The 57,671-nt window shown below is 30.3% G+C and carries 54 protein-coding genes and 1 tRNA gene (2 of these 55 cut by a window edge); 2 read left to right on the top strand and 53 right to left on the bottom strand.

Annotated features, from left to right (window positions below):
* The 30 genes from purB to EXC59_RS00740 form a co-directional block, all read right to left on the bottom strand.
* Positions 1-97 carry the beginning of an adenylosuccinate lyase gene (gene purB / locus EXC59_RS00885; protein WP_035369036.1) on the bottom strand. The gene continues 1,199 nt to the left of window position 1, outside the view, so 97 of the gene's 1,296 nt are visible here — the first part of the coding sequence; its start codon is at positions 95-97; the stop codon falls past the left edge of the window.
* 111 nt (positions 98-208) lie between these two features.
* On the bottom strand, positions 209-1,174 hold the full coding sequence (locus tag EXC59_RS00880; protein ID WP_035369034.1) for an NAD(P)/FAD-dependent oxidoreductase: 966 nt from the start codon (positions 1,172-1,174) through the stop codon (positions 209-211).
* A gap of 113 nt (positions 1,175-1,287) precedes the next feature.
* The gene (locus EXC59_RS00875; RefSeq protein WP_035369033.1) at positions 1,288-1,818 is read right to left on the bottom strand and encodes a biotin transporter BioY; all 531 of its coding nucleotides are present in this window, start codon (positions 1,816-1,818) and stop codon (positions 1,288-1,290) included.
* Between the two features lie 4 nt (positions 1,819-1,822).
* A complete protein-coding gene (locus tag EXC59_RS00870) occupies positions 1,823-2,338 on the bottom strand; it encodes a biotin--[acetyl-CoA-carboxylase] ligase (protein WP_051658999.1) in 516 nt (171 codons plus the stop codon).
* A 5-nt stretch (positions 2,339-2,343) separates the two neighbouring features.
* Positions 2,344-2,772 (bottom strand): 3-hydroxyacyl-ACP dehydratase FabZ, encoded by a 429-nt coding sequence (fabZ, locus tag EXC59_RS00865; RefSeq protein ID WP_035369032.1) that lies wholly within the window; start codon positions 2,770-2,772, stop codon positions 2,344-2,346.
* Position 2,773: 1 nt separating this feature from the next.
* Positions 2,774-4,012, bottom strand: coding sequence for a beta-ketoacyl-ACP synthase II (gene fabF, locus EXC59_RS00860; protein ID WP_197723477.1), 1,239 nt, complete (start codon positions 4,010-4,012; stop codon positions 2,774-2,776).
* Positions 4,013-4,022: 10 nt separating this feature from the next.
* Positions 4,023-4,772 carry a 3-oxoacyl-[acyl-carrier-protein] reductase gene (gene fabG, locus EXC59_RS00855; protein ID WP_035369029.1) on the bottom strand — a complete coding sequence of 250 codons (750 nt, stop codon included), beginning with the start codon at positions 4,770-4,772 and terminating at the stop codon, positions 4,023-4,025.
* Positions 4,769-5,689 carry an ACP S-malonyltransferase gene (locus tag EXC59_RS00850; protein ID WP_162163982.1) on the bottom strand — a complete coding sequence of 307 codons (921 nt, stop codon included), beginning with the start codon at positions 5,687-5,689 and terminating at the stop codon, positions 4,769-4,771. Before EXC59_RS00850 ends, fabG begins: the two co-directional genes overlap by 4 nt.
* Positions 5,686-6,618, bottom strand: a complete 933-nt coding sequence (gene fabK, locus EXC59_RS00845; protein ID WP_162163981.1) for an enoyl-[acyl-carrier-protein] reductase FabK — start codon at positions 6,616-6,618, stop codon at positions 5,686-5,688. Before fabK ends, EXC59_RS00850 begins: the two co-directional genes overlap by 4 nt.
* A gap of 9 nt (positions 6,619-6,627) precedes the next feature.
* Positions 6,628-7,554 carry a beta-ketoacyl-ACP synthase III gene (locus EXC59_RS00840; protein WP_035369026.1) on the bottom strand — a complete coding sequence of 309 codons (927 nt, stop codon included), beginning with the start codon at positions 7,552-7,554 and terminating at the stop codon, positions 6,628-6,630.
* Positions 7,544-8,365 (bottom strand): acetyl-CoA carboxylase carboxyltransferase subunit alpha, encoded by an 822-nt coding sequence (locus tag EXC59_RS00835; protein WP_035369024.1) that lies wholly within the window; start codon positions 8,363-8,365, stop codon positions 7,544-7,546. Before EXC59_RS00835 ends, EXC59_RS00840 begins: the two co-directional genes overlap by 11 nt.
* Positions 8,362-9,240 (bottom strand): acetyl-CoA carboxylase, carboxyltransferase subunit beta, encoded by an 879-nt coding sequence (accD, locus tag EXC59_RS00830; protein ID WP_162163980.1) that lies wholly within the window; start codon positions 9,238-9,240, stop codon positions 8,362-8,364. The genes EXC59_RS00835 and accD overlap by 4 nt, the downstream gene beginning before the upstream one ends.
* Entirely contained in the window at positions 9,221-10,600 is a 1,380-nt protein-coding gene (gene accC, locus EXC59_RS00825) for an acetyl-CoA carboxylase biotin carboxylase subunit (protein ID WP_162163979.1), read from the bottom strand. Before accC ends, accD begins: the two co-directional genes overlap by 20 nt.
* Positions 10,601-10,603: 3 nt before the next feature.
* Complete coding sequence (locus EXC59_RS00820) at positions 10,604-11,038, bottom strand: acetyl-CoA carboxylase biotin carboxyl carrier protein (protein WP_035369021.1); 435 nt, start codon at positions 11,036-11,038, stop codon at positions 10,604-10,606.
* Between the two features lie 19 nt (positions 11,039-11,057).
* Positions 11,058-11,285: an acyl carrier protein gene (gene acpP / locus EXC59_RS00815; RefSeq protein ID WP_035369020.1), complete on the bottom strand. Its 228-nt coding sequence runs from the start codon at positions 11,283-11,285 to the stop codon at positions 11,058-11,060.
* Positions 11,286-11,459: 174 nt separating this feature from the next.
* Positions 11,460-12,140, bottom strand: a complete 681-nt coding sequence (locus tag EXC59_RS00810) for a hypothetical protein (RefSeq protein WP_035369019.1) — start codon at positions 12,138-12,140, stop codon at positions 11,460-11,462.
* 147 nt (positions 12,141-12,287) lie between these two features.
* Positions 12,288-13,172 carry a hypothetical protein gene (locus EXC59_RS00805; RefSeq protein ID WP_035369018.1) on the bottom strand — a complete coding sequence of 295 codons (885 nt, stop codon included), beginning with the start codon at positions 13,170-13,172 and terminating at the stop codon, positions 12,288-12,290.
* A gap of 117 nt (positions 13,173-13,289) precedes the next feature.
* A complete protein-coding gene (locus tag EXC59_RS00800; protein ID WP_035369017.1) occupies positions 13,290-18,221 on the bottom strand; it encodes a CvpA family protein in 4,932 nt (1,643 codons plus the stop codon).
* Between the two features lie 110 nt (positions 18,222-18,331).
* Positions 18,332-19,693, bottom strand: coding sequence for an aldehyde dehydrogenase family protein (locus EXC59_RS00795; RefSeq protein WP_035369016.1), 1,362 nt, complete (start codon positions 19,691-19,693; stop codon positions 18,332-18,334).
* Positions 19,694-19,785: 92 nt separating this feature from the next.
* The gene (locus tag EXC59_RS00790; protein ID WP_035369015.1) at positions 19,786-20,037 is read right to left on the bottom strand and encodes a metal-sensing transcriptional repressor; all 252 of its coding nucleotides are present in this window, start codon (positions 20,035-20,037) and stop codon (positions 19,786-19,788) included.
* Positions 20,027-20,332 carry a rhodanese-like domain-containing protein gene (locus tag EXC59_RS00785; protein ID WP_162163978.1) on the bottom strand — a complete coding sequence of 102 codons (306 nt, stop codon included), beginning with the start codon at positions 20,330-20,332 and terminating at the stop codon, positions 20,027-20,029. Before EXC59_RS00785 ends, EXC59_RS00790 begins: the two co-directional genes overlap by 11 nt.
* Positions 20,325-21,962 carry an FAD-dependent oxidoreductase gene (locus EXC59_RS00780; RefSeq protein ID WP_035369013.1) on the bottom strand — a complete coding sequence of 546 codons (1,638 nt, stop codon included), beginning with the start codon at positions 21,960-21,962 and terminating at the stop codon, positions 20,325-20,327. The genes EXC59_RS00785 and EXC59_RS00780 overlap by 8 nt, the downstream gene beginning before the upstream one ends.
* Positions 21,963-21,970: 8 nt before the next feature.
* Positions 21,971-22,246: a rhodanese-like domain-containing protein gene (locus tag EXC59_RS00775; protein WP_035369012.1), complete on the bottom strand. Its 276-nt coding sequence runs from the start codon at positions 22,244-22,246 to the stop codon at positions 21,971-21,973.
* A 150-nt stretch (positions 22,247-22,396) separates the two neighbouring features.
* The gene (locus tag EXC59_RS00770; RefSeq protein WP_162163977.1) at positions 22,397-23,530 is read right to left on the bottom strand and encodes a GGDEF domain-containing protein; all 1,134 of its coding nucleotides are present in this window, start codon (positions 23,528-23,530) and stop codon (positions 22,397-22,399) included.
* Positions 23,531-23,635: 105 nt separating this feature from the next.
* The gene (locus EXC59_RS00765) at positions 23,636-24,760 is read right to left on the bottom strand and encodes a hypothetical protein (protein WP_035369009.1); all 1,125 of its coding nucleotides are present in this window, start codon (positions 24,758-24,760) and stop codon (positions 23,636-23,638) included.
* A 125-nt stretch (positions 24,761-24,885) separates the two neighbouring features.
* Positions 24,886-26,862: a heavy metal translocating P-type ATPase gene (locus EXC59_RS00760; protein ID WP_035369008.1), complete on the bottom strand. Its 1,977-nt coding sequence runs from the start codon at positions 26,860-26,862 to the stop codon at positions 24,886-24,888.
* 3 nt (positions 26,863-26,865) lie between these two features.
* Positions 26,866-27,180: an ArsR/SmtB family transcription factor gene (locus tag EXC59_RS00755; RefSeq protein ID WP_051658998.1), complete on the bottom strand. Its 315-nt coding sequence runs from the start codon at positions 27,178-27,180 to the stop codon at positions 26,866-26,868.
* A gap of 108 nt (positions 27,181-27,288) precedes the next feature.
* The gene (locus EXC59_RS00750) at positions 27,289-29,001 is read right to left on the bottom strand and encodes an ABC transporter ATP-binding protein (RefSeq protein WP_035369006.1); all 1,713 of its coding nucleotides are present in this window, start codon (positions 28,999-29,001) and stop codon (positions 27,289-27,291) included.
* Complete coding sequence (locus tag EXC59_RS00745) at positions 28,976-30,067, bottom strand: helix-turn-helix domain-containing protein (RefSeq protein ID WP_051658997.1); 1,092 nt, start codon at positions 30,065-30,067, stop codon at positions 28,976-28,978. The genes EXC59_RS00750 and EXC59_RS00745 overlap by 26 nt, the downstream gene beginning before the upstream one ends.
* Positions 30,068-30,223: 156 nt before the next feature.
* Entirely contained in the window at positions 30,224-30,982 is a 759-nt protein-coding gene (locus EXC59_RS00740; RefSeq protein ID WP_035369004.1) for a hypothetical protein, read from the bottom strand.
* Between the two features lie 155 nt (positions 30,983-31,137).
* Here EXC59_RS00740 and EXC59_RS00735 point away from each other — a divergent pair, with 155 nt between their 5' ends.
* Complete coding sequence (locus tag EXC59_RS00735) at positions 31,138-32,319, top strand: class I SAM-dependent rRNA methyltransferase (RefSeq protein ID WP_035369003.1); 1,182 nt, start codon at positions 31,138-31,140, stop codon at positions 32,317-32,319.
* A 52-nt stretch (positions 32,320-32,371) separates the two neighbouring features.
* On the opposite strand, the gene EXC59_RS00730 is transcribed toward EXC59_RS00735, so the two are convergent.
* From EXC59_RS00730 to EXC59_RS00690, 9 genes are all read right to left on the bottom strand, one after another.
* A complete protein-coding gene (locus tag EXC59_RS00730; RefSeq protein ID WP_035369002.1) occupies positions 32,372-33,220 on the bottom strand; it encodes a fibronectin type III domain-containing protein in 849 nt (282 codons plus the stop codon).
* A gap of 340 nt (positions 33,221-33,560) precedes the next feature.
* The gene (locus EXC59_RS00725; protein ID WP_035369000.1) at positions 33,561-34,094 is read right to left on the bottom strand and encodes a hypothetical protein; all 534 of its coding nucleotides are present in this window, start codon (positions 34,092-34,094) and stop codon (positions 33,561-33,563) included.
* Positions 34,095-34,158: 64 nt separating this feature from the next.
* Positions 34,159-34,578: a hypothetical protein gene (locus EXC59_RS00720; RefSeq protein ID WP_035368999.1), complete on the bottom strand. Its 420-nt coding sequence runs from the start codon at positions 34,576-34,578 to the stop codon at positions 34,159-34,161.
* Between the two features lie 180 nt (positions 34,579-34,758).
* Positions 34,759-35,277: a GNAT family N-acetyltransferase gene (locus tag EXC59_RS00715; RefSeq protein ID WP_035368998.1), complete on the bottom strand. Its 519-nt coding sequence runs from the start codon at positions 35,275-35,277 to the stop codon at positions 34,759-34,761.
* Positions 35,278-35,298: 21 nt separating this feature from the next.
* Positions 35,299-36,126 (bottom strand): helix-turn-helix domain-containing protein, encoded by an 828-nt coding sequence (locus tag EXC59_RS00710; RefSeq protein WP_035368997.1) that lies wholly within the window; start codon positions 36,124-36,126, stop codon positions 35,299-35,301.
* 143 nt (positions 36,127-36,269) lie between these two features.
* Positions 36,270-36,803, bottom strand: a complete 534-nt coding sequence (locus EXC59_RS00705) for a GNAT family N-acetyltransferase (RefSeq protein ID WP_051658996.1) — start codon at positions 36,801-36,803, stop codon at positions 36,270-36,272.
* A gap of 2 nt (positions 36,804-36,805) precedes the next feature.
* Complete coding sequence (locus EXC59_RS00700) at positions 36,806-37,345, bottom strand: 2'-5' RNA ligase family protein (protein WP_035368996.1); 540 nt, start codon at positions 37,343-37,345, stop codon at positions 36,806-36,808.
* A gap of 85 nt (positions 37,346-37,430) precedes the next feature.
* Positions 37,431-37,811, bottom strand: a complete 381-nt coding sequence (locus EXC59_RS00695; RefSeq protein ID WP_051658995.1) for a desulfoferrodoxin family protein — start codon at positions 37,809-37,811, stop codon at positions 37,431-37,433.
* A gap of 11 nt (positions 37,812-37,822) precedes the next feature.
* On the bottom strand, positions 37,823-38,104 hold the full coding sequence (locus tag EXC59_RS00690) for a hypothetical protein (RefSeq protein ID WP_035368995.1): 282 nt from the start codon (positions 38,102-38,104) through the stop codon (positions 37,823-37,825).
* Between the two features lie 89 nt (positions 38,105-38,193).
* On the opposite strand from EXC59_RS00690, the gene EXC59_RS00685 reads away from it, so the two are divergent.
* Positions 38,194-39,111, top strand: a complete 918-nt coding sequence (locus tag EXC59_RS00685) for a site-specific integrase (protein ID WP_035368994.1) — start codon at positions 38,194-38,196, stop codon at positions 39,109-39,111.
* Here EXC59_RS00685 and EXC59_RS00680 read toward each other — a convergent pair.
* From EXC59_RS00680 to EXC59_RS00615, 14 genes are all read right to left on the bottom strand, one after another.
* Entirely contained in the window at positions 39,103-39,663 is a 561-nt protein-coding gene (locus EXC59_RS00680) for a restriction endonuclease subunit S (protein WP_084145148.1), read from the bottom strand. The two genes, EXC59_RS00685 and EXC59_RS00680, sit on opposite strands and share 9 nt — an antisense overlap.
* 42 nt (positions 39,664-39,705) lie before the next feature.
* Positions 39,706-42,840, bottom strand: coding sequence for a type I restriction endonuclease subunit R (locus tag EXC59_RS00675; protein ID WP_035368993.1), 3,135 nt, complete (start codon positions 42,838-42,840; stop codon positions 39,706-39,708).
* A gap of 15 nt (positions 42,841-42,855) precedes the next feature.
* Entirely contained in the window at positions 42,856-44,112 is a 1,257-nt protein-coding gene (locus EXC59_RS00670) for a restriction endonuclease subunit S (RefSeq protein ID WP_051658993.1), read from the bottom strand.
* A gap of 1 nt (position 44,113) precedes the next feature.
* On the bottom strand, positions 44,114-46,681 hold the full coding sequence (locus EXC59_RS00665) for a type I restriction-modification system subunit M (RefSeq protein WP_035368991.1): 2,568 nt from the start codon (positions 46,679-46,681) through the stop codon (positions 44,114-44,116).
* A 2-nt stretch (positions 46,682-46,683) separates the two neighbouring features.
* Positions 46,684-46,878: a helix-turn-helix domain-containing protein gene (locus EXC59_RS00660; RefSeq protein ID WP_035368989.1), complete on the bottom strand. Its 195-nt coding sequence runs from the start codon at positions 46,876-46,878 to the stop codon at positions 46,684-46,686.
* Positions 46,879-47,183: 305 nt separating this feature from the next.
* Positions 47,184-47,272: transfer RNA gene (locus EXC59_RS00655), tRNA-Ser, on the bottom strand.
* An 11-nt stretch (positions 47,273-47,283) separates the two neighbouring features.
* Entirely contained in the window at positions 47,284-48,999 is a 1,716-nt protein-coding gene (ptsP, locus tag EXC59_RS00650; RefSeq protein ID WP_035368986.1) for a phosphoenolpyruvate--protein phosphotransferase, read from the bottom strand.
* A gap of 3 nt (positions 49,000-49,002) precedes the next feature.
* The gene (locus EXC59_RS00645; protein WP_035368985.1) at positions 49,003-52,266 is read right to left on the bottom strand and encodes an ATP-binding protein; all 3,264 of its coding nucleotides are present in this window, start codon (positions 52,264-52,266) and stop codon (positions 49,003-49,005) included.
* Complete coding sequence (locus EXC59_RS00640; protein ID WP_035368983.1) at positions 52,244-52,882, bottom strand: DUF4194 domain-containing protein; 639 nt, start codon at positions 52,880-52,882, stop codon at positions 52,244-52,246. Before EXC59_RS00640 ends, EXC59_RS00645 begins: the two co-directional genes overlap by 23 nt.
* The gene (locus EXC59_RS00635) at positions 52,879-54,255 is read right to left on the bottom strand and encodes a Wadjet anti-phage system protein JetA family protein (RefSeq protein WP_162163976.1); all 1,377 of its coding nucleotides are present in this window, start codon (positions 54,253-54,255) and stop codon (positions 52,879-52,881) included. The genes EXC59_RS00640 and EXC59_RS00635 overlap by 4 nt, the downstream gene beginning before the upstream one ends.
* A 128-nt stretch (positions 54,256-54,383) precedes the next feature.
* On the bottom strand, positions 54,384-56,009 hold the full coding sequence (locus EXC59_RS00630) for a DEAD/DEAH box helicase (protein WP_035368979.1): 1,626 nt from the start codon (positions 56,007-56,009) through the stop codon (positions 54,384-54,386).
* 98 nt (positions 56,010-56,107) lie between these two features.
* On the bottom strand, positions 56,108-56,611 hold the full coding sequence (locus tag EXC59_RS00625) for a hypothetical protein (protein WP_162163975.1): 504 nt from the start codon (positions 56,609-56,611) through the stop codon (positions 56,108-56,110).
* Entirely contained in the window at positions 56,608-57,060 is a 453-nt protein-coding gene (locus tag EXC59_RS00620; RefSeq protein WP_162163974.1) for a PTS sugar transporter subunit IIA, read from the bottom strand. Before EXC59_RS00620 ends, EXC59_RS00625 begins: the two co-directional genes overlap by 4 nt.
* Positions 57,061-57,128: 68 nt before the next feature.
* On the bottom strand, positions 57,129-57,671 hold the 3' portion of the coding sequence (locus EXC59_RS00615) for an FtsX-like permease family protein (RefSeq protein ID WP_035368973.1). Its footprint extends 1,224 nt past the window's final position; 543 of the gene's 1,767 nt are visible here — the last part of the coding sequence; its start codon lies off the right edge, out of view; the stop codon is at positions 57,129-57,131.

The raw sequence follows: 57,671 nt of genomic DNA, 5'->3' as shown, positions 1-57,671 counted from the left end.
CTTTTGAACTTGCTAATTCAACTTTCAAATATGTATCAAACTTATTTTGGTCACTCCAAATGTTTTTAAAAATGTCTCGTTGATATCTTGCAATCACGTTCCTCACCCTACTTTAATTATATCAAATTTAATATTTCACCCTTTTATCTTACCCTAAATCACATATTTATGTATAAAAAAACCAAACTTTTTAAGTTTGGCATTTTATTTATTCTTTAATTAATGAACTTGAGTGTTCTGAGTTATTTCTTTCTGGGTATAAGTTATTAGCGATTGCTTGAATTGCGATTGCCGCTTCACCTTGTCCAACAGAAATTAATTTCACCTTACCCATGTAGTTTACACCATTACCTGCAGCATAAATACCTGGTTGAGAAGTTTGCATTCTAGAATCAACATTGATTAAGCCTTTATCGCCTTCAATATTCCACTCAGCTAATTTAGACTTAGATAAGACAAATCCATAGTTAACAACGATATAATCTACATCTAATTCACTTAACTCTTTAGTTTCAGCATTTTTTAACACTAATTTTTTAGCGATTTTTTCTTCACCAATAACACCTTCAACTAATTGTGGTGTTAAAATTGTACCTTTTTCTTTAAACTCTTCTACCGTTGATGGTAAAGCTCTAAATTCATTACGACGGTGAACAAGGGTTACATTTCCACCATTATCAGCAATAGATACAGCCCAGTCTAAAGCACTGTCCCCACCACCTAATACAGCAACTTTTTTATCTTTAAAGATTGTTAAATCCTTAACAAAGTATAAAACATTGTCATATTCTTTATCTAATTTTAATTTTTGTGGAACGAATCCGCCACCACCATGTGCAATTAAGATATTTTTAGTTAATAACGTTTGTTTATTGGTAATAACTTCAAAATGATCTTCTTTTCTATTGATTTCTAAAGCTTCATTATCATAATAGAAAGGAATTTCATCTTTAAATCTATCTAATTGTTTAACTTGTTCTTTAATATAGTCTAAAGCTGTAATTTTTGGGAAACCTGGAATATCATAAATAAATTTATCTTTATATACAGCAGTTAGTTGTCCCCCAGCTTCACCAGCAGATTCAATCACTGCAGCATTTAATTTTCTTAGTCCAGCTAAAAAAGCTGCATAAAGTCCTGTTGGCCCAGCTCCGATGATTAATACTTCTAACATAAATACACCTCTTTATCTAAGATACAAGTATAACAAATTATTACTAATTAAAGTAATCTTGTGCTTTTTTTATATGAAATATGGCATTTTTAAGATAAAAAAAGAAACTTCTTCTAATTTGAAGTTTCAATCTTTTTAAGTAAATCCTCGGGTAATGCACGATAAACCGCGTAAGCAACAATGATTTTTAAGAAATCCCATAAGTAATATGGAATAAAAGCAATTAATGCATCTGTAAACTTCATACCTATTGTCATCATTAAAACCGGAAGTCCTATCATATATAAGACAACAAATCCAAAGATAATAATCACAATTAAATCATAAAGCATTACTTTAGTTTTTGATTTAAAAATTGAAATTAAAAGTGATGAAACTAATAAGCCAATTAAAAACCCTCCAGTAGGACTAACAAATGCTTGAAATCCACCGCCTGATGAAAAGACTGGAATGCCTATTAAGCCAATCACCAAATAGGTAAACACAATTAAAAATGTATCTAATGGTTTAAAAATTAAGGCAATTAAAATTACCATAAACGTTTGTAAAGTAAACACAATTGGATAAACCGGTATTTGAATTAAACTCATGACAGCCATTAATGCTGTAAACATCGCTAATAAAACGATTCTTCTAATTTTCATGTTTTTATCCAAAGTAGTTTTCGAGTAAGTTATTCACGATAATGCTTAATACTTTTCGAACATCTACTTGTTTTTTGGTCTCCTTTAAGATTGAGGTTGCTTTAAAGTCTCTAAAAAGTATTTGATTAACGTTAACCCCTACCCCAATTATAATGTATTCAAATCGTTCTTCGTTGTTTTTTGTCTCAATTAAAATACCACATAATTTCTTTTCATTAGTATAAAAGTCATTAGGTTCTTTAAAATAAGCATCTAATCCTAACTTGCCAAATGAGGCAAATAAAGAACTTTTTACCCATTCTTTAATATGCGTAATTTGATCAAAAGGAACATCTTTTAAGAGTAAAGAAAACAACAAATTCTTTCCTTTACTTGATACCCATTTACGATCAAACTGACCACGACCACTCGTTTGAAAATCTGTTCTCACTAAGGTAAAACTCGGTAAGGATTCATAGTTTTCTTTTAAATAGTCGTTCGTGGAAGTTAATTTAGCAAATTCTACTAATTTGATTTTCATAATGTTTAACCAATAGCAAAACTTATCTCTGCTTCACAAACTAACTTATCTTCAACATATGCTTTACCAGCCCCAAAGACAAATGGTCCTCTAATCTTTGTAATCACAGTTTCTACTTTTAACGTGTCTCCTGGTAACACTTGTTTTCTCCATTTAACATTATTAGCACCTGTAAAAAATCCAATTTTACCTTTAAACTCAGGAATTGAAAGTAAGGCAATTGCTCCGACTTGCGCCATAGTTTCTAAGATTAAAACGCCAGGCATTACAGGATATTCTGGGAAATGCCCTTTAAAATAATACTCATCTTTATTGACGTATTTAATACCAACACATTTTTCGCTATCCACTAGTTCAATAACTTCATCAACCATTAAAAAGGGATCACGATGCGGTAAGATTTGTTTAATTTGTTCACGATTGAGTAACGCCATTTTATTCGCCTACTTTCTTAAAGATAACGACTGCATTTTGACCACCAAATCCAATATTGATGTTCATTGCATAATCTAAATTTCTTTTTACACTTTGATTTGGTGTATAGTTTAAATCACATTCAGGATCCGGTGTCTCATAGTGAATCGTTGGCGGAATTAAACTTGTTGCAAGTGCTTTTAAACATACAATTGATTCAACAGCTCCTGTTGCACCTAACATATGTCCTGTTGCACCCTTCGTACTTGAAATATTTAGTTTTTTTGCATGGTCTTTAAATGCATTCTTGATACCTAAAGTTTCAATCTTATCATTTAATAGCGTTGATGTTCCATGCGCATTAATATAGCCAATATCAGATGGATGAATTTTCGCATCAAGAATAGCTAGTTCAATCGCCTTTGTAATTCCTTTTGCTTCATCATCTGGTGCAGTCATGTGAAATGCATCTGATGTTGAACCATATCCAACAATCTCTCCGTAAATTTTAGCACCACGCTTAATTGCATGCTCATAATCTTCTAAAATTAATACACCTGCGCCTTCCCCCATCACAAAACCACTGCGGTTTAAATCAAATGGACGACTTGCTTTATCCTTATTAGGTTCTGTTGATAATGCACGAATCGCACTAAAACCACCAATACCAACTTCATTAATTGCAGCCTCAGCTCCACCAGCAAAGGCTAAATCTAAGTAACCATCTCTAATGTATCTAAATGCCTCACCAATGCCATTTGTTGCTGCACTACATGCAGTGACAACAGGTATATTTGGACCCTTCACACCAAAACGAATCGATATCATACCACCAACCATATTCACAATTGAGTTTGGGATAAAGAATGGTGAAATACGGTCAATGCCTTTCGTTGCAGTTGTCGTAATATCTTGTTCTAATGTACCTAATCCACCAATACCACTGGTAACAAAGATACCAAAGCGATATGGATCATAATCATCACTTTTAAGTTTTGCATGATCATATGCCTGTTGTGCTGCAGCTGTTCCTAACAACATCACTCGGTCAGATCTTCTGATATCTCTTTTATCAAAGTATGTTTCAAGATCTAAATTCTTAAGTTCACCAGCTAATTTTACTTTCACATTTTTCGTATCAAAGTGGGTAATTGTATCAATTCCGTTTACACCATTGATTAAATTATTAAATGTGTCTTCTACATTGTTACCTACTGGCGTTAATGCACCTAACCCAGTAATAACGACTCTTCTTTTCATAATAGCTCCTTTAAATAGTTAGCCCACCATCAACATCAATAACAACTCCTGTTACATATGAAGCATCTGGTGATGCTAAAAATGCCACCACATTAGCGATATCTTCTGGTCTTCCATAAGATCCCATCGCAATATGTTTTAACATTTCATTTCTTATTTCTTCTGGTAATTTAGCAGTCATTGCCGTTTCAATAAATCCTGGGGCAACTGCATTCACTGTAACTTTTCTACTTGCAAATTCTTTAGCAAGTGTTTTTGTGATTCCAATCACACCAGCTTTTGCTGCACCATAATTGACTTGACCTACATTACCGTATTCACCAATGACTGAAGCAATATTAATAATTCTTCCATAATCAGACTTTAATAATACTCTTGCTGAATGTTTACAAATATTAAATACACCTTTTAAATTTGTATTAATAACTCGATCAAACTGATTTTCAGTCATCCTTAAAATTAGTCCATCATCGGTAATCCCTGCGTTATTAACAACAATATTTAATCCACCTAATACTTTGATCGTATCTTCAATCAACTTTTGACTTGATTCAAAACTAGAAACATCCGCATGTAAAGCAACTGCTTTTACGCCATAAGTTTTTCTAATTTCTTCAGCAACTCTTTCAGCTTCTTCTGGTCCAACAAAATAATTAATAACAACATTTGCACCCATTGATGCTAATTTAGTAGCGATCGCTTTACCAATCCCAGTGGATGAACCTGTAACTAAGGCAACTTTATCTTTTAAAATCATCATAAGACTCCTTTTATTTTTTCAATATCTTCTACTTTGGATACATTGAATGTGATTAAATCTGGATTAATTTTTTTCACAAGAGAAGTTAAAACTGATCCTGGACCTATTTCTAAAAAATGTGTATATCCATCTATAACCATCTGTTCAATCGTTTGTTTAAAATAAACCGGTGAATAGATTTGTTTTTCTATTTCATCTAATACTTCTTCATCTTTCAATCGATTGGCATCTGTATTTTTATAAAGAGGTGTTTGAATTGGGTTTCTCTTAAAGTCATTTCCAAAGACTCTTAATTTAATTCCACTTTCCTTCATATAAGGTGAATGGAATGCACCACTTACATTAAGAAGCAATGCTCTTTTTGCTCCCTTTTCTTTTAACACTTCAATTGCTGTTAAAACAGCCTTTTCACTACCTGATATAACTGTTTGATGACTTGAATTAAAGTTTGCTGCAACAACGATCTCAGTTTCGTTTGAAATTACCTTACAAACTTCATCAACTAACGTATCTTCAAGTCCTAAAATTGCTGCCATTTTTCCTTGTGTTGTTTTAGAAACTTCACTCATAAGTTGCGCTCTATAGTCAATTAACTTCATAATGGATGGTATGTCATAAATACCTGATGCATAAAGTGCTGCATACTCCCCTAATGAAAATCCAGTAAAGCCATCGGGTTTTAATCCCATTTTTTTTAAATATTCATAAATTAAAATTTCAACACCAATCATTAAAGGCTGCGTGTATCTTGTATCATTAATTTTTTCTTCATCACTTAATAAATGAATAAAATCGAAGTCTAAATATTTACTGATTTCTTCTGCCAAAGTTTTAAGCGTAGAATTTAAATTAATAAAGTCTAAACCCATATCTTTTACTTGAGCACCTTGACCTGCAAATAAGACTGCTAATTTCATAAAACTTCTAATCTTTCTTTATAGTTATTTACATCATCAAATAAGTCAGAAAGGATATCTTTTACTGGTCTAACTGCTTTAACTAAACCTGCAATTTGTCCTGCCATAAATGAACCCGTATCTTTATCACCATCAAATACTGCACGACGAAGTGATCCTAAAGTTAATTTTTCTAATTCTTCTAAAGGAACACCCTCTTTTGTCATTCTTAAGTATTCTTGGCTCATTTTATTTTTTAATACACGAACCGGTGCACCAGTTCCACGTCCTGTAACAACCGTTTCAGTATCACGCGCATCTACAACTTTATGTTTATAATTCTCATGAATTGGTGCTTCTTCACTTGCAAGAAAAACTGTACCAATTTGAACACCTTTAGCTCCTAATGCAAACGCCGCTAATACACCACGTTTATCAGCAATACCACCAGCTGCAATAACAGGAATGTTTACCGCATCAGACACTTGAGGAACAAGTGCCATTGTTGTTAATTCACCAATATGACCGCCTGCCTCAGTTCCTTCAACAACAACCGCATCTGCACCAGCGCGTTCCATACGAATTGCTAAGGCAACACTTGGGACAACAGGCACTACGATAATTCCAGCTTTTTTCCATTTTTCCATGTATGGACCAGGATTACCTGCACCAGTTGTCACAATTTTTACACCCTCTTCTACAACTACATCCGAAATTGCTTCAGCATGAGGGCTCATTAACATCACGTTTACACCAAAAGGTTTATCTGTTAATGCTTTGGTCTTTCTAATTTCTTCTCTTACCCAGTTTGCATCACAGCCACCAGCACCAATTAAGCCTAATCCTCCTGCGTTTGAAACTGCTGATGCTAACTGATGCGTTGCAATGTTAGCCATACCGCCTTGAATCACAGGATACTTTGTTTTAAATAATTCAGATATGTTTTTCATATATTCTCCTTATAGGTTGAGGATTGCGGCTCCCCATGTAAATCCACCGCCAAATCCTACGAGTAATACTTTTTTATTTTCTTTATTTTTTTCTTTGTATTCATCAATTAAGATTGGAATACTTGCTGATGAAGTATTTCCATACTCATCAATGTTAACCAAGAATTTATCCATCGGTAAATTCATTGATTTACTTACACTTTGAATAATTCTTAAATTGGCCTGGTGCGGAATAATTAAATCAATTTCTTCTAATCTTAAATTTGCTCTATTTAAAACTTCTATAATTGCCTTAGGCATAATGTCTGTGGCAAATTTATAAACTTCTTTACCATCCATCTTTACGATTGGATTAATCCATAAAATACCTTCATCATCACCTTTTGACGCATTATAGAAGAAAACTTCATCTGTTTTATTTTGACTCTTTTCTACAATCATTGCCCCTGCCCCATCTCCAAAGAGTATGCAAGTGCCACGATCGGTAAAGTCAATAATTGAACTCATATGTTCACTGCCAATGATGAGTGCTTTTTTATGATAACTACTATTTAATAAACTACTTGCCACTTCAAGTGCATATACAAAACCTGAACAGGCTGCATTCATATCAAAAGTCATCACATTTTTTTGATTTAAGCCTAATCTTGCTTGAACAAGATTGGCAACAGATGGTGTTCTTACTTGATTGGTAATTGTTGCAACGATAATTAAATCTATTTCATTAACATCAACGTGCCCTTTTTTAATTGCATCAATTGCTGCATTGTATGCTAAGTCAACGACGTTTTCATTTTCATTTACAAAGTGTCTTCTTTTAATTCCAGTTCTAGTTACAATCCATTCATCTGAAGTATCAATTGTTTTCTCAAAATCAGCGTTGGATACCACACGACTTGGAACGTACTTCCCAGTTGATATGACTTTAATTTTCATGTGATATTTCCTCTTTGTATACACCCATCACCCTAAACTTTAAAATACGTTTTTGAATTAATGTTTCACTATCTAATTTGATGAGTTCTTTTAATTTTTTGCTTAAACTTTTCCTTAAATTTTTAAAACCAACCGAATTTTCTATATGAAGTCCTTCACCTTCAGGAATGATTTCATCAATAATTTTCAATTCTTTTAAATCTTCTGCAGTCATTTTCATTAAAGCTGCAGCTTCTTTTGCTTTTGTACTGTCTTTAAATAAAATTGATGCAAAACCTTCTGGAGATAAAATTGAATATATTGCATTTTCAAACATCATAATATAGTCTCCAACACCAATTGCTAGTGCTCCTCCAGAACCACCTTCTCCTAAGATCACCACTAAAATTGGTGTCTTTAGAACAGATAGTTCTTTTAATAATACTGCAATCATTTGCGCTTGACCACGTTCCTCAGCACCAATTCCTGGATATGCTCCAGGTGTATCAATAATTGTGATAATTGGACGTTTGAATTTTTCGGCTTGCTTCATTAACCTTAAGGCTTTTCTATACCCTTCTGGATGTGGCATGCCAAAGTTGTGCTTAATTTTTTCTTCGGTTGTTGTTCCTTTTTCTTCTGCAATAATCGTCACAGGAATACCATCTAGTGTTGCTAACCCACCAATCATTGCTTGATCATCTAAAAAGGCTCTATCCCCATGTAATTCAATAAAATCAGGAAACAAATGTTTGATTAATTCTACTGAAGTTGGTCGATTTTGATTACGAGCAGTTTTTACTCTATTCCATACATTATCTACATGATTCATCGCTTGACCTCGTACTGATGTAGTTTTAATAATTTAACTAAAGTTTCTTTCATGTTTTTCCTTAAAACAACCATATCAACTTGACCTTTTTCAAGTTGAAATTGATCTGTTTGAAATCCAGCTGGTAAATCTTGCCCAATGGTTTGTTTAATCACTCTAGCACCAGCAAATCCAATCACACTAGAGCGCTCAGCAATCATAATGTCACCTAAACTTGCAAAACTAGCTGCAACACCACCAGTTGTTGGATTAGTTAAAACAGATATATATAAAATTTTCTTTTGTTCTAATAAATTTAACGCTGCTGATGTTTTAGCCATTTGCATTAACGATAAGATACTTTCTTGCATACGTGCACCACCAGATGCACTAAAGATGATTAAAGGTAAATTGTTATGCGCACTGTATTCAATCAGTCTAGTTACTTTTTCTCCTACTGCACTCCCCATAGAACCCATCATAAAGTATGAGTCTAAGACACCAATTGCAACCTTTATTCCATCTAGTGTTGCAGTACCCGATAAAAAAGCTTCATTCATCTTACTCATTCTTTTGCCTTTATTTAACTTATCTTCATATTCAGGCATCCCTAAAGGATTTAATGAAGTTACCTCTTTATCTAGTTCTACAAATGAGTTTTCATCTACTGTAAAAAGGATACGCTTATGCGCATCGATTTTTAAGTGATATCCGCAGAATGGACAAACATCTAGATTTTGCATTAAATCTTTATTATAAATTGCAGAGTTGCATTGCTCACATTGTGTAAATACACCATCTGGTATATCAATTGGTTTAAATTCAACTTGTTTACGATTGATAAGTTCTTGAAACTTATTTAATCTTTCTCTTCGTTCATCCAAGAAGTTCTTCATTGTATTCACCTTGGATTAACCCATTAAACTTAGCGATAAACCCAGTATCGTAAGCCCCTTTAATAAACTCTGGTGTATGCATAATTGCATACTGATATTCAATATTTGTTGTAATACCTTCAATAACTAATTGTTCAAGTGCAACCCTCATTTTTCTAATTGCTTCTTTTCGTGTAGGGGCAAAAACAATTAGTTTACCTAACATCGAATCGTAAAAAGGAGGCACTTCATAATCCGGATAAATATGCGAATCAAATCTCACATTAAAACCACCCGGGAATAAAATCTTTTTGATTTTACCTGGCGTTGGAATAAAGTTATTTAACGGATTTTCAGCATTAATACGACATTCAATTGAATGTCCTAAAATTTGTAAATCTTTTTGTTTAAATGATAATTCTTTACCGTAAGCTACTTTAATTTGTTCTTTCACAAGATCAATACCAGTAATCATTTCTGTTACTGGATGTTCAACTTGAATTCTTGTGTTCATTTCCATGAAATAATAATTTTTTCTTGAGTCGACTAAAAATTCAATGGTACCAGCACCAACATAACCAACATGTTTGGCAAGTTTTACTGCAGATTCTCCCATTTTTTTTCTTAAACTATCATCTAGCATTGAACTTGGTGCTTCTTCAATCATCTTTTGGTTACGTCTTTGCATTGAACAATCACGTTCAAATAGATGAACAACATTGCCATGCTTATCAGCCATGATTTGAATTTCAACATGTCTTGGATTTTCTACAAATTTTTCGATATAGACTGATTTATCACCAAATGATGATTCTGCTTCCATTGATGTCATTTCAAATGCTTTTAAGAACTCAGTGTCACTATTTGCTATTGCAATTCCGCGTCCACCACCACCAGCACTTGCTTTAATCATCACTGGATATCCAATTTTTCTTGCTATTTTTAAGCCATCTTCTTGATCTAAAATAATTCCATCTGAACCTTCAACAACAGGCACACCACATTGTTTAGCAATCATTTTAGCAGTTGCTTTATCTCCTAATCGGCTAACAACGTTCGCACTCGGTCCAATAAATGTAATTCCAGTAGCTTCTACCATTTCAATAAACTTAGGATTTTCAGATAAAAATCCATATCCTGGATGAATCGCGTTACATCCGGTTGCTATTGCAGCTGATAATACAGATTGCATATTCAAATAACTGTCCTTAGAACGAGGCGTTCCAATACAAACAGCTTCATCTGCCAACTTAACATGTAAACTACTTTCATCTGCAGTAGAGTATACTGAAACAACAGGAATGCCTAACTCTTTACAAGTTCGAATGACGCGAACGGCAATTTCACCCCTGTTAGCTACTAATATTTTATTGATCCCCATATGCTACACCAATGTGAAGAGTGCATCGTTAAAGCCAATAACATCTCCATTTTTAAAGTTAACAGATTCAATCTTTCCATCAACTGGAGACGTAATTTCATTCATAATTTTCATTGCTTCAACGATACAAACAACTTGCCCTTTTTTGACTTCTTGTCCAACACTTACAAACGGTTTACCATTTGGTGTACTGGATTCATAGAATGTCCCTACTAAAGGTGACTTAATCACAGATTTAGGTAAATTTGGCTCTTTGATTTCACTAAGACTAACAACCTCTTTAACTTCTTTATGTGCTTGAGGTTCATTCAATCTAGTTACTTCTTCGTTTTTATTTTTTGATAACTTAAGTTTTACATCATTTGATTCAAACTCTAATACTTGTAAATTAGAGTTTTCAAAATCTTTAATGATACTCTTAATCTCATTTATTTTCATGTCTTATGATGATTGTAAATTAAGCTTTTAGAGTTGCTAAATAATCTACAATGTCTCCAACAGTTTCTAATTTTTGTGCTGCGTCATCTGCAACAGATACATTAAATGTTTCTTCTAAACGCATTACTAATTCAACAACGTCTAATGAGTCAACGCCTAAATCTTCTCTTAATCTTGATTCTTTTTTAATTTGCTCTTTATCTAAATTTAATTCATCTGAAATGATTTCAATAACTTGTTCTAACATGTCTTTTCCCTCTCTATTTTTAATATCAAACATTTTGAAATTCAAACATATTTTGATTATACACCTTTTATTTTATATGTCAAATATTTTGAAATTCAAACTATTTGAAATCGCTTACATCTTTATATAATAAAAAGTGCTACTAAACTAAGTTTAATAGCACTTTGATTTTAATTAACTAACGTATGGTCTATCATCATCTTTTTCAATAATGACTTCACTTTCTTTAGGTAATTCTTTTTCAATACGTTTATCTTTTTTAACTTCTTTTTCTTTTACTTTACCTTCATTTAATTCTTTACTAAATTCACGATATTTACCGTAACCTCTTGTTCCATCATAAATTAAGTAGCCGCCACCTAATACAGAAATAAATAGAATTAACCATGCAACCCATTCTGCATTAAAGTCTTGGTAAGCTGCCATCGCAACCCCAATAGCAAACACAATTATATGACTCCAGAATTTAACTTGTTCAGTTTTTTCACCTAAGAAAGTAACTGAATATAAGAAGACAATTGCACGAATAACAAACACAGTCACTAATGTATAACGGTAAACTAATCCCCAACCATCATTTAATGCTAATTCATTATTTAACGCTTGTATGCCAGCATAAATCATAATCGCGCCAAGAATTGTATCAATTAATACTTCAATTAAATTAATTGTTCTTAACACTTCTTTATTTAGCGATTTCATTAATGGAACAATTCTAAATAAACTAAAGATCACAATACCTAATCCTGTGATTAAATAAACGAGTTCTTGTCTAAAGAACATTGTGGCACCCACAGTAATTAAAATTGCTGCAAGAATAAACTTTAATAACCAACCATAACTTGCTTTTTTCATTATTTTTCCCCTCTTTATTATTTACTACTTTAATTATACTATATTTATTTTTGATAAAGAAAAAATATCTTTCCATAACTAAAACTATCCCTACTTAAGTAATAAAAAAGAACTCAAACACTTGAGTTCTTTAAAATTTAGATTGAGTTAAATACTTTCTTTATTTCCTGATAGATTAATATATCTAAATGAAGCATAAATAGCAAAACAAGCACCTAACAAACTAAATAACATATTTGAAACAAACTCTGCCATGATGCCTTCTTGATTAAGCAGTTGAGATAATGTCATATTTTCATAAAGTGCAAGTGAACTATAGGCAAATAAAATCATCCCCACAACAATAACTAACGTAAATACACTGACTAAAATGGTTGCTAAAGGTTTTGAAGGACCTTTGGCGCGTTTATATAAAAAGACTGAAACAATTGGAATTGGTAGATATAAAAGGAAGTGCATGAATCCACCCATGAATAAAGCTAAAAACGCTGGAATTGCACCTAAAACTGAACCTACAAATGCTAATACAATTGCATGCGTAAAGTTTGATTCTTTTTCTTTTTCTACTGCTTCATTGTACTTCATACGTTTTTCTAAATCTTCTTTATTAACAGGCAGTTTTAAGCCTTTAAATTTAAATTGATTAAAGTTAAATAAAAAATCAAAATATGCATCTTTTTCTTTATCACTAAAAATATTATTTGTTAATACATTAATATTCATTGTTTTTAATTTTTCTACAATTTTTTCTAAGATAGATTTTGCCATATCCAACTTCATATTTAACATAAGACCAACTAAATTAAATTCTTTATATGTTGAAAGTACTTGTAGTCGCATGCCCGCAACTGATGCAAGTTCACCAATTTCTTGTCTTGTTAATGTTCGCTCAAGTATAAATCCTGCAAAAACATAATTTACAAAACTATATTTAACTTCTAACATGACCCCTTCATAATCGTTTAACACAAAAGTAACACCTTTGTCAGATGTTTCTGCTCCAAACGGCTGCGTAAATTTATCTGCTATCATTTTTTTCACCTTATTAATGATTTCTATTCTTAATTTGATTGTATCAAAATAACTAATGTTTACAAAAGGAAATCATAAAAGAAAGGACTAGTTTATCAAAACTAGCCCTTTTACTTTTTATCCGTAGATTAAATCAATTAAATCTTGTCTTGTTTGAACACGAATATTTTGACCTGGATTTGAGAAGTCAGGGATTTGATCATCAAGTCTTTCAATTAAGAAGTCCTTAACAATTGTCATACCTTTTTCTTCATCTAATTCTCCATAACCAATATAAGTTTCAAAGTCTGCTTGCGGTATGCTTTGTGCAGCTGCGAATAATTGGAATACAGATATGCTATCTTTATCAGCAATATTTGATAGGCTTAACGCTTCAAACGCATCAAATAAGTTAAGAATTTCTTCTGTTTGAATATCATTATCTTCCATAGTTTCATGTGATTCAACTGTATCAAGGTTCGCACTTACAATACCTTCAGATACTTTTCTATTCACAATCATTGAGTCTTTAGCAACTACATTACGTAAGATTGTAAATGAAGTTGTTTGTGAGTTAATTGAGTTTACTTCTAGAGAAGTTAATCCAAACGCATCTAACGCTAATCCAATGTTTGTTAATTCAAGTTTAGTTAGATATTCATTCAAGTATCCCGCTTGTAATGAATCAGTTGGTACTGAGATTCCTGAATCAATAATATTTTTGGTAATTAATCTATAGATAATTACTGATTCTTCATCTGCGATATCTCCTAACATTAACGGTGAAATTGTATTGATATTTACGCCTTGTACAACACTTAGCAGTGGGCTATTTGGATTACCTGATAAGATACCAATTGAGTTTAATAAACTTGTAACTTCAGTTGCAGTTAATAAACCAAATCCATCTTTACCTAATTCGATATCATTCACATATACATCATCTCGAATTTCAACGTCTTGCGCGCTCATTGTGCGAACAATAATCTTAGATAACATACCTTCAAAGATTCTTGAATTAGATTGTCTCATATCACTAATTGTTTGTAAAGTCATATTATCAGATACTAATGTGCCTAATTCAGTGACTTTTGTATTTGGACCTAAGATTGCTAATGCTAAGAATAAATCATCTAAATCTGCTTGTAAGATATCACCATTTCCATCTATTGTATGTGGATGAATATCATCTTCACCAAGATTTGTAATTAATTCATGAGAAATTCTTGCTCTTAAAATATGAGATCCAGAGGCAACCACTTGAGATACTTCAGTAATTGTTAAGTCGTTTAATGAACCAACAACTTCCACAACTTGTGTTGTTTCATCGCCTGCAGGGTCTAAGACTGCTAAGCCATTAAATAAGTTTGTAAATTCAGTTGATGAGAAGACTAATGGATCTGAATCATGCGCTAATGTACGATCATATTGTTGGCCAACATTATCAAGAATCATCTTAGTCATGAAGTAATTAATGATTAATGAATCTGATGTAATCAGTGTTCTTAAATTACCAATTGATAATTCATCTTGAATTGTGTCTAAGTCGTTAATTGTTGTTGTGCCACCTAATGTATTAGCTAATGCTTGCATCATGCCTTGTAAGTGAACATTCATAATTTCACCATCTTGATCTTGTGCATCCGGATGAATATCAATGACGCCTAACTCATCAATTTTCGTTGAAACTAATGTATTGACGATTAATGAACTTTCACCAATCATTAAGTTAATCTTATCTAGTGTTATTGCATTCACATCTAAACCAGATGCTAAATCCATAACGAAATCGTCTTCACTATCAGCTACATGAATTAAGGAAGCAACTAATCGTTTCACTTCATCATAACTTAATAAATCATGTACGTATGCCGTACCATCATTATGGTAGACTTCTTCTTTGAGATTTAAATCACTAATTAAACTGATTGCTAATAGATTTTCTGATAGTAATGAACGAATAATAATTGAATCACCCGCATTAACAATATCACTTACTTGTTTGAATGTTAAGTTATTAGGGTCACTCATTGTGTCTAATAATTCTTGAACAGTCATGTTATCATCTGGGTCTAAAGTATCTAAAATCTTGAACAATTCGCCAATTTCTGTTGCAGATAGTATTTCGTTATGTACTGGATCCATTGCTAATGGATGCAATGTTAATCCGGATTCAATACCCATTGTAATGAATGAACGGATTAAGAATGAGTCTTCATAATCAATTGAAATTAAGTTATCCACTAAAACAGTATTTAGAATTGAAGTAGGATCTGAATCCTCTCCTAATGCACCTAAGTCTAAGTTTAATGTTACTAGTAAATCAGCTAACGATAATAACTCTTCTTGTTTCAAGTCTTTTAAATCAATTGGATTCATAAAGGCTGGCGTTGGAATTGTTAATAGATTAGCTGCTAATAATTGTGTTGTTATATTACGTCTAATAATTGCAGATTCTACTGCAATAACATCTCGTAATTTTTCTCCTGTAATACCTGATAAATCAAGTGATTCACCTTCAGCAGGAATGTCGATATCAATAATAATAATTGCTCTTAATAACTTATCTAATTCTGTTCTTAAAATCCAATTTTCATATGGAGCAAGCGTATCTAATGCATCTTCTGGAACTTCAAGTGCATCAACTTCTTTTAGATTTTCAGATAATGTGTAGTATAGAATTTCAGAACTTAATAATAATGTTCTATTATCATCATCTGAAGCATAATTTTTAATCACTGGCAATAAGTCCGTTAATAAATCAGCATTTTCACCACTGAATAAATCAGCAATATTTAATCCTTGTGCTTCCATTTCATCAGCTAAACCACCTAATACATCTAAGACAACTGATAATTCAGATTTTTTTATCCATGTTGCATAAACACCAGTTGTTTCAAATGCTGTATCCGGAACGGTAATGGCATCAAGTTTAGTTAAATTATAGTTAATAAATGAGTATAAGATATTTGATGATAAAACTGAATTTTTATTGTCTTCATCTTTGACAAACTCAATTAATGCTGGCAGTAAGGTTGCAATCATATTCGCATTGTCACTAAATGCATCAGCTAATGTTAACCCTTCTTCATATAAACCTAATACAATGTCTACGACTGCATCCATTTCAGTTCTAAATTGGAAAGTAGGAATATCCATTGCAGCAGTGATTGGTTCAACTAACTCAAGCGGCTCTGTCAAGAATTTATCAACTAAAGCTCTACTCATGCGATTTGTTAATTGACTAATTGTTTGTCCATCTAAAATCTTATTGAATGTAATTTTAAATTGTTCTCTGCCATCATTAGTTGTTAATAAGTTATCTAAAATTACAACAAAATCTTCATTATTTGCTAAATCAACAGCAATATTTAATTTTCCTAATTCTTTATAAACATCAGCAATCCATGCTAACTCACGTTTTAAATCATCAGTACTACCAAAGTTTTCATTAATAATTTCTAATAATAAATCAAGTTCTTCTTCAGCCCATCCAGTTGCCGCATTACTAATTGAGAAGAACATATAATCAGTGATTTCTTCCATAAATGTATCAATAATTTGATAATCACCAAACTTAGTTAACGCATCTTTAAACCATGCATGATACGTATCATCACTATTTAAAATAACCGTCAAATCAGAAATTCTAGATAAGAAGTCTTTTAATTCAACATCTGCGATACCATCATTATCTAGATCAATTCCTGGGAATTCGTATAATACTGTTTCAAATAAATCAACAGTTTGATTTAATACAGAACGAATGAAATTGCCTTCATAGGCAGTAATCTTTGTTTTTACATTATTTAAGAATTGAACCTTTTGTTCATCTGTTTGTATCCATGTGATATTGTGTTTCACTTCATCCATGAAGATAGCAACTTCTAATGCAATATCACCTAATTCGATTAAATCTAGGTTAGCAACTTTATTTAATGCACTCACAAATAAAGCTTGTTGTGTTTCATCGAATAAAGCAACCCTAGAATAATCATTAAATAAAGCTTGCCATGCTTGATAATCTTGGATTGTTAATAAATCTTTAACTGCTAAATAAATATCATAAATATCTTCACTTAAGACAATCTCTGTGGCATCAACTCTAGCATATAATGCTTCTAAATCATCTTTTGAAATAAATGTATTTGATTCATCATCCGCTAAGAAGGTTAATCCAACTTTAATACCTGGTTTTACAAGGGAATTTAAGAACTTAGATTCTGAAAACTTAACGAAAAAGCCTTCATATCTAATGATATCGTCAATTGTGAAATTTTCAAATCCACCATTTTCTAATTCTGATAACTGAGGAAGTGCAGTTCTTACGCCTTCTGCTACCCACACTAACTCTTCACGCCAAGTAATTGTTTGTGTTTCATCAACTTTTGATGTAAATACTAAGTCAAATAAATAATTCCCAGCACCAACACCATTAATTTCAATTTCATTAATATAACGAATCATGTTGACTTCGTTTGCTTTTGATAAACCTTCTGTTATTTCTTGAAGTTCAGGTTCACTTGATTCTAAACCATCGCCGACAATGGTATCAAATAAAACTAATGCAGGTATAAAAAGAATGACAGAAAATGCTGCACCCTTTACCATACCTACCATACCACCTAAGAAACGGTGCTTAGGTAATCTTTTAACTTTTTTTCGAATAAATAACCAAACAATACCGAATGTTAGTGCATTAATTAACCATCTTAAAAATCCACTTAAGACAACAAATAAAATAATTTTAATCACTAAATCAACAATTGATAACACCGCATTTAAAGCATTTGCCTCAATGACATAGTTATAATATTTTGTTACTTCAGGTATGTTAATCATTTGAACAATTTGATTTAGCATTTCCGGTTTAACTACATCAGTTAAATGCACTAAACTAAGGAGTGCAATAAAACCTCCGTAAACCACAACACTAGAAACCAAATTCCATAACGCTTTATAAAATCCCCTTTTTAAACCAAATAGAAATCCTGATAAAGCCGCAAGTCCTACCGCACCTAACTGTGCATATAAAAATAAATCAGGATAATTTGCATAATCTATTTGCATCCATTAATCCTCCCACTATATATCTCAATATAATTATACATTGTTTTTTTTTATAGATAACTATCTATACATAACTAAAGATAAAAAAACCAGAAATTAATTTCTGGTTTTTATTTCGTGAACTTTCTAAGTATCTTTAATGTTCTTTTATTTACTGGTTGATATCTAAAAGGTAAATCAAGTTTCCCTCTTGTTAAGATTGGTTTTTGATGCGTAAATGTATCAAAACTATATTTACCATGATAGGCACCCATTCCAGATCCACCTACACCTCCAAAAGGTAGGTTTTGATTAACAAAATGCATTAATGTATCATTAACAGTCGCACCACCAAACGATATGGTATGCATTAATTTTTTAACTGCGTTTTTATTATTAGAAAAAACATAGAAAGCTAATGGCTTATCATGTTCTAAAATATATGAAATAACTTCATCAAGTTCTTGATAGATCATGATTGGTAATATAGGTCCAAAGATTTCTTCTTGCATAACTTGATCTTCTTTTTTAACATTTAATAAGAAAGTCGGTTCTAATTTTTCTTTATTTGATTTTCCTCCATAAACCACATGATGTGGCTCAATTAATGCTAATTGGCGTTTTAAATGTCTTTCTGTGATTAGCTTTGGATAATTATTTGCTTCAATTGGATTTGCAGTATAAAATGCTTCAACATGTTTCATAGCATGTTTAATAAAAGTTTCTTCTAAACCTTCTTTAATAAATAAATAGTCAGGGGCAATACAAGTTTGACCTGCATTAATTAACTTGCCAAAAACAATTCTTTTAGCTGCCAAGTCTAAGTCAAATGTCTCATCAATATAAACCGGACTCTTACCACCTAATTCTAATGTGACAGGTGTTAAGTTTTTACTTGCTTTTTCCATGACATGTTTTCCTACATTTGTGCTACCTGTAAAGAAGATATAATCAAATTTTAAATCTAATAGTTGATTTGCTTCTTCGATACCGCCTAATACACATGATACAAAGTCACTTGAAAAAATTTCATCAATAATTTCTTTAATCACTAAACTTGTATGTTCACTTAATGGACTAGGTTTTAACACTACAGTATTACCACCTGCAATCGCACCAATTAAAGGATTCATTGCTAATTGGAATGGATAGTTCCAAGGACTTAAGATTAAAACAGTTCCATAAGGTTCTTTTACTATTTTTGATTTTCCAGGAAATAAAACCAGTGGCGTTTTAACCTTTTTTGATTTCATCCATCTTCTTAAGTTTTTGATTGTATGATTTAAATCACTTAAAACAACACTTACCTCTGTGAGTATACTTTCTTCATGTGATTTACCCAAATCTAATGCTAAAGCTTCTAGTATTTTAGGTTCATATTTTTTAATCGTTGTTTGTAGTTTTCTCAATCGTTCAATTCTAAATTGATATGATTTAGTTATTTTTGTTTGATAAAACTTCTTGTGTGATGTGAATAGTACATCAAATTTCATAATGATCACCCTTACTTATATACTTATTATACATGAAATAAGATACCTATTTTAAAATATAAAACCCTAACTCATTTGAGCTAGGGTGATTTTTAAATACTCTTTAATAAAAGTGCTAATGCTTCATCAACGTTTTCAATTTTTAGATCATTTTTTTCTTCTATTTTTTGTAATAAATTGGTTGTTGTAATCAGGCCAATTGTTTTTTCAATACTTGATTTAATTGCTTTAAGTTGCATAATAATTTCTTCACAAGTCGCTTCCTCATTTATTAAATTTAATACCCCAGTCATTTGACCATGTGTTCTTTTAATTCTATTAATAATCGCTGTATCACACTTCATAAACTAATTCCACCTGATAAATACTCATTCCACCCATAACATTTGTTACTTTATAGCCTTGATTGGCTAAAAACTGAGCCGCTTGTGTACTTCTAGCACCAGAGTAACAAATGACATAATATTCATCATTTTTATTAATTTTATTTAAGTGTCTACCAAATGATGATAATGGCATATGAATAATACCCTTAATATGCCCATTATCTACTTCATCTTGTTCTCTTACATCAATAATATTTAATTTTTGTTTTTTCATTAATTGTTCTAATTCAAAAGTCATGACTGTTTTATACATTATTATTTACCTTTTTAACCTTACTATATATACTAAATGATCCATCTAAGTTATAGCAGTCATAACCTAATGGTCTTAAAATACGTTCTGCATTATAACTTCTTGTTCCACTTTGACAGTATAGAATAATCTTTTTATCTTTAGGTATTTCATTTACTCTATCTCTAAGTTCATCAATTGGAATATTGATAGCATCCATAATCTTACCTAGGTTTTTATATTCTTCTTTACTTCTAACATCAAGTAAGTATGCACCTTCATTAACTAAAGTTTCTACTTCATGCCATTGAACCGTTTTTGATAAGCCTAGGATTATATTTTGAGCAACATAACCTGCTAAGTTTACAATATCTTTCGCGCTACCAAATGGTGGAGCATAACTTAATTCTAACTCCTGTAGCTCACTTACTTTTAATTTAGCCTTGATTGCAGTAGCGATAATATCTATTCTCTTATCAACACCTTTTTTTCCAACTGCTTGCGCTCCTAAAATCATTTCTGTTTTAGGTTCAAAAATGACTTTTAAGTTAATAGGTGTGGCATTCGGATAATATCCTGCATGGTCATTTGCCATTAAATGGATGACTTTATAATCCCTATTTAAAAGTTGTTTTTCATTTAAGCCAGTTTGAGCAATCGTTAAATCAAACACTCTAACAATAGACGTTCCAAGTGTTCCTTGGTAACTTACATCCATACCATTTAAAATATCTGCTAGTTGTCTACCTTGTCTATTTGCAGGACTTGCTAATGGAATTAAAGTATCTTCTTGAGTAAGGTAGTTTTTTACAATAATCGCATCCCCTACCGCATAAATATCTTTGATTGAAGTCTCAAACTTTTCATTAACTAAAATTCCTTCTTTAGAACCTAATTTAACACCTGCTTCTTTGGCAAGGTTACTATGATGCTTAACTCCAATTGATATAATTAAAAAGTCTGTTTCAAGTTCAATATCATTTAAAAGGATACTTTTTTCTTTAACTTCTAAAATATCTTTTGAAGTATAAACTTTTACGTTATTTCTAATTAACTCGTTTTCAATGAATTTAGACATTTCTAAGTCTACTGGCCCTAAAATTTGATTTGATTTTTCAATAATTGATACATCCATACCTAATTTTGCTAAGTTTTCAGCAACTTCTAATCCAATAAAACCAGCACCAATTATACTGACTTTTTTTGGATTATTATCTTTGATATAAGATATTATCTTTTCTAACCCAGGGATATTTCTTAACACAAAGTGTTTCATTAATCCTAGACCCTTAATCTCAGGAATAACTGGATTAGCACCTGTTGATAATATCAACTTATCATAAAAATATGATGAATCACGACCATCATTTCTAACAATAATTTCCTTATTTTCTGGGTGAATTGCTACAACTTCATGATTTTGTTTAATCATAAGATTAAATCTTTTTAGAAGCATTGTATCTTTAGCTACTAATAACTGATCCAAACTATTAATTTCACCTGAAAGATAATAAGGAAGTCCACAATTTGCAAATGATACAAATGGTCCTTTTTCAAAAACGATAATCTCATCATTTTGATTTAATCTTCTATATCTAGTTGCAAAACTCATTCCTCCTGCAACGCCACCAACAACAACAATTTTTGCCATATAAACTCCTATTTCGTGTAGTATTTCATCATGCCACCTTTAATATTGATGGCATCTATTCCATTAGCTCTTAATATCTTAACAGCCAGTTTACTTCTCATTCCTGATTGACATGTAACATAAACACGTTTGTTTGTATTAAATTTACGAATTTGTCCTAACGGTATATTCTTAGCACCTTTAGCATGAAATGCTTCGAATTCATAAGGCTCTCTTACATCAATTATGAAGTCATCATCTTTAAGTTCACTCCATTTTATGCTAGGTATTTTTTTAAATAACATGACAATTCCCCTTTTCTAATTATACCCACCGGGGTATGTTTATTATACGGTTTATATTTGATTATAGTCAATCCAAATGAATCAATTATGATAAATTTTTCATTTAGCTATTTTAAGAAAAATAAAAACTAGATTACTTAAAATCTAGTTTCAAATTCTCTCTGATTTAATATCTTGATAAAACGCTATCTGATTCTTACCATTTGACTTAACATGATATAAAGCAGAGTCAGCTTTTTTAAACAATTCATCAAGCGTTAATCCATCTGTTGGATATAAAGCAACCCCTACAGATGTTTTTATTCTAAACTGAATACTTGCAACTTCAATTCCTGTCGCTACCTCAGCTAATTTAGATTTTAAATTCTTTTCTAATGTATCATTTGTTTCATAATCATCAATCACAATAATGAATTCATCTCCGCCATAGCGGGCAATAAAATCTTGTTGTCGTTTATGTTGGTTTAAAACGCGTGCATACTCTTTTAAAACTAAATCTCCAATATCATGACCATACTGATCATTAATGTCCTTAAATCCATCGACATCGGTAATGATTAAAGCAAATCGTTTATGTTTTGACATTAAGTTTGACAAATAACTTTGAAGCATTCTTCTATTTGGAAGTTGTGTTAAATAATCTGTCATTGATTCTAATTCTAAATTATGTCTTTCATTTTTTAAAATACCAGTTGATTTATAGTTAATATATACTGTCATTATTGCAATCATGACTGTAATATATAATGCGATTGAGGCAAGAATGAGTTCATCATATTTAACCCCAAAAAGATTAGATGTTTGAGGTGCTATACCTAATAAAATAAGAACAATTCTAAGCGTGTGCAATATTGAAATACCTAGACCTAAAGCAAAGTGAATTTTTAAATAATTAAACCCAGGTTTATCAAAATATTTAAATGAAACAAATGCTAGCCTTAACATTGCATATATGACATAAAAACTCATTAAAACTTGTCTGATTTCAACTTGATTATTAATATATTTAAAGACACACAATAGTCCAAAAACTACTAAATATAATAAGGAGAGTTCTTTTGAATCATTCTCATGATCTAAAAACTTAGTTGTACCATGACTGAATAAAACCATTGAAAACGCTACTGCAGTATTCCCAAATATAAAATTAATTTCTTGTGTTTGTGTGGGGTCAAAACTATAAATTAAGACTGCAAAAAAGAATAAAACACTGCCATAAAGCCATTGTCTAATGCCTTTATAGATGTGATTTGCATATAAATTTGTAAAAATTAAACTTATCAAAATAACTGTTATGAGAAAACATACCCCGAACAGTATCAAGTTCATATCAATCATAGGATTAGTACCTCCCAATACTAAATCCAAAGTATTCAAATACTTTAAACTTTAATCAATCTTTTTAGTGTAGCATCTTCTTCTTTTATGATAATGTGGATTAAACTGCATCCATTGTGCTTGAATTTTTTTATTCAATTCAAGTTCCGGACCTGTTTCAGCCATTTTTACGCCATATTTTAATCCTTGTTTAATTCCATCTTCGATAATTAACGCCATCACACCATTCCCTTGGTGTTTTGGATCAACTGCTACAAAATAAAAGTCAATAACATCAAATTTTCTTAAACTTCTTAAAATCCTTGCCCAACCAAATGGGAACAAGCTCCCTTTATTTTTCTTATTCGCAAGTGCTAAGCTTGGCATCATACATGCGATTGCAACCACTTCTTTATGTTTATTGGTAACAAACCAAACAAAATCTAACTTTACTAGTGATTTAACTTGTTTCACATAATAATCTTCCACTTTTTGTGTGAGTGGGAAAAATCCATACAATTCACTAAATGCCCTATTGTAAACATTAAACGCATCATAAATATATTTATCTAAGTCTTTCATTTTATTGACTTTAACTAATTCATATCCATAACGTTCACGTACAATTTTAGCACCACGTTCAATACGCTCAGGCATTGATTCAGGCCATTTGATTTGAGATTCTATCCAATCAACATCTTTCACAAATCCCAATTGTTCAAGATGTTTATGATAATAATCCGGGTTCCAAATCGTAATAAATGAACCTAATTCATTAAATCCTTCAACTAATAAACCCATACGGTCTAAATCTGTAAATCCGATTGGACCAATAATGGTATCCATTCCTTTACTTTTGCCCCATGACACAACCGTATCAATTAATAACTTTGTCACATTGATATCATCAATCATATCAAGACGTGTAAAGCGTACAATTTTTGTTTGAAACGCCTCATTATATTTATGATTGATAATACCAGCAATTCTACCTACGACTTTATTTTTATCATAGGCTAAAAATCTAATACTTTCGCAGTACTCATGTACTGGGTTTTTTTCTTTATCAAACACATTTAATTCATCTAATGTTAAAGCAGGAACGAATGCTTCAATATGATTAAATAACTTAATTGGAAACTTCGTAAATACTTTCGCATCTTTTCTTGTGGTAACTTCTCTAATCGTATAGTTCATCGTCTATCTCTCTTTATAGAAAATTTATAAGAAAAAAGTAGTTTAAAAAACGAACGTGTTCGTGCTAATAATTTTACTTTCCCCTATTTAATTTTTTTGACAATTTTATTTTAACATAGTTGACTTTATTTTATGTTTGTTTTAAGCGGTATGAGCATACGTAATCCATTTAAAATGACCAAAATTGTACTACCTTCATGGAATGTTACCGCAATTGGCATATCCATTACCCCGATAATATTAGAAATTAAGAGTAATAAAACAACTCCCATTGAGAAGAATATATTTTCAAGAACAATCCTTCTTAACTTTTTACTAATTTGATGTGTATAAATAAACTTAGATAAATCATTTTTCATTAAAACACCATCAGCAACATCAATGGCAATATCTGTACCATCTTTCATCGCAATACCAATATCAGCTGCAGTTAATGCTGGTGCATCATTTATACCATCACCAAGCATTGTTGTGACACCATACTTTTCTTTTAATTCCATGACAATGGCTTGTTTTTGATCTGGCATTACATTTGCATAAATATCTTCGATACCAACTTGATTTGCAATTGCTGTAGCAGTCAAGCGACTGTCACCTGTTATCATAACTGGTTTAACACCGTTTTCTTTAAAGTATGTAATGACTTCTTTCACATTATCTTTTGCTATATCTTGAAGTGCAAGAATTATTTCTGCTTCATTATTTTTAGCGAAGACAATGACTGTCTTACCTTCTTTTGAAAACTCATCGATTTTTTCTTTTGTACTACCAGTGATATCTTTTAAATATGCAGGTTTAGTAATTGTATACACATTATTGTCATATGTTGTTTTTAGACCAACACCAATAATATTTTCTACTTCAATTTCCATTGTTTCTACATTTTGATAATGATTTAAAATCGCTAATGCAAGCGGATGATTTGATTGACGTTCCATTGAAACTAATAGTTTTTCATATAAAGAAATATCTTTAGTTGCAGCTGTAGTTACAACAAATTTATCTACAACAACTGGTTTACCAATTGTTAATGTACCTGTCTTATCAAAGGCAATAGCTTTCATATCAGAAATATTTGATAAATAACTTCCACCTTTAAATAAAACCCCACGTTTAGCTAAGTTAGAAATAGATGATAAAGTAGCTGGAATATCAGTTGCAGCAAGTGCACATGGAGATGTGACAATTAATAATACACATGTTTTATAGAATGATACATCATGTCCCCAACCAAATAAATATAAGCCCATTAGATAAAATATTGGAGCGAAAATTAGAACTATATTTACATAAATTGGTTCAATACGTTTTATAATTTTTGCAGTTTTAGAAATATTTTTCTTTGTTTGACTGACTAATTCAATAATTTTCGCAATTACAGTTTCTGAAGCATCTTTAGTTACTTCAATAATTAATTCATTACTTAAGTTAATAGATGAACCATATACATTATCTTCTTCTTTTTTAAAGACTGGTATAGATTCCCCTGTAATCACTGATTCATTAATATCAGAGTTACCTTTAATAATCACACCATCAGTTGGTACTTGATCACCAATTAAAACTTGTAAACGATCTTTAACTTTAATATCTTTTACATCAATTAATTCGATTGAGCCATCTTCTTTTATTCTTCTTGCTGTTTTAGGTGTGATACTCAATAGATTTGTAATTTCTCTTCGACTTCTACCTTCAGCATAGTCTTCTAAGAAATGAGACCCTGCGAAAATCAAGATTAGGAGTGTGGCTTCATTAAAGTCACCAATAATCATAGATCCAATCGCACCAAGTGTCATTAAGATATGGACGTTTGGTCTAAATTTTCTTTGTTTTCTTGTTTCAGTTATTGTATCTTCAATACCTTCATAAATTACATGGAATCCTGATAAAACTATAGCAATTAAATTTAAAACAACTTCAGCTGTTGTTCCTCTAAAGAATAATGAAATGATAAATAAACCTAATCCAATAAAATATAAACCAACAATCAATTTTAAATTATGATGATGTTCATCACCATCATCATCGTGATGTGTATGTTTTAAGTTGGGATCTGGATGATTTAAAATACTATGTTCATGATGTCTTTTATGTGTTTTCATAATTTACTCCTTCACGTGTTCGATAGCTTGATTAAAGATTGAGTAAATATGATCATCACTTAATCTATAATAAACTTCTTTACCTATTTTTTTATTTGATACGATGTTGTTGTCTCTTAAGATTCTTAATTGATGTGAGATTGCACTTTGTGTCATCTCTAAAATAACTGTTAATTCAGTTACGGTGAGTTCAGTACCCTTAAGTGCAAAAATAATTGCGATTCTTGTTGGGTCTGATAAAGATTTAAAAAGATCAGAGACTTGACCTTTGGTTACTTCATCCAATAAATTTTGTTTTGCAATTGTGACCTTATCCATTTTTCACCTCATACATATGAATGATTGCTCATATATTCATATTATACTCTTATTACCTTAACAAGTAAAGCAATTCTATAAAAGAAAAAAGGGAAACAAAATTTCCCTTTAGCCTTGTTGTAGAACAAACATTGATTTAAATACAGAATCTTTAAGAATCAATTCATCAAAGTTTCCTGATTCTACAATTTCACCATTGTTTAAAACTAAGATTTCATCATATTTTCTTAATACGCTTTCTTCTAATCGATGGGTTACAACGATTCTTGTTAAATCTTTTAAGTTTAAGATTTGATTAGATACATAAACTGAGGTTTCATTATCTAAAGCTGAGGTTGCTTCATCAATTAATAGCAGTTTTGCATCTCTGAGTAAACCTCTTGCAATAGCGATTCTTTGTTTCTCACCACCAGATAATCCTGATCCACTTTCCCCACATTGATATAAATCACCCTTTATATCAATTACTGGTCTTAATCCTGCTTTTTTAATTGCTTCATCGATTCTTTCTCTAGCAAAATTTCCATACATTGTAATATTGTTATTGATTGTTGAATCAAATATAAAGACATTTTGTTCGATTAAAGAAATCATACCATTTAATCGATCTTTGTTTAATTTTTCTAATGGTTTACCATCAAAATGAATGTTACCATCAAAGTCATTAAGATTACCTGATAAAACCTTTAGTAGGGTAGATTTTCCTGAACCTGATTGACCAACTAAAGCATAACTCTTATTCTTTTCAAATTTATAATTAATATTTTTTAAGACTTGGTGATTCTCATAATTATAGTTTAAGTTCTTTACTTCAATTCCATCTTCTAATGTCACATCATCAATTACTTCTTCATGTAACTCTTCAGTTAGTGTGTTTTTAGCGAGTTCATCAATAAGTGGTAACATTGCTTTTCTTTGAGATATTACTGTTGGTATTCTTGTTACCGGCGTTACAACAAAGTTCATTTGTTGTAAGAATAGAATAATAATCCCTGGTGTAATTGAACCTCCATTAATTGCTAAATAGGTTCCGTATAAGAAAATCGCAAACTGTGAAATAATTGCTGTAATCTGACCAATCATTTTAATTTGCTCAGTTGCTACTCTTCTTTTTTCTTTTGACTCTTCTAGTTCATTATTTTTTTCAATAATTAATTCATTAATTTTATCTTCTGCATTAAAACTCTTAACAACTGAAAATCCATTTAATGAATCCTTTAAAAAGTGTAAGAAACTTGAACTTTTTTCAGATACTTCTTGTTCATACTTCACTAAACGTCTACCAGCTAATAATGTCGCAACAACTGGAAAAAATGATAATAAAATCGCAACTAATGTTAACTCTACATTAAAGATTAACATGGAAATGATTGCGCCAATACACATTACAAAGTTGCTAAATAAATCTAGGATATTTTCTAAATACTTTACTTCTATATTAGAAATATCTGTTGTAAGTGAATTTAAGAACTTACTTGATCCAACTTCATTAAATGATTGGATATTTTTCTTCATGACATCTTTAACTGCATCATTTTTATATTGTTTTAATGCTTTATGAATATATCTTGGAAAGAATATATTGTGTATCGCATAAACAATTGTAAGTGTAATAATTGCTGCTACTGAAATAATTAAAACTTCAGTGAATTGATCCATATTCCCATAGGTTGCTACGTCAATTATTTGTTGGAGTAATACTGATATACCTACGTTAAAAACTCCTAATGTAATCGATAATATGATTGAAAAAATCATATTAAATTTGTTTTTTCGATAAAACGATTTTAAATACTTACCCCTTAAGTTTTGATCTCTCATTTTTAATCCTCTTCTCATATATATCTAATAATAATTTATATTTATTGTCAAATCTGGTTGCATATTGGAATTGTTCAATCGCTTCTTCATAAAGGTTTGTTCCTGAAGAAGTGTTGAAAATACTCAATGATTTACCATAGTTGAATTTTAGTGTATCTGTTTTAAATGATTTAGGATCAACTGGGACAGTTGCATAATAAACCATCTTGTTTAATTCTTCTAAATAATTTCCCCCTAATTCGTACTTAGCAAACATTAAATAACTTGTCGCATTATTTAATAATTGAAGAGCCCATTCAGATTCTCTAGTTACTAAACTTTCAATTAAATTGATTGTCCATTCAGCAATCTTCTTTACTTCATCGTAGTTTTTATTCTCAAAAAACGACGTCATGATAGTAAATGTACCATTAATAATTCTTGTTAAACTTAAGATGAATCCATTTGAGAAATGTTCCAATACTTTATCATGGTCTTTTAACATTTCATAAGCAATTGATTTTGTAATTTGCTGTTCTAAAGCTAATCCGTTTTGATCAATAAAGTCGATTGCTTTTTGTGGTTCTCTCATGCGAATATATAATTCAATGATTGCTAACTGTAAATCATATAGCGTAATTGCTTTATTATTATTTTGGCTAAATAGTAAGACTGCATTTTCTAATGCTTTTAATGCTAAATCAAATCTTTCTATTCCACTTGGATCTCTATAGAAAGATAAATACTTACCAATATAATAATTCACCTTAAAGTTTTGACTATAAACCTTTAGTAGTTTTTCTAATTCTTCAGGTTTATAGATAAATGTTTTTTCTTTATATGATGTTTCAATTGAACTAATTAAATCATCAATATGGTTATCTTTAATTTTGTAGTCTAATAAATAATCAACAGATACTTTAAAGTAATTTGCAATATCTACAATCTTATCTAAATCCGGATAACTTAAATTGTTTTCCCATTTAGAAACTGCACTGGATGTGACAAATAAATCTTCGCTAAATTTTTCTTGGCTAATTTTTTTAGCAATTCTTAATTCTTTAATTCTATTTCCAATTTGTATCATACTTTTCCACCTCTGCTTTTATTTTATATGTTTATTATATCAATTAGAAGTCAATTATATTCCAATTTTTCACCTACTTTGTCAACCAATAGGAAAGTTCTGTCATAAAAAAAGATGTAACTTGCATTTTTGTTGCATCTTTTAATGATTTTTAATTTAATTTTTTAATTTATTCAACTGTTTGGAAATCTTATACTGTTCTTTATCAAAACCCTTTAAGCGATCAATTAAAATAAATATTTTAATGATATTAAGTAATGTATACGATAATGTCATAATACTTATTATGCGTAAACGACGGAAAGGTCCATAATTAAGTAATGTTTCATTTTCTCCAATCTTTTCTTTTATTTTGATATTATAAAGCCCTCTATTTATTTTTTTGTTTTCTTCATCAAAAAAATTAGAAAATGTAACAGTGTATTCATCTTCAAAGTTAAGAACAATCATTGTTTCATTATTTGATGTTCTATGATTTGTTAAAAGTTTCATTGAGACTCTAATTGTTTTCGTATCTTTAGGAATCAAATAATATCCTTCTTCTTTTTTCGTTAATAAACTACCATCAGCTATAATCTGAAGTACAAAACTTTTACCACCCTCATCGCCACTAATAAATGTATCATCTTCTAAAATAAGGTCATTTATCATGAAGTCAAAATATAAGTATTCTTCTTCATAACGCTCCATATAGACTTTAACTAATCCAGATTCAGAGTTATTACTTGATAAAGGTGTTCTAAAATATGTTGTTTTAGCCCATCCAAGTAGCATGAGGGCTAAGAAAAAAATTAAAGCTGTGATTAAAAGTGCCATCAAATTAAAAAAGATTAAGATGACATTTAAAATATTAATGACTTTATTCAATAGTGATTTTTTAAACTCATAGTACTTTATTTGTTTATAGTAATCCATGATAACCCCCTCTTATCTTATAGGAAATAAAAAATCCTTTCACTTTCATTCTATTAAAACATCTTACATAATTATGTATTTTTTATAATTAAATACGAAAGAAACCAACTTTTCGGCTATATTATCGTGTTATAATTGATTGCGAGGTAATTATTATGTCAAAGTTAAAAGTATTTTTAAAACCGAAAGAAGAATTTAGATTAAAAGATGGAGAAAACTTCGTCTATTCAAATGAAATTGATAAGTTAGAAGGCGACATTAAATCTGGAGAAATCGCAAGTGTTTATAGTTCTAGAGGCGAATTTATTGGAAAAGAATTTTTAAATACCAATTCAAAAATCTTTGTTAGAATTTTATCTAGAAAAGATGTTGATTTAGATAAAAACTTTTTCAAGAAATTAATTAAAGAGGCTAATGATTCAAGAATAGACTTGGGATTTGATAATTCATATCGTTTATTCTTTTCTGAAGCTGATGGCATTCCTGGATTAATTATTGATAAATATGATAACTATTTAGTCATTCAAATTTCATCATATGGAATTGACCAAAGAAAACAAATGTTTGTAGATATTATGGTTGAATTATTTAACCCTAAAGGAATTTACGAACGCAGTGATTTACCATCTAGATCTAAAGAAGGACTAGAACAATTTAAAGGTGTCTTATATGGTGATGTTCCAGATGAAATCATCATTTATGAAAACCATATTAAACTCGCTATCGATGTTAAAAATGGTCAAAAAACTGGTACTTTCTTAGACCAAAAAGCAAACCATTACGCTATTAAGTCATATGTCAAAAATAAAGATGTTTTAGACTGCTTCTCTCATATTGGTGGCTTTGCCTTACATGCTGCAAGTTTTGGTGCTAAAGAAGTATTAGCATTAGATATTTCTAAAGATGCAACACTTCAAATTGAAAAGAATGCTAAACTCAATGGATTTAGTAATGTTAAGACTGAAGTTTGCGATGTCTTTGATAAACTAAGAGAATTTAACAAAGAAAATAGAAAGTTTGATGTCATCGTTTTAGACCCACCAGCATTTGTTAAGAAAAAAGAAGATATCAAGAAGGCTTATCAAGGCTATAAAGAAATTAATCTTCAAGCAATGAAGATGTTAAGATCAGGAGGGTATCTTATTACATGTAGTTGTAGTCATTATATGTATCCTGAATTATTCTTAGAAATGATTGCAGATGCAACACTTGATAGTAACCGTAAAGTTCAAATGATTGACTTTAAGATTCAAGATGCTGATCATCCAGTGCTTTTCAGTGCTGATGCATCTTTATATTTAAAGTATGTTGTTGTTAAAGTATCTGATCACGCTTAATTTTTATTTCAAAGAAAAAAGTCACTCAATCGAGTGACTTTTATTTTTAAGCTTATTCAACTGTTTGTTTAACGTAAGTTAATGTCGCTTTAGCATTATCTAAGTTGTAAACGAATGCTGGATTGTATGCAGTAACAGTAACTTCATATTCTCCATCTTTTAATTTAGGGAATTTAACTGCTAAATCAATTGATAATGTTTTAACTTCTACTTCTACATCATCAACAACAACTAAATATGATGTAGCACATTCAACTGCTTCCCAAGTAATTACTGAACCTTCTAATGATAATACTGGAGCTTGAACAAATCTATAATGTAAGATATAGTCAATCTTAGTAGCTACTGAGTTTAATTCTTTATTAACTGCAGAGATTGCTGAGATTTTAGCTTCATAAACTTTTTCAACTTTGAATCTAGCACCATCATCTTCAAATGATAATTCTTTCGTATTGATTCTATAGTTACCAATTTCGATTAAGTATGAATCAGCACCTTCAACAGCTTCCCAAGATAATTTATTTTCAGCGTATGTAACAACTGGTGATGCTAATTTTTGTTGACCATATTTTAAATGTTTAACTTCTGCTGATAATTCTGAGGCTAGAAACTTTTCATTGTTGCTTAATGCTTTAACTTGAATTGAGTATTCAACACCCGCAACGATTTTTTCATATAACGCAAACTCATTTGCTTCTACCTTAAATGGACTTCCCTCAACATTGCTGATATATACTTCGTAGTAATCAGCGTTTGCTACTTCATCCCATACAAGTTTTTGTTCTTCAACTTTTACATTTTCAACTTTTGCTAAGTTTTCAGTATTTTTAGTACATGCAACTAAGAAGAATAACGCACTTGCAACAAATATAATTGATGCTTTTTTAAATAATAATTTCATATTTCTTTCTCCTTTAAATTTTTAATTGAAATCCAGGATGAAATCTAGACATGCGCACCATGCCCAAAATTCAACCGTTCAGTTCGGAGTGATTTCAATCATATTATAGTTTATAAAATATATATTTCAAGCAATTCTATAATTAAAACGACAATATTAACTATGAATAAAAAATATCTAAAAAAAGATTGATAAATAATCAAAATATAAGATTTTTTTGTGTTTTTTTGTGGTTTACAAAAAAAATGAGCATATTGCCCATTTTTCTAAATTTTTTGTTGTATTTTAATATATTTATGCGTGCACATGTGTGATGATTTATTTTACTTTTTATTATATCCTAGTTTATATTTTCAAGTTTGGATAACCTGGTTTCATCATCTGTATCCCATGTTAGCCATGATAGATAATCTAATTGAAAAATCACTTTACCATCAACTTTTCCATCATTATTAATTTGTTTAACAAAGATTAAACCATCTTGGATAGATTGAATGTATCCAATCACTTTATGTTCAGAAGATAAGAATGAAAATGTTGCTAACACTTCATGTTCATATAAATAAGTCAGTACTTGATGTAAAATATCTTCTTTATCTGAAAATATTATATTCATAGAAAGTTGATCAGATATTTGTAGTAACTTATTTAAATAAATTGAATCCGTTTCAATCTTCGTAATATCTTCTATATTATTAAGTAAGTAACCATCATGTCTACCGTATGGATCAGTCATTTTAATTAAAAAATATTCTTCAGAAACATTAAGTACTTCACCTACAACAAACATATTTGGATCATCTGGATTCAAATATAAAGCAATCGTTTCTTTACTATCTATAAACATTTTCAATATATTTATAAAGTCATTCATATATTTATCCCCCTTAAACAACTATATCAGTTCATCTTCATTATATAGTTATTTTCTATAAAATTTATCCATTACCTTTTTTTATTTCATTCATATCGAATAAATCGTATGTTATTTTTTGATTATAATTATCTTTTGTCTTTTCAAACTGCACCATTAAATCTAAAAACTCTTTTTCTTCTCCTGATTTAATTGATGTATTTGTTTCTTTATGTACAATTAAAAAACTTGATGTTTTTTTACGTTCAGAAACTAAATCATATTCAATCACTAGAAATGTATGTTCATTATCTTTATAGATCGATGCACTTCTAATTTCAATTCTTTGATCACTTTCAGTCAAAGATAAAAGATTATCTTTTACAAACTGATAATTTTCTTCCTTTAGATTTACATAACTCATTTGATTATTTATAAACAACACACCAAATACAAAGAAGATAAAAATACACCCATAAAATACAATTTTATGATTTTTCGTCATACTTACCCCTATAGACTTTATTTTTTTAATCGTTCTTATACTTTCAGTTTATCATGTACATATTTTTTTATTCATAAAATATATGAACCACTTGTCTATTTTTGAATTTTTTGTCCGTTTAAGCAATATATGTAGAAAAATAATAGAGCTAACGTGCGTTTAGCTCTATTTTCTTATTTTTTATAAATATCTTTTTATATCTTCTTTTTTAATTTTATATACACTAATTAATTCATTTTGAGATACATACTCTTCAACAAATTGACAGCCCCACGATAATGCAGCTTGTCTTGATGCATGATTATGACTTTTCATATATGAATAAATTTCTTTAAAAGGTGTATTACTAAATGTCCAATCTCTTACTGCAATTGCTGCTTCTTTAGCAATACCTTTTTGTTGCATATCACGTCTTATATGATAACCTATCTCAGGTCTAATCACTTCGTGAATGTTTTGCAGCGTAAGTCCACAATCACCTATTAGTTCACCACTCTCTTTTAAACATACTGCCCATAAACCAAACCCAAAAGTTTTATAACGTTCAATATTTCTTAGAATCCATTCTATGACTTTCTTTTCATCAAAGTCTTCATGATAATATTTCATATTATCTTTATCACCAATAACTTTTTTAAGGGCCTCTAAATCATTTATGGTTAACTCTCTTAGTATGAGTCTTTTGGTTTCTAGTTTCATATATAGCCCATCTTTCCATTATTAAAGCATTTTATAATGCATAGCTCTATTATATATTTGATTGTATATTTCTGCTACTCCTATATAGTTTTTACTCTCTATGCATAACCATTTTAACAGTGATTCTATCTTCGTTTTCTTTTCAGTATTTGTTAAATTTAAATCATAATAAATTGACTTAATCAGTTTATCCCCAAATAAAGAACTAACTTCCTTTAAGTTCTCATTTAAAACATCCATATACGCTTTAGTATTTTTATCAAATAATTGTTCAAGTCTTTGATTACTTGTGTGATATAAGGAAGGTAAACCATGAATTAATTCAATTGATTTTTCTTTTTGGTTTGTTGCTAAATAGATTTTTGCTGCTAAAGTAATTGCGTCAATTACTAATTTTAAGTCTTTTGATTCTTCTTTTATTTTATTAGATAGATGAAGCAATTCAACGCTATGTTTAATAAGTACTTTAGGATCATTGTCAGCATACCCTCCAGCCTTATCAAACATATATAAATTAATAATTCTTAAATCATTAGGATATTTTCTATATGCATCATTAATTAACTTACATTCACCATTATACTTAAGATGATTATCTATTTTTTGATACTTATCCATAATATCTAATATTTCTAATTCTTTTTTGGTATAATCATATCCCATAAGTTCATCTATTGAAACCTTGAATATGTAAGCTAATTCAGGAATTAATGAAATATCCGGACAAGTCTCTCCACTTTCCCATTTTGATACTGAAACAGCACTTAAATTTAAATAACTTGCTAGTTTTTCTTGTGTCAAATTATTATCTTTTCTTAAGATGCGAATATTTTCATTGATTTTAAGCATATAAATCCCCCTATTTATTTTATATACACCTTCATTATAGCGATTCATGTTAGATAAATACACTAATTATATAGAATTTAGAACTTAACCAATAGTTAATTTATTTAATTTATGAGAAATAAAAAACACCTTAGGCAAGGTGTTTAATCTAAATCTTCTTTTATAATTGAATAAATCAACATATTCACATACTCGCCATTTAGTTTTCTAGCAGCTCTTAAAGTACCTTCTTTTTGCATACCAATTTTGATCATCACTTTTTCTGATGCTTTATTTTCTTCATGACAGAGGGATTGTAGTCTATTTATACCTTTAACATAAAACAAGTAGTCTTTTAATAGTTTAGCTGCTTCAGTTGCGTACCCTTTATTATATAAACTACTTTGAATAAACCATCCAATTTCCCATTCACTAATTTCTTCATTTGTCTTCCAAGCTACAACTTTTCCTACCAAAGTATTTGATTTTTTATCTACAATTAATAATGAGAACTTATTTCTTTCTATTTCTTTTTGTAGTTCTAAAATATTATGAAACCTAATTATAAGTTCTTCTTTAGTTGGTATATAATCACTTTCATATTTTAATGTCTTGGGGTCAGTTTCTAACGCTTCATAAAATGAAAAATCTGTTTCATCAAAATCTCTTAAGATGACTTTATTGGAAATGAGTTCCATACTTATTCTCCTATTAATCGATCAAATTCACTTATTTCGACATATGGGTGAGCCTCAACTAAATGAATTGATTTAATTTGAACAGTTAATGGCTTAACTAATGGTAAAACGGCTTCAATTGCACGTTTTAATTTTGTTTTTGTATAATTAATTCCTATCGTACAATGTGGTTGCCAGTGATTCTTTGTATAATACAAATAATTTGACGGATAAATTAAATCTTTATTCGCATTCTCTAAAAACCTATGAATGACTCCATGATTTTTAAGCAAGACCTCATTTATTACCGGTGCCAAAAATAACACTTTAGGAACAAATGTACCCAGTGAAGAAAAAGTTACTTCTCCTTTTACTAACTCACTTACAAAACGATCATAATCCTTCATAAATAAGGTTAAATTATCAGTTTTAAAAACACCTAATGTAATATGTGGTGGAATATTAAAATTAGTATTTAGTTTTAAATTAATCTCTTCAATGAATGACTGAATTATATATTCTGATGTCTCATCAAATCGTACTATGATTGCATAATCTTTCATAACTAATTCCTCCATCTATTTAAATTATACTTGATAATTAATAAAATAAAAATTCGATACTAATTGTATCGAATATTATTGAACTTTACGAAAGATTTATATCTGTTATTTTAATTAAATGATGTACATTACAATATACATATATATTGATGATAACTTCCCCTTCAGTTAGGATAAATTGTGCCTTTATTAAATTTTGTGAAAATAGTTTTTTTACATGAACTCCATGATTGGTCTCTATAATAATCAATTCTAAATGATGTACATCAAGCATCGGATGTTCTTTATTGACTTCTACGTAAATGAAATCTCCCATTTTCTTTATGATTGGTGTGTGTGTTTCAATAACTTCAGGGTCCATATTCTCTTTTACTTGATGTAATTCATTTTGACAACAATTCATCGTTTCAGCTACTTGTAGTTTAATCCAAACATCATTACATGATTCACATTCAAATATTTTCATTTAAGTAGCCTCTAATTAAGTATTTTAAATATTTCAACGACTAAGCATCCAAATAAGATTAAGCAAAGAATATATAACCAGTCTGGGAAATATACCATTTTATATTTATTGTACTCAATTTCACATTTAGCATTTAGCAGTTCAGTATCATCATCTATTTGGTCAAAACTCCATCTTTGTTCAGTCCAAAATCCATTTTTAGATTGAATAGATATGACTTCAACTTTTATTTTATCTGATGCTGGATGTACTTGAAATTTTTCATATGGAACAAAACTTTCTTTATCTTGCATCTGGATACCTGATAATTCATATCTAGATACTTCTAATACTTGATTTTGATCAGCGTAAGTTTTATAAAAATATAGAAAAGGATTTTAAAATGCAAAGAAGACATAAACTATTTGTTGATTATTATGAAAATTGGATAAAACTATATAAAGAAGGAGCAGTTAAAAATGTAACTTTAAAGAAATATTACTTAACATTAAGATGGTTGAAAAAATTAGTACCTAATTTAAAAACTAACGAGTTAACTAGAACTATTTATCAACAGTTGCTAAATGATTATGCAAAAACACATGAAAAGCAAACAACTATGGATTTTCATCACCAACTTAAAGGATCAATTTTGGATGCAGTTGACGAAGGATTAATTGCAAATGATCCTACTAGAAAAGTGATTATTAAAGGAAAAAAACCGAAAGAGAAGAAAATTAAATACTTAAATCAATTTCAACTTCAAACACTAATATCTAATTTAGAGTTATCAAGTAAAATTAATGCAGACTGGTTAATACTTATCATCGCTAAAACAGGTATGAGATTTTCGGAAGCACTTGGTCTTACTGCTAAAGATTTTGATTATGCAAATCAAACAATTTCAATTAATAAGACATGGGATTACAAAGGGATAGGAGGTTTTCAAGAAACAAAGAATAAATCATCAATTAGAAAAATACAGATTGATTGGAAAACTGTTACGCAATTTGCTGGATTATTAAATAATTTAGATAAGAATAAACCTATTTTTATTGATGGTAAGACATACAATTCTACTATAAATCAGATTTTAGCTAGACATTGTAAAAGAGTAAATATTCCTCAGATATCAATTCATGGATTGCGTCATACACACGCCTCATTGCTGCTATATTCGGGAGTTTCGATCGCAAGTGTAGCTAGAAGACTTGGTCATGCTAGTATGACAACCACTCAGAAAATATATTTACATGTTATACAAGAATTAGAAAATAAAGACATAGATCAAGTAATGAGACTGCTATCAGGACTAAATTAATAAAATATACTCGCACTTACGCTGATGAAGGGTGATAAGATTATCAATACTAAAGAACAAGTCTCCAATAAATTTTTGCTCAGTCTTATTGACGGGGAACTTAACTGTTAAATCATTTAGTCTAGCTCGAGGTAATTGCTTTAATGCACTTCCTGTTTGAAAAGCTAGTATTTCAGATTGTGAACTTGCTGTTTGTAAGTATTGATGAAGATACTTACTATACATTTCTTTACTAGTTCTAATCAAACAAATTTGAGCGTTAATATTAGCGTTGTTAAAGGATCTATCAACATATGCTACTAAGCCAATTTGTCCCCTATTCGTTATAAGGATATCATCAGTTTCTAAATGACCACTTAAAAGTGTTTCGTGCAATTTTTCTGGAATAAAAATAAGGTCTTTATTAGTTAGATAACCGTTTTTAATATTATTAACTCTTATAAATGGGATACCTTGGTTAATCAGTTGATCAACCTTAGGATAAAGCTCGCCGTAGTTTCCGTCTGATATATAAAAACCAAACTGTCCTATTTTACACTGTTCCCAAGTAATAGAAAAAAAGAACCAGTATAGGTTCTTCTAATCAACAGATAATTAATCATTTTCTTCATCAGTAGGTAACTTTATTTCAAATCCACTTTCATAGATGAATTTTCTTAGAAATTCATCGACCTTAATATGAATTTTTGGAGGTGTCAGTTTTGTTTTTTCTATTTTTTCAAAGAACAATCTTGCTTTTGAAATATCAACTGTATTTTTAAGATCATCAAAACGTCCAAATTCATTAATTGAATGCATCGTTACCTTAATTGTTAAAAGCTGTCTAAGTTTCGATTCATCTAATCCAAGTAATAACGCACATTTTGAAATTTGATCATTTTTTGTTTTTACTTGATACTCGGTAATATAATCTCGTAAAGTTTTACCTTCAACAATCTTTACATCACCACGTTCAACGTCTCTTAAGAAAATTGCTGCATACTTTTGTTCTTCCTGAGTTAATGTTGCGAAAGTACTATGAAGTTCATGTAGTGTTTTCATCTGCTCTTCTAAATTCCCTTCATTAAGAGCTTTTAGATACTTATCGAATCTTAAATTCATGTAGTTCGTATCAATCAAACCCGTGTTTATTTCTGTTAAGTATCCATCAATTTCATAAGGCACATCATCTAATTTGATTTTTTCAGATGTTGGTAGTTCTTTATATCTTAGTGCTAATGTTAAATATTTTTTTTCATCAAACTTAATTTCTAATTCATCACCTTTTAGATGTTCTACTTTTTTAACGTCTTGCCATTTAAAACCTTGAATTTTTGCAGCTTCCAACACCTCGTTAAGTTGTCTGAATAGTTTAGAAAATTTGGCTTTTGATGCTGAATCTTCAGGTAATCTTGTGAATTCTGTTTCTCCATTTGTTTTGAATAATTCTTCAATTTCTCTGTATATCGCATTCATTCGTTCTAAATTTTCTTTAATTTTTGGAACGAATAGTCCAAGCGGTTTATCACCTGAATATAATTTGATAGCTCTTTCAATATTCTTTTCCATTGTATGTGGTTTTCTATAATACTTTATGGTACCAAACGGTTTGTCAGGACCGAATAAGCGATTGGTTCTAGAAAATGCTTGAATGACTTGCTCATATTTTAAAATTTTATCAACATATAGCGTATTAATCCATTTTGAATCATATCCTGTTAACATTTGATCAACTACTATTAACAAATCTACTTGCTTTTCAGGTGTTTTATCTATATTAATATATGGTTCTTTATGTGCTAATCTTAAAGCAATATCTTTTTTATATTTATCCCAATTACCAAGTGTATAAGACATTCCATATCTTGTATTATAGTCTTCTAGCAATTCAACTAGTCCTACTTCTTTAAACGTTGTATTACCGTTATTATCAATACTTGGATCAAATAATCCAACAACTTTCAAATTTGAGTCTTTAGATTTAAAAAGTCTATAATAATCAATGGCTTCTTTTATGCTACTTGTTGCAAAAGTAGCATGAAACTTAAAGTTTCTACTTAATGTAGTCCAATTTGTGAGGATATCCTCAACTACCATTTCATGATGCTTGATATTATCGTATTGTGAGTTTGGAACATAATCTTCAATACCTTTAGTATAGGTACCAGCTTCATCATAATAACCCGCCATCGAAACATCATTAATGTATGTATAATAAATTGCTTGTTTATTTGGATCGGAAATTGCTTCAATTTCACTAGTAGCTTTTGCCTTTTCTAAAGCAACCATTTTTCTTAAATCAATGTCTTTAAATGTCAGTACTTTATAGATATCAAAGCCAAGAACATTCTTATCTCTAATTCCATCAGCTATGCTATATCGGTGTAATTCATCCCCAAAAACATCCACTGTAGTAGAATCATTTTTCTCGTTTTCTTCATGGATAGGTGTTCCTGTAAATCCAAAGAAAATGGCTTGTGGGAAGGTTTTCTTGATTGTATAAAGCATTTCACCAAAAGTTGATCGGTGGGCTTCATCAACGATAAAAACAATGCGTTTTGATTTCATTAATTCGATATCTTTAGCCTTTAATCCACCTTCATCTTCACTGATTCTACTCATCTTTTGAATTGAAGTAACAATTAATGTGTTTGAGGGATCATTACTTTTAAGTTTTGTAACTAACGCATTGGTATTTTCGGTAGCTTGTACGTCTTCGTTTTCATTAGCAAAATTTTTGTATTCATTTAATGATTGAGTCCCAAGTTCGACACGATCTACTAAAAAAATTACCTTATCAGCATCTTTTGATGATGCAATTAATTGAGCCGACTTAAAGCTAGTCATTGTTTTTCCAGATCCTGTTGTATGCCACACGTATCCACCTAAATTATTTTTAGCTGTCCAATCTGTTTTTGAAACCTTATCAGATATCGCATTTGCAGCATAATACTGATAACTTCTCATAACTTTAAGAAGTCCATCTGTATTATCAGCAACTGTGTAGAACCCTATTAATTGATGAGCCATAGGAATGGATAAAAGTTTAGATGTAAATTCTTTCCAGTTATTAATTGGTTCATTATTAAAATCAGCCCAGCGGAAAAAGAAGTTTGGATTAAATTTGTTGTCTTCTCCCGGATTAGCAAAATATATCGCTTCTTCCGGATTCATTGCAACAAAAATCTGAATAAGAGAAAAAATACCTCTAAATGCTCCTTCACGAGAGTATTTTTCAATTTGATTAGCAGCTTGTGATACTGGTATGCCAGATTTTTTAAGCTCTATATGAATAACAGGCATCCCATTAATTAAAAGTAATAGGTCTCCTCTTCTATCATTTAATATACCTGGGGTTTTAAATCTGGGTTGACTGGCAATTTGGTATTTGCTGCTTCCAGCTGCAATTTCCATTCTGTCATAAATTTTTAAACTTATTTCTTTACCAAAATGAAGTGTATCATTTGGGTTATCCCTTTTGATAGATACCGTTTTTCCATTAATAAATCCATTTAACTTTAAAGGTGTTCTTAAAGCCTTTATCTGTTCAAGTATTTGTTGCATTTCAGTATCAGTCAAAGGTTGATTGTTAAGTCTGTCAATCTCTCTATTATTTACGAAAAGGATGTTTGCCCAATTTTTAATTAAATCTTCCTCAGATGGGTTCTTAATCACTTCTCTTTCCCAACCATACTGAGTCAAGACTGATATAAGTTCTTTTTCAAAAATTAATTCATTATCAAAAGCCATATTTCAATCTCCTTTCTAGACAAACATCTTTTGAAGCAATGCTTTTTTGATATTTTGTAGTTTTTCATACTTACGCTGATGAAGGGTGATAAGAGAATCTATTGATCTAAAAAACTCCCCTATTTTTGCTTGTTCTTTATATTCGGGAATAGTATCTACGATGGATTCGAAATCCGCTTTGGATATTACATATCGTTGAACTCCCTTTGCTGCTAGAAAGAATTGCTTTCTAACATTTTCAGTCATTAACGAATAGTTTGGAAAATTTGGATAGTATGTTCCTTGGTTAGGTCTAAATCTCATCAAATGATATGAATAAACCGTATTATTAAGCGTTTCTTCAATAACATACACACGTCCGATATCTTGTGGTGTTTCAGAAGTTGGTGTGAAAAAAACATCATTTTTCATGACACTATTCTCAATCAATTGACTAGGTTTTGCAGTCACTTGCATTAATTCATTTGCATTTTTATTAGATACTTCACGTCTATTATATACATCCATATAATTCAGAAGGTTTACAGGAATCTCGTTAGGTTTGGACAATTTATCAACCCCATTTGATTTGAAAAATCCTAAATCACCAAGCTTATACTGTTCCCAAGCATCAGTAAATCCCTTAAATCGCAATCTTGGAATTGATTCTCCATTTTGGGGAAACATTTTTTCTAGCAATGATTTTTTTATATTAACTAACTTATCATACTTACGCTGATGAAGGGTGATAAGAGAATCCAGACTCTCTAGAGTTCTTCCAATTTTTTCTTGTTCATCAAATTTTGGAAACATATATTCTATGTTGGCTATGTCCTTGCCATACATATGTGTAATTGTTGTTCCTACTGTAATAGGAAAAAGCTTGCTTCTTTGGGCGTTTATTTGATAACTAACAAAAGGTGCATATACAGATAAATCTTTTGCTCTAGCTATTATTACATCTCCACCTAATTTAACATTATCCAACATAATAGCGTTAGATTGAGCTGTTCCAAATGGAACAGTGCTTGATCCAGGAAACAATAAATCTCCTTTTCTAGACAATACTCCATTATCATCATATGTGCTTAAATTAACTTTGTTTATCACTTCAGTGTACTTTGTGTATAAGTGACCATAGGCAATGCCTAACGAATCTTTTCCTTCATAAAACGAATTCAATGACAAGCCTTTACCTTTTGAAAAATCATAAAACTGAGATAACTTACACTGTTCCCAATCGTCAGTAAATCCCTTAAATCGCAATAAAGGTGTACGCATATTCTTGTCCATCTTAATCACCTTTTATTAGTGATTTTAATTCACTAAGACCTTTCATATCAAAATCATCACCTTCTAATTCATCAAGTAAAGAAAGTAAAGTTTCTTGTGTGTTGGCAATTTCTTTTGTTATTTCCGAGAATGTAGTATTATACTTTTCTTTTAATAATTTGACTTTTAAAGTCAGCTCATTAACGATTTCATTTGGTAATTTATTAATTGATTCCATAAGAGGATTAATCCATGTATGAATTAATAAATCAATTGCTTTTTCATTCGATAACGATTCAATTGTTTCCTTTGTTTTAATATGTAAATCTTCAGAATCACTTTTTATTGTTTTTTTAAGTTCTTTCTCTTCTGAAGCAAGCTTGGTATACTTATCAAGCTTATATTTAAGTGATTCTTCATCATTTATATCATCATCTAGTTCTTTAATTTGTTCTTTAACTTTTTTAGCATCAAATGCATCGCCATTATCATTTAGTACTAATTCTTTTTCTTCTTCAGATAATGAGTCTATAATTTCTTGATAGCTAGATAAAATTTCAGATAATCTTGCTTCTTTAGATTGAAGTTGGGTTAACTCTGCTTTTAGGACTGTATTTTGTACAATCTCAAAAGGAATAACTCTGCCCATCCATCCTTCTTGGACTTCTTCTTCTCTATTGTCTTTTTTCTTTATCACCATGTTAGGATCAACTTTTTTAACAGCATCAAAGCCCTCAGTTTGAATGATTTCAAGATCTATTGCTATTTTTTTCCACTGATCTTCAAATGCTTGATACGATTTATACTTATCCAACAATTTGAAAGATTCCATTTTTCTGAAAATTTCATTGCTAATAACTTGGACTTCTTTTGGTATGCTCAAAGTAGTCATATTTTCAATAAGTCTTTTTTGCATAAAAAGTTTAAAGTCAGAGAAATGTTCTTTAAATTTATTAATGTAATTATTAACTTCATTATTTTTTACAATTACTTGTTTTATATCCTCTTGTTTTAAGGATACATATGCATCATTAACTTCTTCAAATAATTCATTTTTTAAATTTGGAAATGCTTCCCAGTATTTTGATAAGCTCTCAATTTCTTTCTTTGGAATTCCCCCAAACATTAAAGAATAAATATCCCATGATTCAGCTGGTTCTGATGAGTCTACATATCTTGGAATATTCAAGTTATAGTCATTTTGTCTAATTTCTTCAATACTTACTACTCTTGAATATCTTTCGATTTCTTCTTTGTTGATTACGGTATCAGTGATTTTTTTAATATCCGATGCTCTTAACTGATTTTTGTTGCCAACTTTTATGAACCCTTTTGACGCATCAATAATTAAAATATCATTGCTTTTTTTGCTTTCTTTTTTTAGCACCATAATTATGGTTGGTATTCCTGTACCAAAGAAGATATTTGCTGGTAACCCAATGATTGCATCAATATGATTCTTCTCAATTAGATTTTTGCGGATTTCATATTCCTCTCCACCTCTAAATAAAACACCATGTGGCAGAACAATTGTCATAATACCATCTGGTTTAACGTGGAATAAATCATGCAATAAAAAAGCATAATCTGCTTTTGATTTAGGAGCTAAACCAAATTCTGAATAACGTGGATCCGATTCTTTATTTTCTCTATCCCATTTTTGAGAGTATGGGGGGTTTGAAACAACTGCATCAACATATAAAGGATCATATGTTCCCTGAGGATCTGATTCGTCAAAGTATGGCCAGTCATTTTCAAGTGTATCTCCATTTCTAACAACAATATTATCTGGTAAAATACCACGCATAATTAAATTCATACGTGTTAAGTTATAGGTATTTTCTTTTAGTTCTTGTGCATAGTACTTGATATTGTCTTTGTTAGACATATGTTTTGAGATAGAATGTCCAATATTGATTAATAGAGATCCTGACCCACTAGTAGGATCGTATATTTTAATTTCTTCTTTATGTTTCAAATGATCAGCAACAATTTCTGACATTAACAAAGATACTTCATGTGGCGTGTAGAATTCTCCTGCCTTTTTTCCCGCATTAACAGCAAAGTTACTAATTAAATATTCGTATATAAAGCCTAAGATGTCATAGTCTTGTTTTCCGTTCATAGGTATTATCTTTAACAACTGAATTAAGTCCCTAATGGCTTTTGTTTGCTCTGCTGCAGATCCACCTAGTTTATTTAAACCTGTTTCAAGTGTGTTGAAAATTCTATCAAATACCTTTTTATGAGACTTGTTAATTAATCTACCAAATGCGCTTAATGCATCCCGTACATCACTTACATCAAAATCAGATCCTTTTTCAACCCAAGTTGAAAATAAATCTTTATATGCGATAAAGTATCCAATGTTGTTCTGAATAAACTTTACAGATTCACTATCAGATTCATCAAGCATCATAATATCTTCTTCGGTATATCCCTTATCCTTAAGAAATTTTACTTCTTTATCCGATAAGAACTTATAAAACATGAAACCCAATATATAGTCCTTATATTCACCAGCTTCAATTTTTGATCTCATTTTATTAGCTGATTCCCAAATTTTTGATGCTAATTGTTGTTTATTCATATTTATTCATCCTCCAATTTAATGTTGTTATATTTGCATAATTCCACAATTTTTCTCTTTATTTTAATCGTTGGCTCGTGTTTTCCAGTTTCCCATCTATTAATGGACGCAAAAGAAACATTAAGCAAATCTGCAAATTCTTGTTGAGATAAAATTAGTTTTAGTCTTAATTCCTTCACTAGTCGTTGGTAATCCATAGTTACCTCCTATTATAAATGTTTATATCTACTCAGGATTATAGCACTTTTTTATCAAATCGTCTATAAATTACTCTATAAATAGCATGTTTGTATCCTTTTTGTCTCAAATCGTTAAATTGTTGTCAAATCGTTAAAAAGTATGGTAATCGTTAAATAGTTGATTAGAAAATAAAAAAGAGACCTAATAATAGCCTAAAAACTGACTACTACAAGTCTCTACAAAACTGGCGAATAGGAGATTTTCCCCTTTCTGCCAACAAATAAAAAAGGTCTGACATTGTATCAAACCTATGCATTCAATATGGCGGAACAAGCGGGATTTGAACCCGCGCGCCTTTGACAGCCTACAAGCTTTCCAAGCCTGCCTCTTCAGCCACTTGAGTATTGTTCCAAAATAAGAAGCTAGATAGCTAGCTTCTCAATATACTTTTCAATTAATTCTTGAACTTCTTTGTTCGTATCTAATTTTACAGCTTTTCGTGCTAGTTTTTCAAGGTCTAATGCATTAGTTTTTGAAATTAAATACTTAATTTCTGGGATTTGAATGGCATTCATTGATAATTCATCAACACCTAACCCCAATAAAAGAAGGGCTTGCTTTGGATGACCTGCCATTTCTCCACATACAGAAACTTTAATACCATTTTTATGTGCATCTTTAACAATTTTAGCAATTGTTTCAAGTAAGACTGGATGATAAGGTTGGTATAAGTAACTAATCTTATCATTCATTCTATCTGCTGCAAATAAGTACTGGATTAAGTCATTTGTTCCAATAGATACAAAGTCAATATGTTTACTAAAGCGATCAACAAATAACGCAGCACTAGGTACTTCAATCATGATACCTATTTTTGGGCTTTTCACTTCAACAAACTCTTCATGAAGCGATTCTTTGGCTTCTTTGATTATTTTTTTAGCTTCTAAAACTTCATCAACTGTTGAAATCATTGGAAACATCACATTTAAGTTCCCATAATTAGATGCACGTAAAAGTGCTCTTAACTGGGTTTTAAATAGTGATGGGTAACCTAAGCTGTAGCGAATGCCTCGATGTCCTAAGAAGGGATTAACTTCTTGTTTACGGTTTAAATAAGCTACATCTTTATCTCCACCAATATCCAGAGTTCTTACAACAACTTTAGAATCTTTAAATTCTTCTAATGCTTCTTTATAGAAAGTATATAATTCTTCTTCTGTTGGAAAGTTAGTTGATTCCATATATTGGTTTTCAGTTCTTAATAACCCAATGCCGTCTGCTCCAAATGAATGTGCATGGACTAAGTCATCAACTGAACCAATATTAGCGTTTAATTTTATTTCTTTACCATCCATTGTTTTGGCTGGTAAATCTTTAGTTTTCATATAGAGTTCATTTTGGGCTTCGATGTTTTTAACAATGCTTAAATAGTTTTCAATATAAGAAACACTTGGATTAAGTATCACTAATCCTTTTTTCGCATCAATAATTGCGATTTCACCTTCAATGAATTCAGATACTTTAACACCTGTAATTGCTGGAATACCTAGTTGACGTGCAAGAATTGCAGAGTGGGAAGTTTTACTTCCTCTCTCTGTAATAATGCCTTTAATATGTGTTTTATCTAATTGAACTGTTATAGATGGATATAATTCTTCTGCAACTAAAATTACATCCTCATTTATTTCTTTTAAATCTTCTTTTTTCTCTGATAAGATATTTAAAACACGTTTCGTAATATCTTTTAAATCTGATACTCTTTCTTTTGTATATAAGTTATCAGAAACTTCGAATAAATCAATCATTTCTGACATGGTTGTTCTAAAAGCATAAGGTGCATTATAATTATGCTTTTCAAGCTTTTTAAAACTAACATCTAAAACCATAGGATCTTTTAACATAAGCGCTTGTGCATTAAAAATATTAGACTCATCATGACCAACTTTTTCTTTGGCATGATTCGCTAATGCTTCTAATTCTTTTACCGCTTCAGCTAAAGCGTTTTTTAATCTTTCTTGTTCGAATGCTAAGCCTTTACCACGCTTTTCAATCACGACTTGAGGTAAATCAAATAAATGATGAATACGGGCAATGGCAACGCCTGTTGAAACGCTTAGTCCTTGTTTGATGTCGTTCATAAATTAGACCTCTCTTTTAAATGCCTCTACAATCGCAAAGTCATTATCTTTAACAATTGCGAGTGATGTAGTTACGTAGTTAATAATGTTTGAAACTCTTTGTGGTGGAACAGCGATGAATAATTGAATCGATAATGAGTTATAGAACTTCATCATCGCATCAATTCTTGATTCATCCATGTTATTAAATGCTTCGTCGAATAAAACGATACATCCTGAATCAACTCTTCTATTTTTAGTAAGTAGTTGTTGGAATGATGCAGCAATGACAATATAGAATGGAACTTGGGTTTCACCACCAGATTTTTCTTTAGATACCTTACTAAAGAATGATTTATTACCATTTTCTGATGTAACTTCAATATCATAACTCATGTAGTAACGGTAATCTAAGAACTGTAGGGCAAACTTATCATTTTCCGGATCAAATGAAGCAATTCTATTAAATAATTCCATTAAAATAACTTCATTTTTCTTCGTTAAGTTTTCAGTAAATAGTGAGTGACTTAAGATTGCATCACTACCCATAATGATGTCATAATATGCTTTAAATTCTGGGTTATCAGAAGGACGAGTGGTAAGTTTATATGTATCTGCACCGAACTTCTTACCTTCTAAAGCTAAGTTTAACTCCTCAATTTGAATTTGAGCAGCTTCAATAGATGCACGTAGTTTACCAACAAATTCTTCTCTAAATCCAATTTCAGAAGCTTTTCTTAACTCAATTGCTTCTTGTTCATACTTCATTAAGTTATTATCACGGATAAGGTTAGCTTCCTTTTCAAAGTGAATAAGTTCACTAATTTCAGGTGCTGCACCGAAGTGGTACTGAATGATGTATTGACGCATTAAGTTAACAACTTCACTTTCAGCTCTTGCATTTTGAGATTGAATCGCAACAGTTGATTGACTTAAATCACGTGTGATAATGTCATAGTTGTTGCTGTAACGTTCTTTTAATGCGCTAAATTGGTTATAAGCTGTTGAAATTAATGTTGGATATTTAACAGTCCAAGTCTTTTGTTCATCAAGATATTCTTGTAAAGAATCTCTTGCTTCTTCAATTTGTTCTAAGATTCTTGTCTTTTCACTTCTTAAATCAGCCATCTTATCAGATAACTTATCATAATCTAAACGTAATTGACGTTTCTTATTTTTAGCATCTGTTAATTGGTTTTCTAATTCAGCAAATTTAGGATTGCTTGAAAGTGTGTTCACTTTTTCTTCTAATTCAACAAATTCTTTTCTTGTTTGTTTGATAACATCAAATAAACGAACCATATTTGTTGAAACAATATGATTTAACTTAGATTGGTTTAATAAGCGTAATGCTTTTTGATTCTTATCAAGTAAATCAGTCACTTTGTTTAAATCAGTCTGTAATTCATTAACTAATTTTTGATCAAGTTCAACTTGCATCATCGTTGCTTGTGCACCAATATAAGGTACTTCATATGTTTTAGGGTTAATTTGACGTGCAGTATAGTTTGAGTAAGTCATACATGTGCGAGTGATTGCACGTTGATGATTTTTTAAGTCTTGTAAGTTTTCTGCACAAATCACATAGCCCATTAACATGTTGACATAGCTTCTAGCATAAGGATGGTCCGTAGAAACTTTTGTTGCTAGTGATTTTGGTTGATGGTTTGTATATTCTCCAATTTTTGAAGTATTTACTAAACCAACACCATAAATACCTAACTCAGTTTTTACGCGATCATATACTTCTAATGCATCGTTAAAGTATAGTGGGTCAATAATTAAGTCAAAGCGTTGACCACCTAAATAACCTTCTAATGCATTACGCCATGATTCATCGTTAACCTCAATTAATTCACATAAAGGTCTAACTCTAATTTCTTTACGGTAGTAACTTGATAATTCACTATTAATCGCATCAATTAATTGTTGAACATTTCTTGGATATGTTTTCACATTACGTTTTAATGCGTTTAATCTTGATTGAGCAATATTGATTTCACCTAAAATATTGCCACGTTGTTTTTCTAATTCTAATTTTTCAACAGATAAGGCACTGTGGAATCCTTGAGCTGCAGCATTTGCCCCTTCTAAATAACTAGTTAGGTCTAAAACTTTAGAGTTTTCTTCATTACCTGTGTAGTATTTTAAGAAGCCTGAAATAGATGCAGAAGGATTTAATTGAACAAAGTCACGATAAATTTCAACTTCTCTGTTTAATGTTTCTTTTAATTCAGAGACTAAACGTTTTTGATCGTTATATTGTTCGCCTTTCTTTTCTAATTGGTCTTTAAGGTTAGATAATGTACGTGTGACATCATCATTATTTTTAGCACTTTCAAGTTCTACGATTTCTGTATCATTATCTTCTACTAATTGGTCTAATGCTTCTTTTTCAGCCTTTAAGACTTCATATTTTGCATTCACCTTATTTAATAGATCTTCTGAACTTGATAAGAAGGCTTCACGTTTTTCAATGAATGCCATTTTAGACATAATTTCATTAATCTTAATTTGATCTAAGTTTTGGTTTAAACCTTCACCAAGTTTAACAATCTTGTCTAGCTTTTCTAACTTTTCTCTATCTAATCTAATTTGTCCTTCAACACGTTTTAATTGTGTGACATTATTCTTTAGACTTTGAATATCAATTGGTTCATCATCTAATAAGAACTCAAAAACAAATGATTGTAAATCAATTGGTCTAAATGCTAAGGCTTTAGGTAAAATCTTAGCGTATTTTTTCGCATCAATGCCAAAGTATTTGGCTAATGCATCACGATATTCTTTTTGTGTGTTAAATGGATCTAAATCTAATTGTAAAGTCTTTAAATAAGCTTTCATTGAACGGTAATCACGTGGTGTTTTACCATCCATAAATAACCCATCATGGATATTTACTTTATCTAAGATATAGAATCTTTCTTTTAAGTGACCATTCTTTGGTAACTCTAAAATACAGCCGATAATACTTGGTTCATCATGTTGTTCATCATAAAATTCTAAGGCAACATGGGTAATAACGTCATTGTTACGTAAGTACTCTTTATTTTCAGCACCAATTCTTCCACGAATATAACCTTCTAAGCTACGACGTGCTTCATCGGTTGCAGCAATATTGAATTTAACACCTGATTTAGCGCCAACAAGTAAGTATTGTAGTGCATCAAGTAACGTTGATTTACCTGATCCGTTTTCACCAGAAATTAATGTATTATCATCAATCTTGATGGTTTGGTCAGAGAATAAGTGCCAGTTGACTAACTTAATCTTCGTCAATTTCTTCATTGTCACTACCTCCTTGTAAGTATTGGTCTAAGTGGTCTAATAAATCTTTAATGTTATCAATATTAACAACAAATAAAATGGTTGGATAAATCTTGATTCTTGCATCATCTCTTAAGTTTTTATCCATGTAATCAATAATGTTATAGTTCTTTAATAATTGTAGACTTGGTTTTAATTTATCTTTTGTCATACGTTTGTTATCTAAGTAACCAACCTTAGCTAACTCATTATGAATATCTGATAAATAAATCTCTACGTTTTCATCTAAGGTAACAACACTCATCTTCGCTTGATAAATCATACGAACGATTAAAAGTAAGATACTTTCTTCTTTCTTTAATCTTAAGTGGTTAAATGATGATTCATTTTTAATGTAAACAACTTCTTCATGTCGTTCAATCATTAATTCAAAGTCAGCTAACGCAAAGTATGCTTCAAAGACATTCTTATAGGCAAGAATAAAACGATAATCATTCGCATCTGCAATCTTTTTTCTTGTAATGTAGTTAACTTGGAATAATTTATTAACGACTCTTGAGAAAGTTTGTTTTTCGGCTTCTTTTAATTGAGCCATTTCTTCAAATAGTTGTTTTAATGCAGCACTTTTCGCAATCATCTTCTTAACCCCTTCTTATAAATTTCAAATTCTTGGAACTTAATTTGCCCGATTCTCACATCATAGTTTAATAATCTGACGTCATATTTCATTCCAACCGATTTACTGAATAAGAAGATTAAGATTAATTTAACGAAGTCTTCATTATCTTCAACATTAATTTCTGAAGCCTTAATATAATCTCTTCCATCCAATAATAAATCAACAAACTTATTAATTTCACTCTTATTAAAGCGATTTGCTTTCATCATTGCTGCAAGTTTTTGTTCTTTAACTTCTTCTGAAATTTCTTGTTGATAGTTTACTTCTTCAGCAATTGCATCCACTCTTGGTCGACGCACCGTTTGTAGTGAGTTATCGTCTAAGTTTCTTGCTCTTACTAAATTAAAGATTTTAGAGTAATCAAACTCTTTTTCTTTTAAGATAATCTTAAATAGTCTATTTAACAATCCTTCTAAATCTTCTGACGTATTTGTTAAGAACATAATCTTTGATGCAGCTGCATTGATGTATAATTCGTTTTTCTCATCAATTGCACTCACTAAGTATTCAATCGCATCGATTGAATCTTTAATATATCTAATTTTTGATTCAACATAATCAAAGGCATCATTATATTCTGTCTTTTTTCTTTGTTTTAAGACTTGATTTGCCATTAATTCTAAATAACTATCATTTTGATAAATCTTATTAATGTTTTCCATGATACTGCGTTTATATCTTGGTAATGAGTCTGTTGTCTTTAATTGGTAGTACGCACTATCAAAGAAATTTGTTTTATAGTCTACTAATAGTCTTTCTAATACTTCATGTAAATCATCATTTTTGTGAGATTGAACTAAGTCATAGTAATAACGATAAATATTTGCTTTTAAAGTTTTTAGTTTTCTTAACACATCATCAATCTTTTTGTAGGATTGTTCGATGATTGTTAAACCTTCATCGATATCAAAAGATGATAAAAGAGAATAAACTGTATATATTTCACCAGTGTATTCCATATTTTCTTGTTCTAAAATTTTCTTTAAAAGATCTAATATTTTAATTGAGTAGTCAAATAAATTTAAGGAAGTCTTATAGTCGCCTAACTCTTCTTCCCCTAACCAGCCATTGGCCTTTAATGTATTAATAACTGCAACAGACTTTTGACGTGATGTAGAAGCTTCTTCGTTTTCAACCTCAAAGGACTCTTTTACTTCATCAAAATAATCTACTAACTTCCCAATAACAAAGTTACGTTCACCTTGGAAAGCATCTTCAATTGAGTTTGTCGCATCATAAATGATGAATAAACAGTCTACATATATTTTTTTATTAGGGGAGGACAATACGTTGAATAAAGTATCTGGTATATGATCAAATAAATTTGCCACAGTATTCCTCCTAATGTTCTATACTTCCATATTGTAACATGTTTTTGACTGAATATCTATTTTTTAGAAAGCGCTATATTTAAATATAAATATAAAAAAAGCATGAGGGCTTAACTCATGCTATCTTTTTATCGTTTGAAATTTTTAACTGTAACTTTTTTACCTTGGTAATTTACAGCCTTATCTTTTCTTAATTTGTTAACAACTTCTGATTTAATACCGAAGATTGTTTCTCCAGATAAGTGCTTGATGTCACCAACATTCTTAGAATAAATTCCGAATTCTTTTTCTAATACTTTGAATAAGTTTTGAGGTGTCATACCATCTTTCTTACCTAAGTTAATGATAAAGTCTTCATATTTACCTGTACGTTTTGGTGCATCTGATTTTTCACCTTTACGACGATCATTTCTTGATGTTTCAGTTCTTCTTGATCTTTCTACCACTGGTGCTAATTCAGGGTATTCTTTCTTAACTGGAACGATTTGATTTAATAAAGTATTTAATAAATGATCTTTCATTTGTTCATCTGTTAAGAATTCATTTAATAATTCCATATGATTTGGCACTTCTTCAGCCATTAAAGCTTTTAATTCATTTTTAAATGCTTTAATTCTTTGTTTGTAGATTGCATTTTCATCTGGGAATTCTAACTTCTTAATATCAGTCTTGATGAATTTAGATAATACTTCAATCATTCTACGTTTACGTGGTGTAACGAATGAGTAAGCTTTACCTTTCTTACCTGCACGGCCTGTTCTACCAATACGGTGAACATAAACTTCGTCTTGTTGTGGTAAGTCATAGTTAATAACAAGTTCAACATCTGAGATGTCTAAACCACGAGCAGCAACATCAGTTGCGATTAAAAGTGATAATTGTTTATTTCTAAATCTGCTCATTACATAATTTCTTTGAGATTGCTTTAAATCACCATGTAATGCATCGGCAGTGAATTTAGCATCTTGTAATGAAGCAGCAATCTTATCAACATCAGCTTTAGTGTTCGCGAAAATAATTGCTGTTTTTGGATTTTCCATATCTAATAGTCTAACTAATAGATTAGGTCTATCTTCATCTTTTACAAGGAAGTATCCTTGAGTAATACGATCAACTGTTAATGTTTCAGCTTCTACTTTTAAGAATTCTGGATTCTTTTGGTATTGACTTGCAATCTTTTTAATGAATGCAGGTAATGTTGCTGAGAATAATACAGTTTGGCGTTCTTCTGGTAATGATTGTAAGATGCGTTCTAAGTCTTCTTGGAATCCCATCTTCAACATTTCGTCTGCTTCGTCTAATGTTAATGTGTTAACATTTGATAGATCAACAGTTTTTCTATCGATGTGGTCGATAATACGACCTGGTGTTGCTACAATGATATGAGGGTGTTTGGCTAATTCTCTAAATTGCTTATCATAACTCTCTCCGCCAACAATGGTTGTTACTTTTAAGGAAGGGTAGAACTTAACAAGTTTTAAAATTTCTTTATAAACTTGCATCGTTAATTCTCTTGTTGGAGTTAAGATTAATCCTTGCGTAACTTTCTTTGTTGTATCAGTCTTTTCGACCATAGGAATTGCGTAGGCAAAAGTTTTTCCTGTTCCTGTTTGCGCTTGACCGATTAAGTCAAGTCCTTCAATCATCTTTGGAATTGCTAATGCTTGAATCGGTGTAGGTGTTGTAAACCCTAATTGATTCAACGCTTCCTTTGTTGTATCTAAAATTGGTAAATCATTAAATAAAAGTGACATTCTATCCCTAATTTCTATTACATTTTTTTAAGCCTTGTTAAGTATACCATATAATATTTTAGAATTGTGAATAATACAAAAAAAAGATGACATTCACATCATCTTTCACAATTTTCTTCACAATATTCGATACCTGCGTCCTTTTCATACATCTGAATCAGTGTTTCTTTTATTTCTTCTTTTGATAAAACACCTACAAGTTTATACCCATGGGACATCGTTATCGTTGGAACTTGATTAATTTTTTGTAGACTCGCATGTTCCATATGATTATTAATGACTTTCTTACTCTTTTCAGTTTCAAGGTTAAGTACTAACTCATCTAAACTCACTTGATATTTATCTGAAATGTTTTTTATCGCTTCATTAATTGAAACTTTATGCATATAGTCACAGAATAAATCTAATAAGACTTCTAATTTTAATCCTTTTTTCTTTAAGAATTGATAAGTCTCATGAAACTTCGTAGAATCATTAAAATTAATAGAACGAAAACTTACTGTTACTTCATCTTTATTTTTAAATGAATCAAAAGCTTCTTTGAAAGACTTTAATGACTCATAAGAATCACAATTAAAGTCGAACCAAAAATCTAGTTTCATACACTCATAATTTCTTTCTTTAGCGCTTCAAAAACAACTTCTTTATTTTCTTCAGTTCTAATTAACTTTGCTTTTGTTTCATCTAATAATGCTTGAGCAATCTTAGATAAAATGACTAAATGTTCTTTATTATAGCTTGTTGGCATCACAATACAGAAAACATCTTTAACCGAAATACCATCAAGTGCTTCATAAGGAACAACTTCTTTTAAACGAAGATAAAGAACCGTTGGAAATAAGACAGATGAATCTTTTGTATGAGGAATACCAATGCCATCACCAACACCTGTTGAGATATCTTTTTCTCTTTTTAATAATGCTTCTTTAATTTCATTAGCTCCAGTAACACGATTTAGATCATAAAGTTTATTTGCTAAATAAGTAAATAAAGCATCTTTATTTTCTACAGTTACGTCAAACTCAATGTGTTCAAGTTGTAATAATTTCATATGTTCTCCTTAACAAAACGCAATTGATTATAAGTTAATTTCCAAGTGATGTCAACTATTATTGTAAGTTACTCATTTGATTTAAGTGAAGCATTCATATCTATCTTATTAATCTTTCCAAACAGTAAAATATCTGTAATGATAATAAAGATTACCGATAAAATCGGTGTAAGAATCCATGTTTGAATCGTTACATTTTCAACCGTACCATAAACAATATAATCTAAGGCATAGCCTAAGAATACATAGCCTAGTGGTAAGCCAATTAAAATACCTAAAAGTGAGATTATAAATATTTCTCTAAAGATATAACCAGAAACTTCTAACTTTGTATACCCTAATACTTTCAAAGTAGCAATTTCTCTTTTTCTTTCTTCAATATTCATATTTGTTAAATTAAAGGTTACTAAAATACTTAAAGCTGCGGCTGATAGTAAAACAATTAAGGCAATTAATTCAATTGAACTTGAACTACCATCCTCAATAACTTGTGTATTATCAAATAAGCCAAACCCTGCAAACACTAAGATTGTTGCCCCCATAATTGAAAATACTGTCATGAAAAAGTGTGTTGGGTATCTAAAGATATTTCTTAATGTGGATTTGTATTT

This window comes from Acholeplasma hippikon, from assembly GCF_900660755.1.
Classification (GTDB): domain Bacteria; phylum Bacillota_I; class Bacilli_A; order Acholeplasmatales; family Acholeplasmataceae; genus Acholeplasma; species Acholeplasma hippikon.
The sequence above is the reverse complement of the archived record's forward strand: the minus strand, read 5'-3'. Positions and strand labels throughout refer to the sequence as shown.

Excerpts from the sequence above, each read along its gene's own strand:
- EXC59_RS00880 (WP_035369034.1), bottom strand. The coding sequence starts at position 1,174 with ATGTTAGAAGTATTAATCATCGGAGCTGGGCCAACAGGACTTTATGCA.
- EXC59_RS00875 (WP_035369033.1), bottom strand. The coding sequence starts at position 1,818 with ATGAAAATTAGAAGAATCGTTTTATTAGCGATGTTTACAGCATTAATG.
- EXC59_RS00870 (WP_051658999.1), bottom strand. The coding sequence starts at position 2,338 with ATGAAAATCAAATTAGTAGAATTTGCTAAATTAACTTCCACGAACGAC.
- fabZ (WP_035369032.1), bottom strand. The coding sequence starts at position 2,772 with ATGGCGTTACTCAATCGTGAACAAATTAAACAAATCTTACCGCATCGT.
- fabF (WP_197723477.1), bottom strand. The coding sequence starts at position 4,012 with ATGAAAAGAAGAGTCGTTATTACTGGGTTAGGTGCATTAACGCCAGTA.
- fabG (WP_035369029.1), bottom strand. The coding sequence starts at position 4,772 with ATGATGATTTTAAAAGATAAAGTTGCCTTAGTTACAGGTTCATCCACT.
- EXC59_RS00850 (WP_162163982.1), bottom strand. The coding sequence starts at position 5,689 with ATGAAATTAGCAGTCTTATTTGCAGGTCAAGGTGCTCAAGTAAAAGAT.
- fabK (WP_162163981.1), bottom strand. The coding sequence starts at position 6,618 with ATGAAAAACATATCTGAATTATTTAAAACAAAGTATCCTGTGATTCAA.
- EXC59_RS00840 (WP_035369026.1), bottom strand. The coding sequence starts at position 7,554 with ATGAAAATTAAAGTCATATCAACTGGGAAGTACGTTCCAAGTCGTGTG.
- EXC59_RS00835 (WP_035369024.1), bottom strand. The coding sequence starts at position 8,365 with ATGAATCATGTAGATAATGTATGGAATAGAGTAAAAACTGCTCGTAAT.
- accD (WP_162163980.1), bottom strand. The coding sequence starts at position 9,240 with ATGAAGAACTTCTTGGATGAACGAAGAGAAAGATTAAATAAGTTTCAA.
- accC (WP_162163979.1), bottom strand. The coding sequence starts at position 10,600 with ATGGGGATCAATAAAATATTAGTAGCTAACAGGGGTGAAATTGCCGTT.
- EXC59_RS00820 (WP_035369021.1), bottom strand. The coding sequence starts at position 11,038 with ATGAAAATAAATGAGATTAAGAGTATCATTAAAGATTTTGAAAACTCT.
- acpP (WP_035369020.1), bottom strand. The coding sequence starts at position 11,285 with ATGTTAGAACAAGTTATTGAAATCATTTCAGATGAATTAAATTTAGAT.
- EXC59_RS00810 (WP_035369019.1), bottom strand. The coding sequence starts at position 12,140 with ATGAAAAAAGCAAGTTATGGTTGGTTATTAAAGTTTATTCTTGCAGCA.
- EXC59_RS00805 (WP_035369018.1), bottom strand. The coding sequence starts at position 13,172 with ATGATAGCAGATAAATTTACGCAGCCGTTTGGAGCAGAAACATCTGAC.
- EXC59_RS00800 (WP_035369017.1), bottom strand. The coding sequence starts at position 18,221 with ATGCAAATAGATTATGCAAATTATCCTGATTTATTTTTATATGCACAG.
- EXC59_RS00795 (WP_035369016.1), bottom strand. The coding sequence starts at position 19,693 with ATGAAATTTGATGTACTATTCACATCACACAAGAAGTTTTATCAAACA.
- EXC59_RS00790 (WP_035369015.1), bottom strand. The coding sequence starts at position 20,037 with ATGAAGTGTGATACAGCGATTATTAATAGAATTAAAAGAACACATGGT.
- EXC59_RS00785 (WP_162163978.1), bottom strand. The coding sequence starts at position 20,332 with ATGTATAAAACAGTCATGACTTTTGAATTAGAACAATTAATGAAAAAA.
- EXC59_RS00780 (WP_035369013.1), bottom strand. The coding sequence starts at position 21,962 with ATGGCAAAAATTGTTGTTGTTGGTGGCGTTGCAGGAGGAATGAGTTTT.
- EXC59_RS00775 (WP_035369012.1), bottom strand. The coding sequence starts at position 22,246 with ATGTTATTTAAAAAAATACCTAGCATAAAATGGAGTGAACTTAAAGAT.
- EXC59_RS00765 (WP_035369009.1), bottom strand. The coding sequence starts at position 24,760 with ATGAACTATACGATTAGAGAAGTTACCACAAGAAAAGATGCGAAAGTA.
- EXC59_RS00760 (WP_035369008.1), bottom strand. The coding sequence starts at position 26,862 with ATGAAAACACATAAAAGACATCATGAACATAGTATTTTAAATCATCCA.
- EXC59_RS00755 (WP_051658998.1), bottom strand. The coding sequence starts at position 27,180 with ATGGATAAGGTCACAATTGCAAAACAAAATTTATTGGATGAAGTAACC.
- EXC59_RS00750 (WP_035369006.1), bottom strand. The coding sequence starts at position 29,001 with ATGAGAGATCAAAACTTAAGGGGTAAGTATTTAAAATCGTTTTATCGA.
- EXC59_RS00745 (WP_051658997.1), bottom strand. The coding sequence starts at position 30,067 with ATGATACAAATTGGAAATAGAATTAAAGAATTAAGAATTGCTAAAAAA.
- EXC59_RS00740 (WP_035369004.1), bottom strand. The coding sequence starts at position 30,982 with ATGGATTACTATAAACAAATAAAGTACTATGAGTTTAAAAAATCACTA.
- EXC59_RS00735 (WP_035369003.1), top strand. The coding sequence starts at position 31,138 with ATGTCAAAGTTAAAAGTATTTTTAAAACCGAAAGAAGAATTTAGATTA.
- EXC59_RS00730 (WP_035369002.1), bottom strand. The coding sequence starts at position 33,220 with ATGAAATTATTATTTAAAAAAGCATCAATTATATTTGTTGCAAGTGCG.
- EXC59_RS00725 (WP_035369000.1), bottom strand. The coding sequence starts at position 34,094 with ATGAATGACTTTATAAATATATTGAAAATGTTTATAGATAGTAAAGAA.
- EXC59_RS00720 (WP_035368999.1), bottom strand. The coding sequence starts at position 34,578 with ATGACGAAAAATCATAAAATTGTATTTTATGGGTGTATTTTTATCTTC.
- EXC59_RS00715 (WP_035368998.1), bottom strand. The coding sequence starts at position 35,277 with ATGAAACTAGAAACCAAAAGACTCATACTAAGAGAGTTAACCATAAAT.
- EXC59_RS00710 (WP_035368997.1), bottom strand. The coding sequence starts at position 36,126 with ATGCTTAAAATCAATGAAAATATTCGCATCTTAAGAAAAGATAATAAT.
- EXC59_RS00705 (WP_051658996.1), bottom strand. The coding sequence starts at position 36,803 with ATGGAACTCATTTCCAATAAAGTCATCTTAAGAGATTTTGATGAAACA.
- EXC59_RS00700 (WP_035368996.1), bottom strand. The coding sequence starts at position 37,345 with ATGAAAGATTATGCAATCATAGTACGATTTGATGAGACATCAGAATAT.
- EXC59_RS00695 (WP_051658995.1), bottom strand. The coding sequence starts at position 37,811 with ATGAAAATATTTGAATGTGAATCATGTAATGATGTTTGGATTAAACTA.
- EXC59_RS00690 (WP_035368995.1), bottom strand. The coding sequence starts at position 38,104 with ATGCAAGATAAAGAAAGTTTTGTTCCATATGAAAAATTTCAAGTACAT.
- EXC59_RS00685 (WP_035368994.1), top strand. The coding sequence starts at position 38,194 with ATGCAAAGAAGACATAAACTATTTGTTGATTATTATGAAAATTGGATA.
- EXC59_RS00675 (WP_035368993.1), bottom strand. The coding sequence starts at position 42,840 with ATGGCTTTTGATAATGAATTAATTTTTGAAAAAGAACTTATATCAGTC.
- EXC59_RS00670 (WP_051658993.1), bottom strand. The coding sequence starts at position 44,112 with ATGGACAAGAATATGCGTACACCTTTATTGCGATTTAAGGGATTTACT.
- EXC59_RS00665 (WP_035368991.1), bottom strand. The coding sequence starts at position 46,681 with ATGAATAAACAACAATTAGCATCAAAAATTTGGGAATCAGCTAATAAA.
- EXC59_RS00660 (WP_035368989.1), bottom strand. The coding sequence starts at position 46,878 with ATGGATTACCAACGACTAGTGAAGGAATTAAGACTAAAACTAATTTTA.
- ptsP (WP_035368986.1), bottom strand. The coding sequence starts at position 48,999 with ATGAACGACATCAAACAAGGACTAAGCGTTTCAACAGGCGTTGCCATT.
- EXC59_RS00645 (WP_035368985.1), bottom strand. The coding sequence starts at position 52,266 with ATGAAGAAATTGACGAAGATTAAGTTAGTCAACTGGCACTTATTCTCT.
- EXC59_RS00640 (WP_035368983.1), bottom strand. The coding sequence starts at position 52,882 with ATGATTGCGAAAAGTGCTGCATTAAAACAACTATTTGAAGAAATGGCT.
- EXC59_RS00630 (WP_035368979.1), bottom strand. The coding sequence starts at position 56,009 with ATGTCACTTTTATTTAATGATTTACCAATTTTAGATACAACAAAGGAA.
- EXC59_RS00625 (WP_162163975.1), bottom strand. The coding sequence starts at position 56,611 with ATGAAACTAGATTTTTGGTTCGACTTTAATTGTGATTCTTATGAGTCA.
- EXC59_RS00620 (WP_162163974.1), bottom strand. The coding sequence starts at position 57,060 with ATGAAATTATTACAACTTGAACACATTGAGTTTGACGTAACTGTAGAA.